The organism is Cryobacterium gelidum (assembly GCF_004403985.1).
GTDB classification, from domain to species: Bacteria; Actinomycetota; Actinomycetes; order Actinomycetales; family Microbacteriaceae; genus Cryobacterium; species Cryobacterium gelidum.
The window spans coordinates 1-56,647 of record NZ_SOHL01000025.1; the positions used below are offsets into that span (position 1 = coordinate 1).

Annotated in this window: 53 protein-coding genes, 1 tRNA gene and 3 pseudogenes (1 of these 57 cut by a window edge); 21 read left to right on the forward strand and 36 right to left on the reverse strand. The window is 63.2% G+C overall.

Annotated features, from left to right (window positions below):
* Positions 1-47: 47 nt before the first annotated feature.
* Together E3T50_RS12495 and E3T50_RS12500 are read left to right on the forward strand one after the other, a co-directional pair.
* A complete protein-coding gene (locus tag E3T50_RS12495; protein ID WP_478213424.1) occupies positions 48-581 on the forward strand; it encodes an IS110 family transposase in 534 nt (177 codons plus the stop codon).
* Between the two features lie 176 nt (positions 582-757).
* The gene (locus E3T50_RS12500) at positions 758-952 is read left to right on the forward strand and encodes an integrase core domain-containing protein (RefSeq protein ID WP_255454288.1); all 195 of its coding nucleotides are present in this window, start codon (positions 758-760) and stop codon (positions 950-952) included.
* A gap of 44 nt (positions 953-996) precedes the next feature.
* On the opposite strand, the pseudogene E3T50_RS12505 reads toward E3T50_RS12500, so the two are convergent.
* From E3T50_RS12505 to ctaE, 9 genes and pseudogenes are all read right to left on the reverse strand, one after another.
* A pseudogene (locus E3T50_RS12505) lies at positions 997-1,596 on the reverse strand (integrase core domain-containing protein); the annotation flags it as partial.
* Positions 1,597-1,712: 116 nt separating this feature from the next.
* Entirely contained in the window at positions 1,713-2,462 is a 750-nt protein-coding gene (locus E3T50_RS12510; RefSeq protein WP_134552310.1) for an ATP-binding protein, read from the reverse strand.
* A pseudogene (gene istA, locus E3T50_RS12515) lies at positions 2,459-4,014 on the reverse strand (IS21 family transposase). Before istA ends, E3T50_RS12510 begins: the two are co-directional and overlap by 4 nt.
* 158 nt (positions 4,015-4,172) lie before the next feature.
* A pseudogene (locus E3T50_RS12520) lies at positions 4,173-4,424 on the reverse strand (helix-turn-helix domain-containing protein); the annotation flags it as partial.
* 220 nt (positions 4,425-4,644) lie between these two features.
* Positions 4,645-5,466 carry a methyltransferase domain-containing protein gene (locus E3T50_RS12525; protein WP_134552314.1) on the reverse strand — a complete coding sequence of 274 codons (822 nt, stop codon included), beginning with the start codon at positions 5,464-5,466 and terminating at the stop codon, positions 4,645-4,647.
* Positions 5,467-5,490: 24 nt separating this feature from the next.
* Entirely contained in the window at positions 5,491-7,140 is a 1,650-nt protein-coding gene (gene qcrB / locus E3T50_RS12530) for a cytochrome bc1 complex cytochrome b subunit (RefSeq protein ID WP_134459402.1), read from the reverse strand.
* A complete protein-coding gene (gene qcrA / locus E3T50_RS12535) occupies positions 7,137-8,210 on the reverse strand; it encodes a cytochrome bc1 complex Rieske iron-sulfur subunit (RefSeq protein ID WP_134552315.1) in 1,074 nt (357 codons plus the stop codon). Before qcrA ends, qcrB begins: the two co-directional genes overlap by 4 nt.
* 94 nt (positions 8,211-8,304) lie before the next feature.
* Positions 8,305-9,117 (reverse strand): cytochrome bc1 complex diheme cytochrome c subunit, encoded by an 813-nt coding sequence (gene qcrC / locus E3T50_RS12540; protein WP_134552317.1) that lies wholly within the window; start codon positions 9,115-9,117, stop codon positions 8,305-8,307.
* Between the two features lie 24 nt (positions 9,118-9,141).
* A complete protein-coding gene (gene ctaE / locus E3T50_RS12545; protein ID WP_241978278.1) occupies positions 9,142-9,771 on the reverse strand; it encodes an aa3-type cytochrome oxidase subunit III in 630 nt (209 codons plus the stop codon).
* 143 nt (positions 9,772-9,914) lie between these two features.
* On the opposite strand from ctaE, the gene trpD reads away from it, so the two are divergent.
* Positions 9,915-10,967, forward strand: a complete 1,053-nt coding sequence (trpD, locus tag E3T50_RS12550) for an anthranilate phosphoribosyltransferase (protein ID WP_134552319.1) — start codon at positions 9,915-9,917, stop codon at positions 10,965-10,967.
* Positions 10,968-10,996: 29 nt separating this feature from the next.
* Here the strand turns inward: trpD and glpK are convergent, their stop codons facing one another.
* The gene (gene glpK / locus E3T50_RS12555) at positions 10,997-12,511 is read right to left on the reverse strand and encodes a glycerol kinase GlpK (RefSeq protein ID WP_134552321.1); all 1,515 of its coding nucleotides are present in this window, start codon (positions 12,509-12,511) and stop codon (positions 10,997-10,999) included.
* 94 nt (positions 12,512-12,605) lie between these two features.
* A complete protein-coding gene (locus E3T50_RS12560; protein ID WP_134552323.1) occupies positions 12,606-13,373 on the reverse strand; it encodes an MIP/aquaporin family protein in 768 nt (255 codons plus the stop codon).
* A gap of 238 nt (positions 13,374-13,611) precedes the next feature.
* Here E3T50_RS12560 and dhaK point away from each other — a divergent pair, with 238 nt between their 5' ends.
* The 4 genes from dhaK (at position 13,612) to E3T50_RS12580 (ending at position 16,344) form a co-directional block, all read left to right on the forward strand.
* Positions 13,612-14,613: a dihydroxyacetone kinase subunit DhaK gene (dhaK, locus tag E3T50_RS12565; protein ID WP_134552325.1), complete on the forward strand. Its 1,002-nt coding sequence runs from the start codon at positions 13,612-13,614 to the stop codon at positions 14,611-14,613.
* Between the two features lie 12 nt (positions 14,614-14,625).
* On the forward strand, positions 14,626-15,312 hold the full coding sequence (gene dhaL, locus E3T50_RS12570; RefSeq protein ID WP_134552326.1) for a dihydroxyacetone kinase subunit DhaL: 687 nt from the start codon (positions 14,626-14,628) through the stop codon (positions 15,310-15,312).
* Positions 15,312-16,043, forward strand: coding sequence for a dihydroxyacetone kinase phosphoryl donor subunit DhaM (gene dhaM, locus E3T50_RS12575; protein WP_134552328.1), 732 nt, complete (start codon positions 15,312-15,314; stop codon positions 16,041-16,043). Before dhaL ends, dhaM begins: the two co-directional genes overlap by 1 nt.
* A 79-nt stretch (positions 16,044-16,122) precedes the next feature.
* Positions 16,123-16,344, forward strand: a complete 222-nt coding sequence (locus tag E3T50_RS12580) for a hypothetical protein (protein ID WP_134552329.1) — start codon at positions 16,123-16,125, stop codon at positions 16,342-16,344.
* A 286-nt stretch (positions 16,345-16,630) separates the two neighbouring features.
* On the opposite strand, the gene E3T50_RS12585 is transcribed toward E3T50_RS12580, so the two are convergent.
* From E3T50_RS12585 to E3T50_RS12595, 3 genes are read right to left on the reverse strand one after another with little or no spacing between them, the layout of a single operon-like run.
* Positions 16,631-19,033, reverse strand: a complete 2,403-nt coding sequence (locus tag E3T50_RS12585; RefSeq protein WP_134552331.1) for an ATP-binding cassette domain-containing protein — start codon at positions 19,031-19,033, stop codon at positions 16,631-16,633.
* Positions 18,996-21,188 (reverse strand): S9 family peptidase, encoded by a 2,193-nt coding sequence (locus E3T50_RS12590; protein WP_134552333.1) that lies wholly within the window; start codon positions 21,186-21,188, stop codon positions 18,996-18,998. The genes E3T50_RS12585 and E3T50_RS12590 overlap by 38 nt, the downstream gene beginning before the upstream one ends.
* A gap of 14 nt (positions 21,189-21,202) precedes the next feature.
* Entirely contained in the window at positions 21,203-21,967 is a 765-nt protein-coding gene (locus E3T50_RS12595) for an SDR family oxidoreductase (protein ID WP_134552335.1), read from the reverse strand.
* Positions 21,968-22,133: 166 nt separating this feature from the next.
* Here E3T50_RS12595 and E3T50_RS12600 point away from each other — a divergent pair, with 166 nt between their 5' ends.
* The 4 genes from E3T50_RS12600 to E3T50_RS12615 all read left to right on the forward strand — a co-directional run bounded on the left by E3T50_RS12600 (position 22,134) and on the right by E3T50_RS12615 (position 24,840).
* Positions 22,134-22,628 (forward strand): NfeD family protein, encoded by a 495-nt coding sequence (locus E3T50_RS12600; RefSeq protein WP_134552337.1) that lies wholly within the window; start codon positions 22,134-22,136, stop codon positions 22,626-22,628.
* Positions 22,621-23,592 carry an SPFH domain-containing protein gene (locus E3T50_RS12605; RefSeq protein WP_134552339.1) on the forward strand — a complete coding sequence of 324 codons (972 nt, stop codon included), beginning with the start codon at positions 22,621-22,623 and terminating at the stop codon, positions 23,590-23,592. The genes E3T50_RS12600 and E3T50_RS12605 overlap by 8 nt, the downstream gene beginning before the upstream one ends.
* Positions 23,593-23,595: 3 nt before the next feature.
* Positions 23,596-24,360 (forward strand): glycerophosphodiester phosphodiesterase family protein, encoded by a 765-nt coding sequence (locus E3T50_RS12610; RefSeq protein ID WP_134552341.1) that lies wholly within the window; start codon positions 23,596-23,598, stop codon positions 24,358-24,360.
* A gap of 111 nt (positions 24,361-24,471) precedes the next feature.
* Positions 24,472-24,840 carry an RNA polymerase-binding protein RbpA gene (locus tag E3T50_RS12615; protein WP_134459372.1) on the forward strand — a complete coding sequence of 123 codons (369 nt, stop codon included), beginning with the start codon at positions 24,472-24,474 and terminating at the stop codon, positions 24,838-24,840.
* A gap of 53 nt (positions 24,841-24,893) precedes the next feature.
* Here the strand turns inward: E3T50_RS12615 and lnt are convergent, their stop codons facing one another.
* The 9 genes from lnt to E3T50_RS12665 all read right to left on the reverse strand — a co-directional run bounded on the left by lnt (position 24,894) and on the right by E3T50_RS12665 (position 35,423).
* A complete protein-coding gene (gene lnt, locus E3T50_RS12620; protein WP_134552343.1) occupies positions 24,894-26,426 on the reverse strand; it encodes an apolipoprotein N-acyltransferase in 1,533 nt (510 codons plus the stop codon).
* 6 nt (positions 26,427-26,432) lie between these two features.
* Positions 26,433-28,892 (reverse strand): DEAD/DEAH box helicase, encoded by a 2,460-nt coding sequence (locus E3T50_RS12625; RefSeq protein WP_134552345.1) that lies wholly within the window; start codon positions 28,890-28,892, stop codon positions 26,433-26,435.
* Positions 28,893-28,928: 36 nt separating this feature from the next.
* Entirely contained in the window at positions 28,929-29,681 is a 753-nt protein-coding gene (tatC, locus tag E3T50_RS12630) for a twin-arginine translocase subunit TatC (protein ID WP_134459366.1), read from the reverse strand.
* 46 nt (positions 29,682-29,727) lie between these two features.
* Positions 29,728-29,985 carry a twin-arginine translocase TatA/TatE family subunit gene (gene tatA / locus E3T50_RS12635; protein WP_134552347.1) on the reverse strand — a complete coding sequence of 86 codons (258 nt, stop codon included), beginning with the start codon at positions 29,983-29,985 and terminating at the stop codon, positions 29,728-29,730.
* A 34-nt stretch (positions 29,986-30,019) separates the two neighbouring features.
* Positions 30,020-30,334 (reverse strand): hypothetical protein, encoded by a 315-nt coding sequence (locus E3T50_RS12640; protein WP_134552349.1) that lies wholly within the window; start codon positions 30,332-30,334, stop codon positions 30,020-30,022.
* 3 nt (positions 30,335-30,337) lie between these two features.
* Entirely contained in the window at positions 30,338-32,503 is a 2,166-nt protein-coding gene (locus E3T50_RS16680) for a helix-turn-helix transcriptional regulator (RefSeq protein ID WP_241990907.1), read from the reverse strand.
* A gap of 91 nt (positions 32,504-32,594) precedes the next feature.
* Positions 32,595-33,533 (reverse strand): FKBP-type peptidyl-prolyl cis-trans isomerase, encoded by a 939-nt coding sequence (locus tag E3T50_RS12655; protein ID WP_134552351.1) that lies wholly within the window; start codon positions 33,531-33,533, stop codon positions 32,595-32,597.
* Positions 33,534-33,657: 124 nt separating this feature from the next.
* Positions 33,658-34,659: a tRNA (adenine-N1)-methyltransferase gene (locus E3T50_RS12660; RefSeq protein WP_134552353.1), complete on the reverse strand. Its 1,002-nt coding sequence runs from the start codon at positions 34,657-34,659 to the stop codon at positions 33,658-33,660.
* On the reverse strand, positions 34,656-35,423 hold the full coding sequence (locus E3T50_RS12665; protein ID WP_255454287.1) for an HAD family hydrolase: 768 nt from the start codon (positions 35,421-35,423) through the stop codon (positions 34,656-34,658). Before E3T50_RS12665 ends, E3T50_RS12660 begins: the two co-directional genes overlap by 4 nt.
* A gap of 79 nt (positions 35,424-35,502) precedes the next feature.
* Between E3T50_RS12665 and E3T50_RS12670 the strand changes: the two genes are divergently transcribed.
* A complete protein-coding gene (locus E3T50_RS12670; protein ID WP_134459356.1) occupies positions 35,503-36,459 on the forward strand; it encodes a PAC2 family protein in 957 nt (318 codons plus the stop codon).
* Positions 36,460-36,510: 51 nt separating this feature from the next.
* Here E3T50_RS12670 and mshC read toward each other — a convergent pair whose 3' ends face one another.
* The 3 genes from mshC to E3T50_RS12685 form a co-directional block, all read right to left on the reverse strand.
* Positions 36,511-37,791 carry a cysteine--1-D-myo-inosityl 2-amino-2-deoxy-alpha-D-glucopyranoside ligase gene (gene mshC / locus E3T50_RS12675; RefSeq protein ID WP_134552355.1) on the reverse strand — a complete coding sequence of 427 codons (1,281 nt, stop codon included), beginning with the start codon at positions 37,789-37,791 and terminating at the stop codon, positions 36,511-36,513.
* 73 nt (positions 37,792-37,864) lie between these two features.
* Complete coding sequence (locus E3T50_RS12680; protein WP_134552357.1) at positions 37,865-38,719, reverse strand: undecaprenyl-diphosphate phosphatase; 855 nt, start codon at positions 38,717-38,719, stop codon at positions 37,865-37,867.
* Between the two features lie 60 nt (positions 38,720-38,779).
* Entirely contained in the window at positions 38,780-40,147 is a 1,368-nt protein-coding gene (locus E3T50_RS12685; RefSeq protein WP_134552359.1) for a M20/M25/M40 family metallo-hydrolase, read from the reverse strand.
* 106 nt (positions 40,148-40,253) lie between these two features.
* On the opposite strand from E3T50_RS12685, the gene E3T50_RS12690 reads away from it, so the two are divergent.
* A tRNA-Leu gene (locus E3T50_RS12690) sits at positions 40,254-40,338 on the forward strand.
* 112 nt (positions 40,339-40,450) lie between these two features.
* Here the strand turns inward: E3T50_RS12690 and E3T50_RS12695 are convergent.
* The 4 genes from E3T50_RS12695 to E3T50_RS12710 all read right to left on the reverse strand — a co-directional run bounded on the left by E3T50_RS12695 (position 40,451) and on the right by E3T50_RS12710 (position 43,971).
* Positions 40,451-41,326, reverse strand: a complete 876-nt coding sequence (locus tag E3T50_RS12695) for an ABC transporter permease (protein ID WP_134552361.1) — start codon at positions 41,324-41,326, stop codon at positions 40,451-40,453.
* On the reverse strand, positions 41,313-42,281 hold the full coding sequence (locus E3T50_RS12700) for an ABC transporter ATP-binding protein (RefSeq protein ID WP_134552363.1): 969 nt from the start codon (positions 42,279-42,281) through the stop codon (positions 41,313-41,315). Before E3T50_RS12700 ends, E3T50_RS12695 begins: the two co-directional genes overlap by 14 nt.
* Before the next feature lie 43 nt (positions 42,282-42,324).
* Positions 42,325-43,491, reverse strand: coding sequence for a LolA family protein (locus E3T50_RS12705; RefSeq protein WP_134552365.1), 1,167 nt, complete (start codon positions 43,489-43,491; stop codon positions 42,325-42,327).
* Positions 43,492-43,590: 99 nt separating this feature from the next.
* A complete protein-coding gene (locus E3T50_RS12710) occupies positions 43,591-43,971 on the reverse strand; it encodes a hypothetical protein (protein ID WP_134552367.1) in 381 nt (126 codons plus the stop codon).
* A gap of 94 nt (positions 43,972-44,065) precedes the next feature.
* On the opposite strand from E3T50_RS12710, the gene E3T50_RS12715 reads away from it, so the two are divergent.
* Positions 44,066-44,944 carry a hypothetical protein gene (locus tag E3T50_RS12715; RefSeq protein WP_174844757.1) on the forward strand — a complete coding sequence of 293 codons (879 nt, stop codon included), beginning with the start codon at positions 44,066-44,068 and terminating at the stop codon, positions 44,942-44,944.
* Positions 44,945-44,955: 11 nt separating this feature from the next.
* On the opposite strand, the gene E3T50_RS12720 is transcribed toward E3T50_RS12715, so the two are convergent.
* The gene (locus E3T50_RS12720) at positions 44,956-45,891 is read right to left on the reverse strand and encodes a J domain-containing protein (RefSeq protein ID WP_134552369.1); all 936 of its coding nucleotides are present in this window, start codon (positions 45,889-45,891) and stop codon (positions 44,956-44,958) included.
* Between the two features lie 135 nt (positions 45,892-46,026).
* Here E3T50_RS12720 and E3T50_RS12725 point away from each other — a divergent pair, with 135 nt between their 5' ends.
* Positions 46,027-46,674, forward strand: coding sequence for a DUF1345 domain-containing protein (locus E3T50_RS12725; RefSeq protein ID WP_241990908.1), 648 nt, complete (start codon positions 46,027-46,029; stop codon positions 46,672-46,674).
* Positions 46,675-46,712: 38 nt separating this feature from the next.
* Here E3T50_RS12725 and E3T50_RS16275 read toward each other — a convergent pair whose 3' ends face one another.
* On the reverse strand, positions 46,713-46,877 hold the full coding sequence (locus E3T50_RS16275) for a hypothetical protein (RefSeq protein ID WP_166783839.1): 165 nt from the start codon (positions 46,875-46,877) through the stop codon (positions 46,713-46,715).
* Between the two features lie 104 nt (positions 46,878-46,981).
* Positions 46,982-47,692 carry an SOS response-associated peptidase gene (locus tag E3T50_RS12730; RefSeq protein ID WP_134552371.1) on the reverse strand — a complete coding sequence of 237 codons (711 nt, stop codon included), beginning with the start codon at positions 47,690-47,692 and terminating at the stop codon, positions 46,982-46,984.
* Positions 47,693-47,752: 60 nt separating this feature from the next.
* Between E3T50_RS12730 and E3T50_RS12735 the strand changes: the two genes are divergently transcribed.
* Positions 47,753-48,589: a DUF3097 domain-containing protein gene (locus E3T50_RS12735; protein ID WP_134552373.1), complete on the forward strand. Its 837-nt coding sequence runs from the start codon at positions 47,753-47,755 to the stop codon at positions 48,587-48,589.
* 309 nt (positions 48,590-48,898) lie between these two features.
* Positions 48,899-49,102: a transcription antiterminator/RNA stability regulator CspE gene (gene cspE / locus E3T50_RS12740; protein ID WP_035840308.1), complete on the forward strand. Its 204-nt coding sequence runs from the start codon at positions 48,899-48,901 to the stop codon at positions 49,100-49,102.
* A 92-nt stretch (positions 49,103-49,194) separates the two neighbouring features.
* Here the strand turns inward: cspE and E3T50_RS12745 are convergent, their stop codons facing one another.
* Positions 49,195-49,674 (reverse strand): Lrp/AsnC family transcriptional regulator, encoded by a 480-nt coding sequence (locus tag E3T50_RS12745; RefSeq protein WP_174722454.1) that lies wholly within the window; start codon positions 49,672-49,674, stop codon positions 49,195-49,197.
* 106 nt (positions 49,675-49,780) lie between these two features.
* Here E3T50_RS12745 and E3T50_RS12750 point away from each other — a divergent pair, with 106 nt between their 5' ends.
* The gene (locus E3T50_RS12750; protein ID WP_134552375.1) at positions 49,781-51,004 is read left to right on the forward strand and encodes a trans-sulfuration enzyme family protein; all 1,224 of its coding nucleotides are present in this window, start codon (positions 49,781-49,783) and stop codon (positions 51,002-51,004) included.
* Here the strand turns inward: E3T50_RS12750 and E3T50_RS12755 are convergent.
* Entirely contained in the window at positions 51,001-52,818 is a 1,818-nt protein-coding gene (locus tag E3T50_RS12755; protein ID WP_241990909.1) for a DEAD/DEAH box helicase, read from the reverse strand. The genes E3T50_RS12750 and E3T50_RS12755 overlap by 4 nt on opposite strands.
* Positions 52,819-52,905: 87 nt before the next feature.
* Here E3T50_RS12755 and E3T50_RS12760 point away from each other — a divergent pair, with 87 nt between their 5' ends.
* From E3T50_RS12760 to E3T50_RS12770, 3 genes are all read left to right on the forward strand, one after another.
* Positions 52,906-53,694: an SGNH/GDSL hydrolase family protein gene (locus E3T50_RS12760; protein ID WP_134552379.1), complete on the forward strand. Its 789-nt coding sequence runs from the start codon at positions 52,906-52,908 to the stop codon at positions 53,692-53,694.
* 165 nt (positions 53,695-53,859) lie between these two features.
* A complete protein-coding gene (locus E3T50_RS12765) occupies positions 53,860-54,225 on the forward strand; it encodes an ArsR/SmtB family transcription factor (RefSeq protein WP_134552380.1) in 366 nt (121 codons plus the stop codon).
* The gene (locus E3T50_RS12770; protein ID WP_134552382.1) at positions 54,222-55,382 is read left to right on the forward strand and encodes a cation diffusion facilitator family transporter; all 1,161 of its coding nucleotides are present in this window, start codon (positions 54,222-54,224) and stop codon (positions 55,380-55,382) included. Before E3T50_RS12765 ends, E3T50_RS12770 begins: the two co-directional genes overlap by 4 nt.
* A gap of 158 nt (positions 55,383-55,540) precedes the next feature.
* Here E3T50_RS12770 and E3T50_RS12775 read toward each other — a convergent pair whose 3' ends face one another.
* Positions 55,541-56,647: the 3' portion of a D-alanyl-D-alanine carboxypeptidase family protein gene (locus E3T50_RS12775; RefSeq protein WP_134552384.1), read on the reverse strand. It continues 135 nt past the right edge of the window; the window shows 1,107 of its 1,242 coding nt (coding positions 136-1,242); its start codon lies off the right edge, out of view; it ends in the stop codon at positions 55,541-55,543.

Genomic DNA, 56,647 nt, shown 5'->3' on the forward strand with positions numbered 1-56,647 from the left:
TGAACGCGGCCGGTATCGAATGCACCGGGTCGTACGGTTCCGCGCTGATGAAATACCTCCAAACCCAAAACGTGACAGTGTTCGAGGTGAATCAACCAGACCGAGCACTGCGGCGCAAAACCGGGAAAACAGATGCCGTTGACGCTGAAGCCGCGGCCCGGGCAGTCATCGCCGGTCGGTCCTTGGCGACGCCGAAAACAGGTATCGGTGCCGCCGAAGAACTACGCCAAATGCGGTTGGTGAAATCGTCAGCAGTGAAGGCACGAACGACCGCGATCAACCAGCTCAAAGGCCTCGTAGTCGGCGCAGAGCCAGCACTGCGCGATCAGCTCCGTGGACTCAGCACCAAAGCCCTCAGCCGAGCCTGCGCACTGCTGCTGCCCAGCACCGTCGAACGCATGCTGATGAGTGAACTCGCCACCCGCATCCACCACCTCACCGAGCAACTCAGCCGCCTGGAAACGGCCATGACACGCACGGTGACGGCCTGCGCGCCCGAGCTCCTGGACCGCCCCGGCGTCGGCTACGACAGCGCCGCGGCGCTACTCATCGCCGTCGGCGACAATNCTTCGGTGGGATGAAACCACCCAAAACTACCTACAGAACCGCACCGCGCAAGGGAAAAGCAAGCGAGACGTCATCCGCTGCCTCAAACGATACCTCGCACGCGAAATCTTCACCATCCTCAAAACCATCCCCGACCAACACAAAAACCCGGGACAGTTCACATTGACAACATAGGGGCACCAACAGCATGGTGTGCAGTTTCGTCTCGATGCTCAAGAACGAGCGCGTTTACCGAACCGCATACGAGACAAAATCACAAGCTCGAAGCGATGTAATCCGGTATATCGAAGGGTTTTACAACAGCCGACGCCGGCACTCCGCGCTCGGTTATCGCCGGCCCAATGACGTCCACTATGGTTATCAACAGCCAGCCTTGGCAGCGTAGAAGAATCCACTAATTCCGCTGTCCGAGATACCCGCAGCAGCTCATACCTGGCGGTAGGCCCACTCGGCTTGGAGGGTGCGGTTGAAGCGTTCGACCTTCCCGTTGGTCAAGGGGCAGTGCGGTTTGATGAAGCGTTGTTGCGCGCCGAGGGTTGTCACGGCATCTTTGAAGACGCGGGATTTGCGATAAGCGAAGGCGTTGTCGGAGAGGACACGCTCGATCTTGGGGATGCCGCAGCTGGCGAAGAACGCTGCGGCGCGGAGGAGGCCACCGGCGGCGGTGACGCCCTTTTCGTCGGGGTGGACTTCGACGTAGGCGAGGCGGGTGCGGTCGTCGATGACGGCGTGTACGTAGTCGTAGCCGATCCGGGCATGACCGGCGGTGTCGTTGGTGCGGGTTTGGCCGGGCTGGGCGCGCCAGCCGCCGCCGTCGGGGATGCGTCCGAGTTTCTTGACGTCGATGTGCACCATTTCGCCGGGGCGGGCGCGTTCATACCGGGTCGCCGTGGCCCGGGTGGCTCGAATCTTTTCACCGGTCAGCGGATCGCATTCCCAGAGCGCCGGAACGTGATGTCGCGCTAATACTCTCGACACGGTCCGAGCGGGAACGCCCGTGTCGGCTGCAATGCGGGCCGGACCGGTGCGTAAGTGAGTATTTGAGGCTTTGAGCACCACCCAATCGTGCGGTTCAGCACCGCGGATCGCCCGAGAGAGCGCCAGTGGTGGTGTGGTTAGGAGCCACTGACGCTCTCCGTCCTGAATTAGGCGCTGGCCAGCGCGGTGTGTTCCCTCATGTTGTAGGTGCCGGTCTCGACCCAGATGGTGTTGTGGATGATCCGGTCCATGATCGCGTCGGCGTGAACGCCGGAGCCGAGGCGTTGGTGCCAGTCCTTCTGCGAATACTGGGTGCAGAACACTGTCGACGTTTCGCCGTAGCGTCGCTCCATCAGTTCCAGCAACATGCCGCGCATTGATTCCGTCGGCCGGTCCAGCAACCACTCGTCAATAACGAGCAACGTGAACGCGGCGTATTTGCGGAGGAACTTGCCGGACCCACCGGGGGTGTCTTGGGCGGCGACCCAGGCTTCCTCGAGGTCGGGCATACGAACGTAGTGGGCGCGGATGCGATCTTCGCAGGCGCGTTTAGCGATCGCGCAGCCCAGATACGATTTCCCAGACCCGGTGAATCCTTGGAAGACGACGTTCTGCTGTCGGGCGACGAAGGAGCAGGTGCCGAGCTGGGTCAGCACCTGACGGTTGAGGCTGCGCTCGTCGAGGAGGTCGATGCGGCGCAGGTCAGCGTTCGGGTAACGCAGCCCCGCCCGACGGATGAGACCCTCGACTTTGGAGTGCGTGAACGTGGAATAGGCGTCGTCAACGACCAGCCGCACGAGCTCTTCGAACGGCATACCGATGCTGAGGGTTTCGTCCTGACTGTCGATCGCTTCCAGGAGCTCGCCGGCGTTCATTTCGCGGAGCTTGCGTTTGGTTTCCCCGTCCAGCCGGCTCATCGGGTGCCACCGGCGTAGTAGGCGCTGCCGCGGACGTATCCGCCGTCGTCAGCCTCGGACTCATCGGGGACGTTCCCCGTCTTGTCTTGTCCGGTGTCGAGGATCAGCCGCAGGTGCGCATACCGCGGGGAGCGGATCGGTCCGCGCAACGCCAGCTCGCAGGCCGCCTCGACCCGGGTCGGAGAGAACCGGCGCGACAGACGCAGCACGGCCAACGCCGGGTCGTAGCCGGCCTCTTCGATGGGTGCGGCTTCGAAGATCTTGCCGATCACCGTCACCGTGGCCGGGCCCATTCGGACTGCCCAGTCGTCAATCCGGGCCCGGTCCCAGGCCTGCCAGCTGCGCCCCTCGGGCAGGTCGGCATCGTTCGTCTGATACTGATTCGTCGTGCTTTTCGGCAGCAGCAGGTGACTGGTCAGGCGCTCATCAGCCCGATAGATCTCCACCATCGTGTCCGTCACGCGAAGGTCAACGAGGGCGCCGAGGTGACCGAAGGGGACGGAGTAGAAGTTCTTCGCCCAGACCACGTGCGCGTTCTTGCCCACCTTACGTTTGTAGGACCACGTGCTGATCTCAAACGGGGCCGCTGGAAGCGGTTGCATCAGCGGCTTCTCCTCGGTCGTGAAAACGCTCAGCCGTGACCCGTCCCGTTTCTGGAACGGCTGCCGGTTATAGGCATCGATCTGCTCAGCGATCCGAACCCGCAACTGCGCCAGGGACGTGAACTGCTGTTGTCTGAGTCCGGCGATGACCCAGGTCGCGACATGAGAGACCGTGTTCTCGACGCTCGCCTTGTCCTTAGGCGCCCGAACGCGGCCCGGCAATACCGCGGCCGAATAGTGCGCCGCCATCTCGCGGTAGGCGTCGTTGAGAACAACCTCGCCCTCGCGCGGGTGGGAGATCACCCCGGTCTTCAAGTTGTCAGGCACCGGGCGTGGCACGCTGCCGCCGAAGAAGGCGAACATCGCCGCATGGGCGCGCAGCCACGACTCCTGCCGCATATCCAACGTGGCTTCCACGAACGCATACCGGCTAAACGGCAGGCACGCGACGAACAAATACACCTTTGAGATCTCGCCCGTCGTCGGATCCAGCAGCTGCATCGTCGGCCCGGACCAGTCGACCTCGATGCTGCGGCCGGCCTTGTGACCGACGCGGGACGACGCACCAGTCACGGCGGCGTAGTCACCGTAGAGCCGGCAGAACCGGTCGTAACTCATCACGGCCTGCCCGGCGCGAGAAGACGCGTCGACATACTCTTTGTGCAAAAGCTTCAACGTCACTCCCACCCGGGCCAGCTCGGTGTGCACCCGGGCCAGTTCGGCTGCGCAAAGACACTCTCCCGGACCCCGCGGCCAGGAAACAACGCCGCATAGACCTCGGCCTCGGACATCTCCGCGACATCGTTCCAACCGAAACCCAGCCGGTCCGCCGCATCGAGGACCGCCTGAATGCTGTGCCGGGATATCCCGTGAGCGGACTCAATCGCTCGTCGCGACAAGCTTTGATTACGTAGCTGCAACACCAGCTTCGCTTTGATCTTCCGTACCATTACCGGTACTCCTTCCACCACGTGGCCATCACATGGTGGAAGGAGCCTTTCAGGTGGTGCTCAACCACGCCGGTAGTGGTGCTGAACAACGCACATCACGAATCTGAACAGTGGCGCTCACCCGCACTGCAGGTGGAGCCCACAGAAGCCAATATTCATAAGCGGGTGCGGGCCTCCAGAACGGCCGCTTCGCGCTCAGGGCTGGTCAGGGATGGCATCGAGTGCGGCCGCGATGACCGGTCTATGAGACCGGCTTCGCCCTCGTTACGATAGCGGCGCACCCACCGATAGGCGCACTGCCGGGAGATGCCGAGTTCTTTTGCCACGTGCGCCGCCGGACGACCGCCGAGAACCCTTTCGACCAGCAGGGCCCTTCCGCGAATGTTCAACCTGGCGTTCATGTGTGACATGAGGACCTCCGTTGCGAAGTGAGACGTTGAACATCTCCACTAAGCACCGGAGGCCCTCCCTTTTCAAGGCCTCAAGTCACTAACGTCATGGCCAGGTACATCTAGACGCCTCAAGCCAGCTCAGGAGGAGGCCCATTTAGGAACGGTAAACCCAGGTGGGCAGATCTGTTGGCCATGAGTGGGCAGTTTTCATGTCCCTGACAGTCGAGCGCCGCGGGTGTCAGCGGCGCCGGAAACCGAAGATGTCGAAGGCGACCGTGACGTCCGGATCACCGTGCGCCTGACTCGATCCAGCGGAACCGGAGTGGTGCGCAGACGGGCCCATGCCGATGAGCGACGCCACTTCTGCGGGCGTCAACTGCACAGTTCGCTCGACCTGGTCATGTACTTCGAGGCTGAACCAGGTAGCAAGAGTCCTGGTGAGATGGGTCGCCTTGTCTGCCTGCATTTCCACGGCCAGACCGGATTCGCGCAGCTGGCGGAGGTGCGTCGGCTGAGGAACAACGACCAATAGCAGGCCATCTGTTCGGAGCACTCGGTAGAATTCGGAGGCGTTGCGGGGTGCAAAGACGTTGAGGATGAAGTCGGCGGCGCCATCACGGACGGGAAGCGGCGACCAGACATCCGCTACCAGCCCGTCAACGCGATCGTGGGAGCGTATGGTGCGGCCAACGGCTGTCGGGGAGAGGTCCATTCCCAGCGCCCGCACGTCGTCTCCTGGGGGCAGCGCTGCCCGCAGGTAGTAGCCCGTGCCGCAGCCCACATCGAGTATGCGCCGAACGGCCTCGCCAGCGACGATCTCGCGGATGGAATCTTGGAGGGGTTGATACCATCCGGCACCGAGAAAACGATCCCGGGCATCGAGCATGGCCGCACTGTCGCCGATGAACTTGTGCGGTCCGGTGGTCAGGTTGACGAAGCCCCGCTTGTTCACGTCGAAGCAATGCCCGCGCTCACACTCCAGCAACAGGGCACCGCCGGCGTGGAGGGGCAGAAAACAGTTCGGGCACCGAAGCCACTCCGATAATGACTGGAGTGACATCGATGCCCGTTCTGTTGGGTTCTGCTACTTTTCGGTAATCTCCGCCGGGTGATCGCCGTGGGCCCGACTCAGTTCGGTCTGCGTGACCGGAGTGATCCGGTCCTCGAAGAACCAGCGGGACAGGCCTGCACGAACCTTCTCGGCCGGGCCGATCTTGCCCTGAGCATTCGGACGCAGCATGAGCGGCTTGAAGTCGCTGTAGCTCGCCAGCTTCCAACGCTCGTACTCGTCGACGGGCTGGTGCACCTCGACGAACTCGCCGCCGGGAAGCCGAACGATCCGACCTGATTCATAACCGTGCAGCACGATTTCCCGGTCCTTCTTCTGCAGGGCCAGGCAGACTCGCTTGGTGATGAAGAAGGCGAGGAACGGGCCGAGCAACGTGGTCACCTGAAGCGTGTGGATGACACCCTCCATAGTGAGGTGGAAGTGGGTCGCCATGATGTCCGACGACGCTGCTGACCAGAGCGACGCGTAAAACGTGACACCGGCCGCTCCAATAGCGGTACGCGTTGGCGCATTGCGCGGACGGTCGAGCACGTGGTGTTCGCGCTTGTCCCCGGTGATCCACGCTTCAATGAAGGGGTAGACCATAACGGTCACGATGAACAGGCCTACCACGATCAACACCACCATGATGTTGAGCGAGTAGGTGTGGTTCAGCCAGACGAATTCCCACCCGCTCGGAATCAAACGCATGGCGCCGTCGGCGAAGCCGATGTACCAGTCGGGCTGGGTGCCGGCAGACACCGGTGACGGGTCGTACGGTCCGTAATTCCAGATCGGGTTGATCGTGAACAGCGACGCGATGAGCATGACGACACCGAAGACGATGAAGAAGAACCCACCAGCCTTGGCCGCGTAGACCGGGAGAACCGGGTAACCGACCACGTTCTGATTGGTGCGTCCGGCAGCCGGGTACTGCGTGTGCTTGTGCACGACGACGAACAGAAGGTGCATGGCAATCAGCGCGACAATGATTGCCGGCAGCAGCAGGATGTGCAGCGAGTACAACCGTCCAACGATGTCAGTGCCGGGGAATTCTCCACCGAAGAGCAAGAATGAGACCCAGGTGCCCACAACCGGGATGCCCTTGATCAGGCCATCGATGATGCGCAGGCCGTTACCGGAGAGCAGGTCGTCGGGGAGGGAGTAGCCGGTGAAGCCTTCGGCCATGGCCAGGATGAAGAGGATGAAACCGATGACCCAGTTGAGCTCCCGCGGTTTGCGGAAAGCACCCGTGAAGTAGATGCGCAGCATATGCAACCCGATGGCTGCAACGAAGAGCAGCGCTGCCCAGTGATGGACCTGACGCATGAGCAGGCCACCACGAATGTCAAAGGAGATATCCATCGTGGACGACATTGCAGCGGACATCGGAATGCCCTTGAGTGGGGCGTACGAACCCTCGTAAACGACTTCGGCCATCGATGCCTGATAGAAAAACGTCAGGAATGATCCGGACAACAGAATGATGACGAAACTGTACAGCGCCACTTCGCCCAGGAGGAAAGACCAGTGATCGGGGAAGATCTTGCGGCCAAGCTCCTTGACCGCACCTGAAATGCTCGTGCGCTCGTCAATGTAATTGGCAGCGGAGGCGGTGAAACCGCCGGATTTCTTCGCCCCGACGGCTTGGCCGTCAGCAGAATCGCGGGTAATTAGTGTTGTCATGCTCGCTCCCAGAAACTTGGGCCGACTGGTTCAGTGAAATCGCTTTGCGCGATCAGGTAGCCCTCAGCGTCCACGGCGATCGGGAGCTGGGGTAGTGCCCGTTTGGCCGGTCCGAAGATGACCTTGCAGTGGTTCTCAACGTCGAACTGCGACTGGTGGCACGGGCAAAGCAGGTGGTGCGTTTGCTGTTCATAAAGTGCGACCGGGCAGCCAACGTGGGTGCAGATCTTAGAGTAGGCAACGATCCCATCATACGACCAAGACTTGCGGTCTTCCTGCTCGATCAGGTCGTTTGGGTCCATACGCATAAGGAGAACAGCGGCTTTCGCCTTCTCTTCCAAACGACCGTGGCCCATTTCAGACAAGCCCTCGGGAATGACGTGGAACGAGGATCCAAGCGTGACGTCTGCTGCTTTGATCGGGGTTCCGCTCGGGTCCATGGTGAGACGGACGCCCTTTTTCCACAGGGTCTCGTGGAGCAGGGCCACCGGGTCCTGGTCCATGGGTCCAAGTCCACGAAACAAGACGACAGCCGGCAACGGGAAGACGACGAGCGCGCCGATCAGGCTGTTCCGAATGAGCGTACGGCGACCGAAGCCCGACTCCTCATTGGCCTGCTGGAAGATCTCGACGGCGCGGGCACGAACCGGTTCGGTTCCCCGTACGGGGTGGCGTTCGTCAACACCCTCCTGATCAGCCATGAGGGCCTTGCCCCAGTGCACGGCTCCGATACCGATCGCCAGCAGGGCAAGGCTGAGGCCGAGTCCGATGAAAAGATTGTTCAGGCGAACGGAACCGGGATCTTCTGCAACGATCGGAAAGGCCATGTACGCGGCGATCGCGAAAACACTACCCACGATGGACACGTAGAACAGCGTATAAACGGTGCGCTCAGCCTTGCGTTCTTCCTTGGGATCAAGGTCGGTGATACGCGGGCGGTGCGGCGGGAGCCCTGGATTGACCAAGGCATCCCGTGTAACGACGGCTGTGCTTGCGACGGATGTCGCGAGCTGCGCGCCAGGCGAGTCGGCGGCGGTTACGTCTTCCGCGCCGTTATCGTCCTTGGCCATTGTTCTCCTTCGTGGGCTGTGTAAAAACTTTGCACTGTGGTGCTCCGTGACGTCCGATCGGTTCCGAACGTCACGTCAGGACCGGATACCCGGCCTAGTTTGATTTTGCGGTGATCCACACGGTCAGGGCCACGATTGCACCCAGACCAAAGATCCAGATGAAGAGGCCTTCCGCTACCGGCCCCAAGGACCCGAGAGCCAATCCGCCCGGAGACGGGTTGTCCTCGACGTACTTCAGGTAGGTGATGATGTCCCGCTTATCTTCGGGCGTCATGTTCATGTCGTTGAAGACCGGCATGTTCTGGGGGCCGGTAAGCATGGCCTCGTAGATGTGCTGGCCCGACACGTTCTCGATCGCGGGGGCGAACTTACCCTCGGTGAGCGCGCCACCGGCACCGGCGACGTTATGGCACATGGCGCAGTTGATGCGGAACAATTCAGCACCCGCCGAAGCATCGCCGGAGGCTTTGACCAAGTCGGCGGTGGGAATGGCCGGGCCGGGAGCAAGTGAAGCGACGTAAGCGGCCAGTGCGGCAGTCTGCTCGGCTGTGAACTGCACCGGCTTCTTCTGTGCTTGCGGACCTTGCATCTGCAGCGGCATACGACCGGTACCGACCTGAAAGTCGACCGAGGCAGAGCCGACGCCGATCAGGCTGGGGCCTTCTGACGATCCCTGAGCGCTGAGCCCATGGCAGGTCGCGCAGTTGGCCGCGAAGAGTTTTTCACCCTGGTCGATGGTCTGCTGCGAGGAAGCATCCGTCGTGGCAACGGCGGTGCTCGTGCTGAATGCTGCGTACGCGCCTCCGGTGAAGAGCAATCCGATGGCGATGAGGGCGACACTGGCAAGAGGATGGCGACGCCCGGTCTTGCGAGCCCGGCGTGTGCGTGGGGATTTGATCGTGGTCATGCTGAAGTTGTCCGCTCCTGTTTTCTATTTAAGAACGTAGATGACCAGGAAGAGCCCGATCCAGACGACGTCGACGAAGTGCCAATAGTAGGAGACCACAATGGCACTGGTGGCTTCCTTGTGGCCAAAGTTCTTGACCGCGAAACCGCGCCCAATCACAAGAAGGAAGGCGATCAGGCCTGCAGTCACGTGAATCCCGTGGAAGCCGGTCGTGATGTAGAACGCCGAACCGTAAGCGTTCGACGAGAGAGAAATTCCCTCTGAAACCAGAGTGGCGTATTCGAACACTTGGCCGGTGACGAAGATCGCGCCCAGCGCGTACGTGAGGAAGAACCATTCAACCATGCCCCACTCGCTCGGCTTCCAACCCGTCGAGCGCGCCTGCAGCCGTTCGGCGGCAAACACTCCGAATTGGCAGGTCACCGAGGACGACACCAGGATCAGCGTGTTGATTAGCGCGAAGGTGAAGTTGTGCTTGTCGGCTTCGAAGAGCCAGAGCTCGGGGGAGGTTGAACGGAGCGTGAAGTAGATTGCGAAGAGACCCGCGAAGAACATCACCTCGCTGCCCAACCACACAATGGTGCCTACAGCCACGCTGTTGGGCCGGTTCACGACGGGCGCACTCGCCGTCTGAGTAATTGAGGTGCTGGTCACCCTTCTATTATGGCCGATATTCCCACAGGTTTTTCTCAATCGGGCGTGCAAATGAGACTTTCTACCCGATTAAAGTCGGCTAATTCAGCACACGAACGGCGTGAATTCGGGGGAGTTGCGTCGGTTCTCCTAAGATCGGATTCATGCTTGAATCGCAGTCTTGGCCCGACATATTAAATTCCCTCCTGGATGGACGAAACCTGAGTGTGGCGGATGCCGCCTGGAGCATGGAACGGATCATGCTCGGCGAGGCGTCTCCGGCCCAACTGGGCGCTTTTCTGGTGGCCTTGCGTGCCAAGGGGGAGACTGTTGACGAGATTGTTGGATTCCGGGATGCGATCCTCGAGCAGGCCGTTGCGTTGCAGGTCAATCCCATGGCCCTCGACATCGTGGGGACCGGTGGAGACAAGTTCGGCACCGTCAATATCTCGACGATGGCATCGATCGTGTGCGCGGCAGCCGGAGTACCCGTCGTCAAGCATGGCAACCGGGCTGCCAGCTCCGCCTCCGGCTCGTCCGACGTTCTGGGCGAGTTGGGAATCGACTTGTCCCGAGACGCGACACGAGTGGCCCAGATCTTCAGGGAGACCGGGATCACCTTTGCCTTCGCGGCGGCTTTTCACCCCGGATTTCGGCATGCAGCGCTCACCCGGAAGGAGATAGGCATCCCTACCGTGTTCAATTACCTCGGCCCGCTGTGCAATCCGGCACGGCCGGAGGCATCCGCTGTCGGTGTGGCTGACCTAGACCGCGTTCCGCTGTTCGTTGGAGTATTTCAGACGCGTGGTGCGACGGCTCTGGTCTTTCGTGGCGACGATGGACTCGACGAACTGACCACGACCGGGCACAGTCACGTCTGGGAGGTGTCACGCGGCCTGGTTACCGAACACGACATCGACCCGCGAGAGCTCGGCATCAAGCGGGCGCAGATCAGTGACTTGATGGGCGGTTCGCCCCGGCACAACGCGGGTGTCGTGCACTCTGTACTCGCTGGCGACCCAGGACCGATTCGCGACATCGTGTTGCTCAACGCCGCAGCGGGTCTGGTCGCCTTCGACCTGGCCAATGACGCCTCTCAGGTGCAGGTGGCCATTCTCGATCGTTTTGAAAGCAAGTTGGCTGTCGCGGCCGAGGCCATTGATTCCAGCGCGGCCACGGCCAAGCTGTCGGCGTGGATTGCGGCGACCCAGGTCTGAGGCCGGAGTCGCCGCGCCTTGGTCGCTCGCTAGAGAACGTCCTCGTCGACCCACCCGAAGGTCTTGGTGACTGCCTTCTTCCAGTTACGCAGTTGTCGGCTACGTTCACCCTCGTCCATCTGCGGTGTCCATCGGCTGTCTTCCTGCCAGTTCGTGCGAAGTTCGTCCAGGCCGCTCCAGAAGCCAACCGCGAGGCCGGCCGCGTAGGCGGCGCCCAGAGCTGTGGTCTCCGCCACGACCGGCCGCACTACGGGCACGCCGAGGATATCGGCCTGAAATTGCATGAGTAAGTTGTTCGCAATCATGCCTCCATCAACCTTGATCTCGGTCAGGGGAACACCCGAATCGGCGTTGACCGCGTCGATCACCTCCTGAGTCTGAAAAGCCGTCGCTTCCAATGCCGCGCGGGCAATGTGACCCTTGTTCACGAACTGGGTGAGTCCGACCAGGGCGCCGCGGGCGTCGGAACGCCAGTACGGGGCGAACAGTCCCGAAAACGCCGGCACAAAGTAGGCTCCGCCATTGTCGTCCACCGTTTCGGCCAGGCCCTCAATCTCAGAGGCCGAGCTGATCATGCCGAGGTTGTCGCGCATCCACTGAACCAGTGCACCGGTCACCGCGATAGACCCTTCCAGGGCGTAGTGCGGAGCGCCGTCGCCAAGCTTGTACCCCAGAGTGGTCAGCAGACCGTTCTTGGAATGCACAATCTCGGTACCGGTGTTGAAAATCAGGAAGTTGCCGGTGCCATAGGTGTTCTTGGCTTCGCCCTGGTCGAATGCAGCCTGACCGAAGGTCGCTGCCTGCTGGTCACCAAGGATGCCGGCAACAGGAACCTCACGCAGCAGGCTCGAGGTGTGCGCGGTGCCGTAGACCTCAGAGGAGGAGCGGATGGAGGGCAGCATCGATTTGGGCACGTCGAAGATGGCGAGGATCTCGTCGTCCCACTGCAACGTTTCCAGGTCCATGAACAGGGTGCGGCTCGCGTTGGTGACGTCGGTGGCATGCACGCCGCCGTCAACGCCGCCGGTCAGGTTCCACAACACCCAGGAGTCCGTTGTGCCAAAAAGTAGGTCACCAGCATCGGCTTTAGCCCGGGCTCCCTCCACATTTTCGAGGATCCAGACAATTTTCGTGCCGGAGAAGTAGGTGGCCAGGGGCAACCCGACCGTCTTCTTGAACCGTTCGACACCGCCATCAGCGGCGAGGCGGTCAACGATCGGTTGGGTGCGGGTGTCCTGCCAAACAATGGCGTTGTAGACGGGAACACCGGTGGTTTTGTCCCACACCACGGCAGTTTCGCGCTGGTTGGTGATTCCAATGGCCCTGATATCGTGCCGGGTGAGGTTGGCCTTGGACAGTGCCTGCCCGATCACTAGTCGGGTGTTGTCCCAGATTTCTTTCGGGTCGTGCTCGACCCAGCCGGCCTGGGGAAAAATCTGCTCGTGTTCGAGTTGACCGGTTGACACGATTGATCCGGCCTTATCGAAAATAATGGCTCGAGAACTGGTCGTTCCCTGGTCGATGGCGAGAATGTAGTCAGTCATTGGTGCGTATCCTCCTTGTGAGTGTGCGGGAAGTACAGATGTGCTCGCACGACAACAGGCCGGTTCGCTCAGGGAACCGGCCTGTTTGTTCGAGTCAGGTGGCGAGCAGTGGCAGCAGAGACAGCGCGGTCCAACCGGCAAGCAGGCCGCCGATGATCGGCCCCACGACGGGTACCCAGGAGTAGGCCCAGTCGGAGCTGCCCTTGCCCTTGATCGGCAAGATGAAGTGGGCGATGCGCGGACCGAGGTCACGAGCCGGGTTGATGGCATACCCAGTCGGGCCGCCGAGGGACGTGCCAATGACGATAACGAGCACGGCGACGGGAAGTGCCCCGAGGGAGGCCAGGCCTCCGCTCGCGCCCTGCCGGTTACCACCGAAAGCAATGACGACGAAAACCAGCACGAAGGTACCAATGATTTCGGTGACGAGGTTCCAGCCGTACGAACGAATGGCCGGTCCGGTGGAGAAGACACCGAGTTTGTTGGCCGGGTCTGGTTCGGCGTCGAAGTGTGGCTTATACGCGAGCCAGCAGGCGATAGCGCCAAGAATTGCGCCGATCATCTGAGCGCCGATGTAGGCGAGAACGGATACCGCGTTGACGGGAACGCCCAACCCGAATTCCTTGGCACCATTAGCGACGAGGCCCAGGGTGACGGCCGGATTGAGGTGTGCCCCCGAACGGTACGCCACCACCACGCCGGCGAACACCGCGAATCCCCAGCCGATGGTCACCATGAGGAACCCACCACCGAGACCCTTGTTCTTGGCCAAAGCAACGTTGGCCACGACGCCGGTTCCAAGGAGAACAAGCATGGCAGTGCCGACAACCTCCGAGACGAATACAGCTCCGATATTTTCCACGAGAACCTTTCTGGTCAGGCCGGGGATGCCGCAGCTACCCCTCTGCGGTGAGCGGACGGCAATAACATAGCGCGCGGTGCAACGGAGGGGAATGGTCTAGTGCACTTCGTTCCTGCCCCTTATTCTGGGCGGTGGCACTGCGTATGTTGACCGTGGGAAACTGACTGGTGTTGGCGGTGCCCGGCCCCGCCGTCTTCCCCGTGTTTCGAGCCGAGTGTCACCGAGTGAATGGATGGTCATGAAAAAGCTCATCAACGATCCCAAGAACGTCGTCAACGAAGCCGTCGCCGGATTTGAGTCGGCGCACGCCGACATTGTGCGGGTATCGCACGATCCGATCTTCATCGCGCGAATCGACGCACCTATTCAGGGCAAAGTGGGAATCGTCAGCGGTGGTGGCAGCGGGCATGAACCGCTCCACGGAGGATTTGTCGGGTACGGCATGCTGGATGCCGCGGTTCCAGGCCCCGTTTTCACCTCACCGACACCCGACCCGATCATGGCAGCAACCCAGGCCGTGAATGGGGGTGCCGGTGTGCTGCATATCGTGAAGAACTACACCGGGGACGTGTTGAACTTTGAGACCGCGGCAGATCTCGCTTCCGCTGAAGGCATCGACGTGCGCACGGTCATCATCAACGACGACGTGGCCGTGAAAGATTCGCTCTATACCGCTGGACGCCGCGGGGTGGCCGGAACGGTGCTGGTCGAGAAGATCACCGGAGCCGCTGCCGAGCGCGGCGACGATCTGGATGGCGTCGTCGCCGTGGCGGAAAAAGTGAACTCCCGCGTGCGCACAATGGGCGTCGCGCTGAGCCCGTGTGTCGTGCCCCACGCGGGCGAACCGAGCTTCGTGCTCGCCGACGACGAGATCGAGATCGGCATCGGAATTCACGGCGAACCGGGTCGGGAGCGGATCAAACTTCAGCCCGCCGATGCCATTGTCGACCGGCTGCTCGGCCCCATTCTCGAAGACCTGCCGTTTGTCAGCGGGGATGAGGTGCTCTTGTTCGTCAACGGTATGGGCGGTACACCGCAGATCGAGCTGTATATCGTGTTCCGTCGGGCTGCTGAAGTATTGAAAGAACGGGGAATCACGGTCACCCGCAGCCTGGTCGGTAACTACACGACAAGCCTTGAGATGGCAGGTGCATCCATTTCCGTTTTGAAGCTCGATGATGAACTCACCAGCCTGTGGGACGCCCCGGTTCAAACCGTGGGGCTACGGTGGGGTCGGTAGAAAGAAGATTCGATGACCCCGAACGAGCAATTCGACGCAGCCCTCACCGACGAGGTGCCCACACTGGACACGGCCTGGACCGTGCGGTGGATTCGGCGCAGTGCTGAGGTGCTCGCCACCAATCGCGCCGCGCTCAATACTCTCGACCGGGATATTGGCGACGGTGATCACGGTGAAAACATGGATCGAGGCTTCCAGGCGGTGTTGCCCAAGCTCGAGGGCCTGGCCGACGAGACAACGCCCGGCGCCGTGCTCAAGCTGGTCGCTACGACACTGATCTCCACCGTGGGCGGCGCTGCGGGCCCGCTGTACGGCACGGCTTTTCTTAAAGCCGCCGGTGCCGTCGGGTCTGCAGAATCGCTGGATGCAGCCGCACTGGTCGCCTTGATGACGGCGGCCCGCGACGGTATCGTGCTGCGCGGCAAAGCCGAGGAGGGCGACAAAACCATGATTGACGCCTGGAGTCCGGCGGTGAACGCGGCGGCGTCAGCGCAGGCGGCAGGTTCGGGTGTGGCTGCTGTATTGCATGCCGCAGCGGATGCCGCAGAGCAGGGTGCGCAGGCCGCGGAACCGCTCGTCGCGCGCAAGGGACGGGCGAGCTATCTCGGTGAGCGAGCCATAGGGCACCGCGACCCGGGCTCGCAGTCGACCGCGCTGCTGCTGCGTGCTGGGGCCGATGTGGCGCTGGTGGCCGAGTGATGGCGGTCGGATCAGCACCCCGTGTCGGCATCGTCTTCGTCTCACACAGCGAGAAAATCGCGATTGGACTTGTTGAACTGGCTCGGCAAATGGCCCCGACCGCGCGCCTCATCGCGGCGGGGGGAACGGACTCCGCCGGGATCGGAACAAGCTTTGAGAAGATCAGCGACGCGATCACTGAAGCAGACACCGGCAACGGTGTGGTTGTGCTCTGTGACCTTGGTTCGGCAATTCTGACCGCGGAAACAGCCCGGGATTTCCTGGAGGCGTCCGAGCAGCACCGGGTACGGATCGTCGATGCTCCGCTCGTCGAGGGCGGGGTGGCCGCAGCGGTGGCCGCTGAAATCGGGGGAGACCTGGATGCAGTGGTAGCGGCGGCGCAGTCAGCGTTCCAGCCGACGAGTAAAACCATGCTCCCAACACGCCACGATGAAACCGGGGACGATGCTTTTGGCGTGGATGCCTCCCTTCCGGCGGCGATATCGCGCACGGTAATACTCATCAACAAAGATGGCCTTCACGCCCGCCCGGCCGCAGAATTCGTGAACCTGGCGAGCACATTTTCTGTTCCGATCACCGTGAACGGAACAGACGCGAGCAGCCTGCTGAGCATCATGTCCCTCGGGCTGGCCCGGGGGAGCAGCGTGCAGCTCGCCTCGACGGACCTGTCGGCTTGGCCGGCAATCAACGCCCTCGCGGACCTGCTGCAATCCGGCTTCGGCGAGGACTAGTCCGTTCGGTCCCGGGAGATGGTCGAAAGATGCGAAAAAGTCGTGTGCCTTTGTGTCGAATCCGGCGTATTGTGAGGGCATGATTCAGGACACGAACACCCCGAGCGGTCCGGAAGAGCGGGGCCCGACCGATTTGCAGGCGTGCCCGATCTGCGGCGAGGTCATGCGCGAACACACCATCGATCACTCCACTCGAAATACCGTGGTGAACTGTCCCGTTGCCCACCCCGGGGCCTGGGACCGCGACGCCTTCGAACCGGTCAATGAATTCGGCATGGTGATTCACCGGTCACACGCCTGAGTCGCAGGGTGGACCACGCCACTCATGACGGCCCGCTCGCCGCGGTGGCGTGCCAACCGCTCAGAAGAAAATGGCTCCGAGGTTAGCCCGGCGACGCGATCAATCCTTGGTCCGCGCGCTGTTGCGGTTTTCGGCGCCGATTTATCGCTGAATGCACGAGGGCGCTTTCTTCGACGATTTCTGCACTGAAAGCCGATTTGTTGACATAATGTACATTATCGGTCATGCACATACTGCTCTCGAGAGGGGTTGAGAATCTTGATTCTGGCGGCGCTACTGCGGTGATTCAAGCCCCCGCGTCGGCACCGACATACGTCGCGAGATGTTCGCCGGTGAGTGTCGACCGAGCCGCTACGAGGTCTGCGGGAACGCCTTCAAAGACGACCTGACCGCCGTCGTGGCCGGCCCCTGGGCCGAGATCGATGATCCAGTCGGCGTGTGCCATAACCGCCTGGTGGTGCTCGATCACGATGACCGATTTACCCGAGTCGACGAACCGGTCCAGCAGGCCGAGCAGATTCTCGACATCGGCCAGGTGGAGGCCGGCGGTCGGCTCGTCCAAAACGTAAACGTCGCCCTTCTCGGCCAGATAGGAGGCGAGCTTCAGCCGCTGCCGTTCGCCACCGGACAGGGTTGGCAACGGCTGGCCAAGGTGGAGATAACCGAGTCCGACGTCGTTGAGCCGACCGAGAATCGCGTGAGCAGTCGGAATGCGTGCCTCCCCCGCACCGAAGAATTCTTGGGCCTCGACCACTGACAATGCCAGCACCTCGCTGATATTGCGCCCACCGAGGTGATAGTCCAGAACGGATGCCTGGAATCGCTTTCCTTCACATACCTCGCAGGGTATCGCGGCGCCCGCCATCATTCCCAGGTCGGTGTAGACGACCCCGGCGCCGTTGCAGTTCGGGCAGGCCCCTTCAGAGTTGGAACTGAACAGTGCGGGTTTGACACTGTTGGCCTTGGCGAATGCCTTTCGGATCGGCTCGAGCATCCCTGTGTATGTGGCTGGGTTGCTGCGCCGGGAGCCCTTGATCGCGCCCTGGTCAACGGACACCACGCCGTCGCGGCCCGAAACCGATCCGGTGATCAGTGAGCTCTTCCCCGACCCTGCCACGCCGGTGAGCACCGTGAGCACGCCAAGCGGAATGTCGACGTCGACGTTCTGCAGGTTGTGGTCGCGAGCGCCGCGCACTGATAGGGCGCCGGACGGCGTGCGTACGGTCGGCTTCAGGGTGGCCCGGTCATCCAGGTGCCGACCCGTCAGCGTGCCGCTGGTTCGCAGCTCGCCGAGGGAGCCCTCAAACACCACTTCACCACCGTCTGTTCCAGCTCCGGGACCCAAATCGATGACGTGGTCGGCGATACTGATCATCTCTGGCTTGTGCTCCACCACGAGTACCGTGTTGCCCTTGTCCCGAAGTTGGAGCAGGAGGGTGTTCATGCGCTGGATGTCGTGCGGGTGCAGCCCGATCGTCGGCTCGTCGAAGACGTAGGTGACGTCGGTGAGTGAGGAGCCGAGGTGACGAATCATTTTGGTGCGCTGGGATTCCCCGCCGGAGAGTGTGCCCGAGGAACGGTCAAGGGACAGGTAGCCCAGCCCGATCTCGCCAAACGAGTTCAACAGATGCTGCAACGAGGCAAGAAGCGGCGCGACGGACGGGTCGGCCAGGGTCCGCACCCAGTCGGCGAGGTCGCTGATCTGCATCTTGCAGGCATCCGCGATGCTGATCCCGCTGATTTTCGATGATCGGGCCCCCTCGCCCAGCCGCGTGCCGTCACAGTCGGGGCAGACGGCGAAGGTCACCGCCCGTTCCACGAAGGCGCGGACGTGCGGCTGCAGGGAATCCACGTCTTTGGAAAGCATCGATTTCTGGATTTTCGGGATCAGTCCCTCGTAGGTGAGGTTGATGCCGTCGATCTTGATTTTCGTAGGCTCCTTACGGAGTAGGTCGTTCAGCTCTTTTTTGGTGAATTTGGCAATGGGTTTGTTGGGATCGAAGAATCCACAACCGTTGAAAATGCGCCCAAACCAGCCGTCCATGCTGTACCCGGGGATGGTCAGGGCGCCCTCGTTGAGCGACTTCGTGTCGTCGTACAGCGCGGTCAGATCGATGTCGGTGACGGAACCCCGTCCCTCGCAGCGTGCACACATTCCGCCGGTGATGCTGAAGCTGCGCCGCTCCTTCACGGTCTGTCCGCCGCGTTCGATGGAGACGGCGCCCGAGCCGCTGATCGAGGCGACGTTGAAGGAGTACGCCTGCGGCGAGCCGATATACGGCTGGCCGAGCCGGCTGAACAAGATGCGCAACAGTGCGTTGGCGTCGGTGGCGGTACCCACGGTGGAGCGCGCGTTCGCACCCATCCGTTCCTGATCGACAATGATGGCCGTCGTCAGTCCGTCGAGCATGTCGACGTCAGGCCGGCCCAGCATGGGCATGAATCCCTGCACGAACGTGCTGTAGGTTTCGTTGATCATGCGCTGGGACTCGGCGGCGATCGTGCCGAATACCAGGGAGGTCTTGCCGGAGCCGGACACACCCGTGAACATGGTCAGCCGCCGCTTCGGGATGTCAACGCTGACGTTCTTGAGATTGTTTTCGCGGGCGCCCTGCACCCGGATCAGGTCGTGGCTGTCGGCAATGTGCAGTTCAGGCGACGGGGTGGCCGCTTTCGTGGTCCTGCTCATCGTTTCTCCTGTGATTGAGGGCACTGGGCAGGTGACGGGCCCACCAGTTCAGAATAATCTCGAACCGTTGCAAACGGTGCCGTGGATGACCGGTGCGGCTCAGGTCGTGGTTCTCCCCCGGAAAAATGACCAGTTCGGTCGGCACTCCCCCGCGTTTGAGCGCCGCATAGTAGCGCTCGCCCTGTGACAGGGGGCAGCGCAGGTCCTGAGCCGAGTGCAGTACCAGGGTCGGGGTAGTCACCTGCCCGACGACAGCCTGTGGACTTTGCGACCGCACGAGGGCGACATCCGTTCCAACGTACTCGTCGCCGAAGAAGTCCCCGATGTCGCTGGTGCCGACGAATGCTTCGGGATCGAGAAAGCCGCGTTCCACGATGGCCGCGGCAAATCGGTGGTCGTGCGCGATCGTCCAGGCGGTCAGATAACCGCCGTAGGACCCGCCCATGATACCGACCCGGTCTGCGTCGAGAACGGGCTCGGCCCGCAACGCTCCGTCGAGGAAATCCAGCACATCGGCCAGGTCGAGGGTTCCCATGCGCTGGCGAATGGCGCGACCGTGTGCCTCGCCATATCCAGATGACCCGCGCGGGTTGCACAGCACCACCGCATAACCCGCGTCGACGTAGACCTGGGTCTCATCGAGGAGCGCGCCGGTGTACTGCGCGAACGGGCCGCCGTGAATGGTCAGGAGGACGGGGTGGGGGCCCGGCCCGGGTGGGGTATGCACCCAGCCGTGCACCGGGTAGCCGTCCCGCCCGGTGACCGTGAGCTCGATGCCCGTCACGAGACCGGTGGCGCGCAGGGCGGCGGAGAAATTAGTGAGGCGCCTGGGTTCGATGTCCTGCGGTTGTGTGCCGTGGAGGACAGCTCGGGCGAGAACGAGGTCACCGGACGTGGCGGCGGACTGCACCGCCGCCACGATTGTCGTGTCCCGCGCATCCACGGCGGTGACAACGGCCGCGCCGCAGTCGACTATCTCGACGTGTCCCTGGCTGTGCACCCGGAGCAGCTCGACCCGGCCCCGACTGACGTTGAGCACGAGTACGGAGCCGTCCGCCAGCGGCGTGATCTCTCCCGTGGCGTCCAGGTTGAGACGGTTCGGGTCGGTCTGGTCTGGGTCGGTCACGCGGATCGGGGCTGAACCCGCACGTGGGGCACCGCTGCGGTACAGAGCGGATACCCGGCCGACGAAATCTCGACCGGTAGCGCCCACATCCGTCGCGAGTAACCAGAGCGTACCGTCATCGGCGCAGGCGAGCGCCGAGATGCTCAAGTTTGCCTCCGCACGCACCGTCGTGCGAACCGGAGCAACCGTTCCGACGCCATCGGTATCGGTATCGGTATCGGTATCGGTATCGGTATCGGTATCGTCGAGGTTGAGTTCGACGACTTCGCTGCGCAAATCGTTGTCGCGACCAGCATGACGTGCCGAGATGGTGAAGAGTCGGGATCCATCGGGTGCGAAGGCCAGCCCGGAATGATCGAAGTCCCCGTCGGTCAGCTGCCGCGCGACCGGAAGACCGGAAGGCCGGGCGGCGGGAACAGCGAGATCTGTCCCGGGCGCGCTTCCCGACTCTGTGCGAGTGACATCGGCCACGGACGGCGCGGTATCCGGCGTCGGCTCGCCCCACACGTTGGGCACGACGGCCAGGAACACGTGCACGCGGCGATCGGTGGTGTAGCCGACCCCGTTCGATCGGTATCGCAGGGTGACGATACGCCGGTACGGCTCGGACTCCGCAGACAAGCCGGTTACAGTGCCATATCGGCCTTCCTGGGGCACCCGGGCCAGGAAGGCGATCGTTTGGCCGTTCGGATGCCACCGAAATTCGGTCACGCCCACAGGGGCGTCGGTCACCGCCACGGGCTCTCCCCCCGCCGCGTCGACAACGTGCACCTGCGCCGCACCGCCGGCACTGACCCGCAGGAACCCGATCAGACTGCCATCCGGGGAGTACCTGGGCGCCGAGTCACGAAAGCCGCGAGTGATGCGGTGTGGAGCCGGCTCCCCTTCCAGCGCGACGGTCCAGAGTTGGCCGACATAGTCATCCGCTGCAAAATCCGCTCGTATCCGGGAGACCACCGCTCGCGAACCGTCGGGATGGAGCGTCGGGCGTGACACCGATGTGAGCAACGGCAGATCGGCGGCCTTCATCGGTTACTCGCCAGCTACTCGCCGGTGAACCCGGTCGTGTCTCCGACGTACCGGGTGTTGCCGACCGGAACGGGTTCGACGGCGGCCGCGACAATTTCCGCTGCGAACTCGCTCACGTTGTAGAGGCGACCCGCCGCCTCTTTGCGGGCACTCAGGGCACCCGGGTTGGACCGTTCGAGCAGGGTCGCCGTGATGGTTCCCTCGATCATGTCGCCGGAGACGACGACGAATCCGATGCCGGACTCTTCGAGCTGTGGGATGACGGCGCGCAGGGCGTCTTCGCCGGCCCGTTTGCTGCGGGCGACCGGCTCATACTCCGGCATGGTCGGTGTGGTCTTGATGAAGTGCGCCTGGTGGCTGGTCACGAAGACAACCCGGGAGTCGTCGCCGAGAAGCGGGATGGCGTCGGTCAGCAGGTTCACCTGGGCGTCGCGGTTGAGCTTCATGGCGTAGTTTTCGGCCATGCCACTCTCCATACCTCCCGACGCATTCATCACGAGAATGTCGAGGCCACCGAATTCGGCCCGAATGGTCGCGAACATCGCGGCTACGGACGCCGGATCGGTCAGGTCGGCACCGACTGTGATGGCTTCCCCCCCGGCGGTACGAATGGCCTCGGCGAGTTTGTGGGCCCGTCCCTCTTTGTTGCGATAGTTGATGACGACGCGCGCGCCCGCTTCGGCGAAGTAGCCGACCGTGTCGGCGCCGATGCCGCGAGACGAGCCGGTGACGAGTACACGCTTGCCCTCGAGTGATCCTGCTGCAAGTGGATTGGTCACGCATGCTCCTCTAAATTCAGTCATCTTGATTTCATGGGCACCTGGTGGCCCGATCAGCCGCCAGCTCCACTTTCGACCTTATCAACAAGCCTCGGCCGCTCCCCCGGCGTGTTGTCCCCGGCACCTGCTAGTTTCAGAGTGAAACGGAACGTGGAGGGTGTCACACATGGTCGACCTGACCGACTATCTCTGGATTTTATGGCTCGTGTTCATTCTCGTGGCCATCACCGTCGAACTTTTGACCCTGGAATTCACGTTCCTGATGATTTCCCTCGGCAGTCTGGGGGGGCTGGGCGCGAATTTGCTCGGCTTGGACTGGTGGCTGCAGATCGTGGTTGCTGCGGGCCTGTCGGTATTGCTGCTCCTCACGATTCGCCCTTTTTTACTGCGTGCTTTACGCAAGGGAGGCGATCCGGCGCTCAGCAATATCGACGCCCTGATCGGAATGACGGGTCGGGTCGTATCGACGGTCACCGAAACCGGCGGACTGGTGAAGCTCGCCAACGGTGAGACCTGGACCGCTCGTCTTCTGCCGCCTGGCCCCGGTGATCAGACCAGTTTCCAAGCCAGCGCCGACCCCGGCCAGCCGGTCACCGTGCATCTCATCGAAGGCTCCACCGCCATCGTCATTACCGCCGAAAGGACCCCGCACAATGCTTGACCCCGCAGCTTTCATCGGTCAGATCTTCGTGATTGCCCTGCTCGCCGTTTTAGCGGTGTTCGTCATCGTCATCCTGTTGCGGGCCATTCGCATCATTCCTCAGGGTAATGCCGGGGTAGTCGAACGCCTCGGCAAGTACCACAAGACGCTTCTGCCTGGCCTGAACCTGCTCGTGCCGTTCGTCGACCGGGTGCGGCCGCTCCTGGACATTCGCGAGCAGGTCGTATCGTTTCCGCCGCAGCCGGTGATCACCGAGGACAACCTGGTCGTCTCCATCGACACCGTCGTCTACTTTCAGGTGACAGATGCCCGGGCCGCCACATATGAGATCAACAACTATCTCGGTGCGGTCGAACAACTCACCACAACCACGCTCCGCAACGTGGTCGGCGGGTTGAACCTCGAAGAGGCGCTCACCAGCCGGGATAACATCAATAGCCAGCTGCGCATCGTGCTGGACGAAGCGACCGGCAAATGGGGCATTCGCGTGGGCAGGGTCGAGCTCAAGGCGATCGAACCGCCCCACTCCATCCAGGACTCCATGGAAAAGCAGATGCGCGCCGAACGTGACCGTCGTGCGTTGATCCTGACGGCGGAGGGCACCAAGCAGTCTGCCATTCTCACCGCTGAGGGAGCACGTCAGGCAGCGATCCTCGAGGCCGAGGGCGACGCAAAAGCCGCTGTCCTCCGCGCGCAAGGCGAGGCCGAAGCCATCACCACCGTATTCAAGGCCATCCACGACGGCGACCCCGACCCGAAACTTCTCGCCTACCAGTATCTGTTGACCCTGCCCAAGCTCGCCGAGGGCAGCGCCAACAAGCTCTGGATCGTGCCGAGCGAACTGACCGAGGCGATGAAGGGAATCGGCAGCGCGTTTGGTGCGAACCCCCAGAACCCCGGCGCGGCTCCGCACTCCGCGGCCACGCCGACAGTATCCGCCACCCCCACGTCGCCGCAGGTTTAGTCGGTGGCTGGGAGCGCTCAGTCAGTATTTCTAGCCGCACCCTATCCTCGTGTATTCGCCCACCGCGGTCTCGCGCAGGACGCTCCGGCAAATACCCTGCTCGCGTTCGCGAAAGCATTAGCGGCCGGCGCAACCCACCTCGAGACCGACGTGCACGTGTCGCGGGACGGTGTGGCCGTCATCAGTCACGATCCCGACCTCGCGGCGCTCGGACAAGACGTGCGCATCGACCAGCTTGCGATCGCCGAGCTGGAACGGATCAATCTCGGTTTTGGCCAGTCGTTCACGTCTCTTGCCGATGCACTCGTGGCTTTTCCTGCCGCGCGATTCAACATTGATATCAAAACAGATGCCGCGGCGGAGCCGGCGGCCCGCGCGATACGTGACCTGCGAGCCACCCCTCGGGTGCTCGTGACCTCCTTCAATGAACGCCGCCGACAGCACGTGGTCGGCCTGCTTCCCGGCGTGGTCTCGTCGGCGTCAGCATCGCTCGTCGCCCGAGCCGTAGCTGCGGCGAATCTCGGTTTCTACGCCCAAGTCCGACGCACGCTGCGGGGGTGCGTTGCGGTGCAGGTGCCGGAACGGGCTGGTCCCGTTCGAATAGCCACTCCCCGCTTCGTTGCCATGATGCATCGAGCGGGCGTTGAGGTGCACGCGTGGACCATTAACGACCCCCTCGACATGATTCGTCTCCTCGACCTGGGTGTTGACGGTCTCGTCACGGATCGCACCGATCTCGCTGTAGCCGCCGCTACTCGTCGAAGCTGAGAATTACCTCCCAGAACGGGGGGTCTGGGAAGGTTAACGCCCAGCTTGATGGTTTAGAACTATGAATGCATCGTGGTCGAATTGTGATCGCGAGCGAGAGGAGACCACACTATGGCTGACCGCAGTTTGCGTGGCATGAGACTGGGCGCACAAAGCCTACAGAGTGAAGAAGGCGTCACCTTCTCCCCTCGGGTCACTCACACCTACCGGTGTGAGACGTGCGGGCGCGAAACGGTAATGATTTTCTCGGCCGATGCCGAGGCTCCGGACGAATGGGAATGCAAGTACTGCGCACGGACCGCGACTCGACTCGTTGACTCCCTGCCGGTGATTGTCGACCACTCTGATGAGAAGATTCCCCGGACCCACTGGGATATGCTGCTGGAACGTCGCACCAGGGACGAACTCGAAGAGTTGCTCGAAGAGCGCCTCTCCGTGTTGCGTCTGCGCCGTGGTGGCCAGCAAAAGATCGGCGCTTAACCGCTGATTGCTTCCCGAACGACCCCGCGCCCCGTGCCGGGGTCGTTGTTGGTTCACGACCCGCGCGACCAGCGGCGCCGAGCGGCACCGATGCATAGGGCCAGGCCAGCCAGTCCCAGACCGGACACGAACCATTCCACGCCCCGGCCAGCCGACATCGCCGGCGTGATGGTGTCGCTGAGCGGAACTGTCTGCACCATGGAACCCGCCGTGAAGGTCGGGAGGCTGTCCAGGCTTTGCCCATCGGGCGTGATGATGGCGCTCGACCCGACCGTGGAGATATTCACCACCGTACGCCCGGTCTCCAGCGCGCGGAGCCGGGCGATGGCTAGCTGCTGAACACTCTCGTCGGTCCGCCCGAAGTCGGCGTTGTTGGTTTGGGCGAGAATGATTTGCGCGTCATCGTCGATCATCTCGTGCACGAGCTGATCGTCGGCGATGTCAAAGCAAATTGCGATGCCCGCCAGAACGCCGTTGATGTCGAAAATATTATCGCGGGTGCCGATGCCGTAGTCCCGACCAATGAGGTCGATCAGTTCCGGCGCGAATGGCCGCCAGAAGGCCCGATCGGGCATATATTCCGCGAAAGGCACTGGGTGCACCTTGTCGTAGACGTCAACGGCTCCCCGACCGGCCTTCCAGAGCAGCGAGCTGTTGTAATAGGTGTCTCCCGGCTTGGTAATGGTGCCGGTGATGAGCGGAGCATCCATTTCGGTGCTGATGTAGTCGAGCACCTGCGCGGCCGGCTGCGACCGGGTGGGGTCGATGTCGCTCGCGTTTTCCGGCCAGACCACAAAATCGACCTTCTCGCCGATCAGCGGCAGGGTGGCCGAGGTGTGGTCCTGCAGAATCTGGCCCGGCGAATTCTCGGCGAACAGTCCGGCATCCGCGTTGCCCTGTACCGCAGCCAGTCGAACCTGGCCGCTGGGGATGGTCGGCCAGTTTGGGATGACGAGCGTGAGCGTGACGGCGCCGACGGCAAGGCCTGTACGCAGCATTCGGGCTAGATCGGGTTCCCTGAACAGCTGCACGGCGAGGGCGCTCAGCCAGACCATGATAAAGCTCAGCCCGGACAAGCCGACCCACGCCACGAGCGGTCCGAACGGGCTCTCCGACTGCGACAAAGCGACCCGGCCCCAGGCGAAGCCACCATACGGCCAGACCGCGCTGATCGCCTCCCGCGCCGTCCACAAACCGGCAACAATCACCGGCACGATGCCGAGCCGGCCCCAGACGCTCGGCCACACGCTGGGACCATGCCTCAACACGACGGCGGTGAGACCGAGCCCGACAGCGAAGAACAGGCTCTCCAATCCGCCGAGCGCGAACCACGGCACGAGGCCCAGGTAGAGGGTGATCCAGACGATATGAATCAGCCAGAACGACAATCCGGCGACCAGTCCGACGAGTAGTCCGGTGGCGAGGCTCCGACCGACAAGGGCCAAGAGCATGAGCGCGACACCGACGGGCGCGAGGAACCACCAGTTTCGATCGGGAAAACCGGCATCGAGGATCGCTCCGCCACCGGCCGCGACGAGAACGGATGCCCACAGCGGCAGGCTGAACGCGCGCTTCCTCCCCCACATGTGGATTCAGGCCACCGAGGAGTACGCGACAATGCCGCGACGAATCGCGTCCATGGCCGCGCGGGCGGTCGGTCCGACCTCTGCATCACCGGCTATTGAGAGCTGGTCGAGCAAGTCGATGGTCTGTTTGGTCCAGCGCACGAAATCGCCAGCGGCCATCTCCGCCTCGTAGAGCACGTCGCTCAGCGCCGCGCCGCGAGCCCACTTCCACATGGCCAGGCTGAGGCCGACCGCGAGCGGGTTGCTGCCCGGTAGTTTGTGGTCGCGTTCGAGGTCGTCGATGCGGCTCCATAGATCCTGGGTGTCGTCCAGTGCCGGACGGAACGGTCCCTTCGGCAGGTAGCGAGCATCGATCAGTCCTTCCTCGCGCCGAGGTTCGAAAACGAGCGCGCAGGCCATCGCTGCGAGGCTCGCAGCGTCGAGCTCTCTCCATAGGCCTCTGCGCAAGGACTCGGCCACGAGCAGGTCACGTTCGGCGTAGATGCGACGCAGGATGCGGCCGCTTTCACTGAGCGCAATCGTGCCACCGGCATCGGATTCGAGGTAGCCATAACCAAGCAGCACATCGGACACACGGTCGAAAACGCGGGCGATAGCTCCCGTGCGCTGCGAGATTTGCTGGTTGAGGCCATCCGTTTGCCGTTTGAGCTTGAACCAACGTTCCGCCCACCGGGAATGGGCCTCCCGGTCCGGGCAGTGGTGGCAGCCGTGGGCGCGCATCTGTTTGCGCAAATTGGCCACTTCACGCTGGCGTTTGTCGCGTTCACCGCGCAGGGAATTATCGGCTTTGGTACCCTCGCGTTCCAGCTCGGTCAGGCGCCGACGAATCGAGGAGTATTCCTCGAAGTTACCGAGATGGCACGTCATGCTGGTCTCAAACCCGGCCAGGGACTCCTCCTGCTGACGCACCGAGCGGGCCAGGTCGACGACGGCCCGATCCGCTTGGAATTGGGCGAACGACGACTCCAGCACATCGCGGGTGCGGGCGACACCGAACTGGTCGATGAGGTTGACCGCCATGTTGTAGGTCGGCTTGAAACTGGAATTCAACGGATAGGTGCGCCGGGAGGCGAGTGAGGCCACAGCCTGCGGATCCAGCCCCTGCGCCCACTGGATGACCGAGTGGCCGAGGGTATCGATTCCGCGTCGACCGGCACGACCGGTCAGCTGGGTGTACTCCCCCGGAGTGATCGGCACTCGCGCCTCGCCGTTGAATTTCTCGAGCTTGTCAAGAACGACCGTGCGGGCCGGCATGTTGATGCCGAGCGCGAGCGTCTCGGTCGCGAAGACGGCTTTGACGAGCTTCTTCTGGAACAGCTCCTCAACGACCTCCTTAAACGCCGGCAGCAGACCGGCGTGGTGGGCGGCGACTCCGCGTTCGAGCCCGTCGAGCCACTCGAAGTAGCCGAGCACGCCGAGGTCTTCGTCTAGCAGTGTGCGACAGCGGTCGTCGACGATCCGGCGAATTTCTTCGCGCTCGTGGTCTTGCGTCAAACGCACCCCGGAGCGGAGCACCTGCCGCACAGCTTGGTCGCAGCCGACCCGGCTGAAGATGAAGAAAATGGCCGGCAACAGGTGTTTGCCGTCGAGCATACGCACGATGTCGCCACGATCCATTCGGCCGGCGTCAAACTGTGGTCGCTGTTTGTCGTGACCTCGATAACCCCCAGCGGATCCGCCCTGGCGGCCAGATCCCCGACCGCGCCCACCCGCCGAGCGCCCGCCCGCATGCGCAAGACGCACGAGTTCTGGGTTTACCCGATGAGTGCCGATCAGGCCGGTGGAATCGAACAGGTCGAGCATATTGTTCTTAACGAGTACGTGCTGCTCGAGCGGCACCGGCCGCTCTTCAGACACGATTACGTCCGTATCACCGCGGACCGCCTGCAGCCAATCTCCAAATTCTTCCGCGTTCGACACGGTCGCGCTGAGCGACACCATGCGTACTGGCTGCGGTAAATGAATGATCACTTCTTCCCAGACGGCTCCGCGAAAACGATCGGCGAGGTAGTGCACCTCGTCCATCACCACGAAAGCGAGATCGGTCAGAAGATCGGAATCGGCGTAGAGCATGTTCCGAAGCACTTCGGTGGTCATGACCACGATGCGTGCCCCCGGGTTGATGTTGCTGTCTCCGGTGAGCAGCCCAACCTCATGTGCACCGTATTCGGCGACGAATTCCTGGAACTTTTGATTGCTCAGTGCCTTCATGGGCGCGGTATAGAACACTTTCGCGCGGGACTGTTGCATCGCCAGATAGATGGCGAACTCGGCCACGATGGTCTTGCCAGCTCCGGTCGGCGCGGCCACGAGCACACTGTTACCGGCCTCCAGGCAGGCGCATGCCTCACGCTGGAACGCATCCAGCTCGAACTTGAGGCCGTCTTCAAATGCGCGCAGTTGTGGTTGGGCGGCCCGGGTGCGCGCGGCCGAATACCGTTCGGCTGGCGATTGCGTGTGCGTCACGTGATCCTTAATAGTTTCTATGTCCGGGTCTGCGTATTACAGCGCGAGTTCTTTTTCGAAAGCCAGCACTTTCTTAGCCGCCCGGCGATCGTGCAGCCAGGCGATGCCGTAGGCGGCAAAGTACAACATGACCATGGGAATGGCCAGCAAGAACATGGAGACAACGTCAGCTGCCGGGGTGGCGATCGCCGTGAAGAGCACGATGACCAGAATGGCGATCCGCCAGGATTTGATGATCGACGCCGCACTGATCACGCCGGCGAAGTTGAGCAGCACGATGAAGACGGGCAGGACGAACGCAATGCCGATCGCCACGACGAGTTTGAGCACGAAGTCAAAGTAGCCCTGCGCATTGATGAATGCCGAATCCTCGGTGGGTGCGAAACTCGTCATGAGCTCGACTACGTGTGGGAGCACGATCCAACCCGCCGCACAGCCGGCCAGGAACAGGGGAATGGCCGTGAAGATAAACCCGAAGGTGTATTTCTTCTCGGTTCGGGTGAGCCCGGGCACCAGGAACGCGAAGACCTGGTACAGCCAGACCGGACTGGAAACAATCAGACCGACGTAGAGCGAAATCTTCAGTTTGAGGTCGAAGGCGCTCGTGATGTCGGGATAGTTGATCTGGGCGTTGCGATGCTGCGCATTGATGATGGCGTAAATCGGTTCGCGCAACTGATCCCAAACGAAATCGGAGAGGAACCAACCGGCGATAGCGCCGACGAGAAGGCCAGCGGCCGCGAGATACAGGCGCTTGCGCAGTTCGATCAGATGCTGCCCCAGCGACATTTTCCCCGCTTCGGTCGCATTTCTGCGGTCGCGGACCGCCACCGGGCTAGGGCTTGACGGCGGGGTCGGCTGGGCCGGCCGCCGTCGGGCCGGACGTTGTCGATGCGTTGTGACCCGTGTTGCCGGTCGGCTGGGCCGGGGCGTTGGGATCCGGTTCGACGGCGTCGCTCTTGATCTCGCTCTTGAATATCTTCATCGACTGGCCGAGGCTTCGAGCGAGTCCGGGGAGCTTGGGCGCACCGAAGAGTAGCAGTACGACGACGAGGATGATCAGGAAGTGCCATCCGGTCAGGTTTTGCAGCATGAGGTTGTGTCCTCTGTGTAAGCGGGCGTGTCGGTTAGCGGGTCTTGCGTACCAGTTTACCCCGGAGGATCCGCGCATCACGACGAAGCTGCCGCCGGTGGGCGCGGTCCCCTCGACGTTGCTCGACGTTTTGGAACAGTACGGCCGAATCGGCGAACACTGCTGGAGTGAACAGAACGGAATCGGGAACCCGATCGAGATCCACCGCCGAGACTTGATCACTGAGTGCTGCCAGTGCGCGCAGGGTGCCGAGCGATTTACGGTACAGCGTTATCGCGAACCAGCTGAGGACAGCGAGCAGAGTCAACGCCAGGCCAGTCCAGATGAGCAGCCACGACCACCACGGCATGGGCTAATCCTTACTGGTCGGGGACTGTTCATCCCCGCCATATTGCGCAAGTCCGGCTTCAGCCCAGTCCAATACAGCCCGGCGAGATTCGGCCGGTTCGAGCACGGTCACGATGCCAGCGAGGCTGGTGACGAGGCGTTTGAGCGCGTGGTCATGAGCAACACGCAGGGTGGTGCGGGTGCGTGCGCCCGAATCGACCAACTCCGAACGTTCGGGACGGTAGTCCGCGAGCAACGGCAGCGCAGCGGTTGCTAGCTCAAGCCGAACGTCGACATCGTCGGCGGAGGCCTGGAAGAGAGTATCGGGCAGCAGCACGTCAACCGGGTGGGCGCTGAGTCGCACGCCAGAGACGCGGGGGTCGCTCATACGGTCCAGACGGAAAGTTCGTACGGCTTCTCGCAAATGGCACCAGCCGCGCAGATACCAGTCGCTGTCGACGGATTCCAGGCGCAGCGGATCGACGACACGGTGTTCATGGGCGCCGCGAGCATTGAGGTAGTCAAATTCGACCTGCATCCCCGTGCTGAGGGCCGTCTGCACGATGTTGCGGGTGGTACCGCCGTCACGCTGCGCGACGGCGAGCTGGGTGGGCGGTGCGGATGCGCCACGGGTCAACTTGGCCATCAACGATGCGATGGCGTCGGTATCGGCATTGTGGGGAAGGGCCGACAGATACTGCAGGCCGGCGATGAGCGCCGCGGCCTCGCGGGCGGAGAATCGTGGGGAGTCGTCGATGGCGACCTGGTGCGTGAGTACGATCCGATCATTCGTTTCGAATTCGTCCCACAAGATGTCAAACAGGTCGCCGTGCAAATACTGGCGTGTTTCTCCGGGGATGCCGGACAGCGCGATGAGGCTGACCAGGGCACGCACCCGCTCCGCAGTCAGTCCGAAGTGCGCGGCCACCTCGGTGACGGTGACTTGTCCCTGATCAAGAAGGTACGGAACGAGGGCAAGTAAGAGCGTGAGCTGGTCGCTGGCGACTCGCGCATGCGTGCCGGCTGGAGTGGTCGTCGCGTGCAGCGACGCAGTCCGGCTGCGCGGTAGGCGCCCAGACGGAGCAACCAAGAAGGTGGCGGCATGAGCGTCACGGGCGGCGACCAGTCGATTTCGCACGGCGGCCCGGAGAGCAGGAGGACTCTCGATGAACACTTCCGGGCCGAAGCCGGCCAGTTCGTCGGCAAGAATGTTCAAGTCGGTGAAGTGCAGAGTGCGCTCGGACGCCGTCGACAGGTCTACCGTGAATGCCGGGTTCTGCGCAGTTTGCCGGGCACCGAGCCGCACCTCGGCATCAGACCCGGGCGCGACGACGATGCGCGCGGTATTGCTGGCCCACAAAGCATCGAGCTCGGCGAGAGCCCGCGCGCCGTCGGTTGTGCCGTTGGCCGCGTTGCCGGTGCTGGTCTCGGTCGCTCCGGCACTGGTTGGAGTAGGAATCGCATTGGGTACCACTGCAACCGTGCCGACGATGCGGCCCAGCAGGAACGTGCGCGGCGCCTGAACAACCTCGTCCGTGGCATACAGATGCCAGCGGCCTTCGTGTTGTACGAGCGCGCGCGGAGTGACCACCCGACGGGCCGAATGCATCTCCCCCGGTTTGAGGTAGAGGAAGGCGACGACCTGCGCACGGCCGAGGGCCTTACTGAGCGGTTCAAAGCTCAGGTCTTTGGTGCGCAGCAGCGGCGCGTAACCGAGGAGCGGCTCGCTCGATTCCACACCGAGGGAGTTCAACTTCATCAGGGCCCGGCGGGATTCGCCGGACAACGATCCTTCCCGCCAGACCGTGCCAGCGAGCTTGAGCAGGGATACCTCGTCGGGAGTGAAGGTCACATCGGCGGGTAGGTCGTAGAGCCCCTTCGGAATTCGATACCGGAGGAAGTGGTTGCTTCCCGGCTCGTCCGCGGGCTCGATCGTTTCGAGTGGAATTCCCAGCTCACGGATGTCGTCCTTGTCGCGTTCAAACTGCCGCTCGAGACTGTCGTTGGATCCGGCCGACGAGTACCGCTGGCGGTAGCCCTGCACGTTGGCGAGGATATCGGCCTTCGTCAGACCGGATTCCGTCGCGACCAAGGCCAGAACCAGGCTGAACAGTCGTTCAGGGGCCGTGACCGTCTGCGATTTGAGAACGGTCCGCGCGGTCGAATCTGGGTGCTGGGGCGTCGAAGTCACGGTGTGATCCTATCGTCCGAACCACACCGCACCCGCGGGACCACGGGCGCGACGGGTACGTCACGCCCGACGGCGTGCAGCGTGTCGAAAATCAGTTGATGCCAAGAATGTCCACGGCGTAAACCAGCGTTGATCCGCCGGGGACCTCGCCTTGCATGTCCGGACCGTAGCCCAACGCGGGGGGAACAACCACAACAAGCTGGGAGCCGACGGTCTGACCAGAAATCGCGGTCGCCAGGCCGGCGGGCAGGTCGGTGAGAGGTGTCAACCGGGGGCTCCTGGTCGGCCAGGTGGATTCGAAGACCGTGTCCCCCTCCCACAGCACACCGGTGTAGTGGATTATGACCGTGGAGTCATCTTGAACCTTGTCGCCCGCACCCTTTTTGAGCACGCCGACTTCCAAGTCTTTCGGCAGATCCCCGGAGGGAACGACGATGCCCGGAGTGCCGTTGGCATCCAGCACAACGGCGGGAAGTCCATTGGCGACGGCCTGGTCAACTCCGTCGGCTTGCGGCAGGAAGGCCTTGACGATGTCCACAACGAGAACAAGGGAATCCGTCGCGGCGATACCAAGCTGGTCGTTGGCACCGATGCCGTCCTCCGGCGCAATCACAACCGCGACACGCCCACCTTCACGGGCACACACCAGACCGTCGACAATTCCGGGAAGGGTCGTGTCACCCAGAGCCAGGGGCATGGCCGTGCTTCCGTCGAAAGCGCTCACTTGAAGCGCAGCACCGGTGGTGCCGTTATACAGGTTCAATTCAACGGAGACCATCTGGCCGGCAACGACCCTCTGCCCCGAACCCGCGATGACTTCGGTGCGCTGGGTGGTGGAGGACTTCAAAGGGGTCGGAAAGTGAACGTCCGGAGCCGAGCCGAAGTCCCCGGTAACCGAGACCAAGTCCGAGGCCGGACCCGACGTGGCGCCGGTATCGCAGGAGGCCTGGCCTGTGCCGGGGCTGGCGCACGCGGTCAGTGCCGTCATCAGGAGGCCGGCGGTGACGATCAGCGCGGATGCTTTGCGCACAAGTCCTTCTTTCGGTACGGGGTTGCTGCAGCATGGATCTGCTGCGCGGGTTGAGGGTGCGGGTGCTGGGGGCCAGATGGCTCCGGCTTCAGCGCGGTACAACCGAAACGGGCCGGGGCCTATTCTAACCGGCGTCGAGGTCGCGAGCCTTGGACAGCTCGGCGCTCATTCCGGCTGCCCGTACGCGTTTACGCATGACCTTGGCGCTCACGTTGCGTTCGCCCAGCGCTCCCGGGGTCCAGGCCTCGACATCCGCGTCGCTGAAGTCCGTCTTGGACGGACGTCGCTTCAGTTCGGGCAGGATCGTGTCGGGGGCGAGGCGGCGAGCGGTGATCAGGAAGCCGGTGTGGCCGATCATGCGGTGGTCGGGCCGAACGGCGAGTCCCTCGACATGCCAGCCACGAATCATCGTTTCATTGGAATCCGGATTGGTGTAAAAACCGGTGCCGCGGATGGCCTCAGCCACGCGGGAGAGCTGGGTCACCGTGGCCACGTAGCAGAGCAACACTCCCCCCGGCTTGAGGGCATCGGAGACGGCGCCGAGGCATTCCCAGGGCGCCAGCATGTCGAGAACGACCCGGTCGACGCTTTGCGCCGGCATGGTATCGGGCAACGTCTCGGCCAGGTCCCCGAGCGTGATCGTCCAGTTCTGCGGATCGTTCCCGAGAAAAGTGGCGATGTTGTCTCGGGCGACGTCGGCAAATTCCTCGCGTCGTTCAAAGGATGCGAGGTGGCCGGCCGGTCCGATGGCTCGCAGCAGCCAAAGCGACAGCGCACCCGATCCGACGCCGGCTTCCACGACCGTGGCACCGGGAAAGATATCGGCCTGCGCCAGAATCTGGGCCGCATCCTTGGGATAGATGATGGCGGCGCCGCGCGGCATGCTCATCACGAAATCCACCAGCAGCGGACGCAGCGCGAGGTGCTCAACGCCGACATTGTTCACTACGACCGAACCGTCGGGCTGCCCGATGATATCGTCATGCGCGAGGATGCCGCGGTGGGTGTGAAAGGTCAGCCCAGCCTGCAGGGTGATGGTATTCATCCGCCCCTTGGGTCCGGTGAGTTGCACACGGTCGCCCACGCGAAAGAGTCCACTGTTTTGAATGACCTGATTGTTGCTCATGCGAGTGGTGCGCTTTCGTTGCGGGCGGACCCGATAGGGGCGAGAGGATGACCGGGAATGGCCGAAACGGTTGACGTGGAGATGTGGTACAGCGCCGTGATGTCATCAAGCGTGCGCCCGTCGAGTGTGGGCCAGCGGGTGTAAGCACCGCTCTCCGGCAGGTCGATCTGGTGCGGAACAGCGATGGTGATAGTGCCGGCGGCGACAGCGGAAGCGACGCCTGGAACGGAATCCTCAATCGCGACGCACTCCCGTGGATCCACGCCGAGCCGCTCGGCGGCAAGCAGATACGGATCGGGATGCGGCTTGCTGTTAGCGACCATATCACCGGCGACGACAACCTCGAACGCGGCGAAATCGATGAGGTCGATGATCTGGCGGGCCATGCGCTCAACGGACATGGTCACCAGTGCGGTCGGAACGCCAGCGGTTTTCAACTCCTGCAGGAGCTCACGTGATCCGGGACGCCAGGGAATGCCGTGTTCGGCCAGCTGCTCTTGCACGCGGTCGGTGAGGCGCGCCACGATGGCATCCGGGGTGAGATCCACACCGCGGGATTGCAGAATCGCCGCGGAAGCCCACAGCCCGGACCCGACCAGCAACATGCCGTCGTCGTGGGTCCAAACACCGCCGAACTCGGCCACCAGCTCGGTTTCCGCGCGCATCCAATACGGTTCGGTGTCGACGATGGTGCCGTCCATGTCCCACAGAACGGCGGCGGGCAGGTAGGCGGGCGTGGGGACGGGCAGAGGAAAAACATTCACGGGATTCAAGTGTAGGGCCACCGCCTATCCTTGACTGAGGCCTCCACGCTGGAGGCCTCAGGAATTGAGGACGTACACGGTGGCTGACGGTAATGGGTTTCTGGGCGGACGACTTCTCGTCGTCGCTTTCGAAGGCTGGAACGATGCCGGCGAGGCCGCGACGGGCGCGGTTCGCGCGCTGAAGGATTTGCTCGACGTCGAGATGATCACCGAGGTTGATCCCGAGGTGTATTTCGATTATCAGTTCAACCGGCCAACCGTTTCAACCAACGAAGACGGCGTTCGAGTCATCGGTTGGCCCGGCGCGATCATGTATGGCCCGACCACACCCGGTGTCCTCAACGTTCCTCTGGCCGAGGACGCTCAGTTGCGCGTCAGCGGAACCAATGCCGGCAACATCTATCTGTGCATTGGCACGGAGCCGTCGCGGAGTTGGAAGAGCTTTGCCGCGGAGATTGTCGATGCGGCACTGGCCGCCGATGTGAGCGGCGTGGTATTTCTGGGAGCGATGCTCGCCGACGTTCCGCACACCCGTCCCATTTCTATCTTCGTATCGAGCGACAACGCCCAGGTGCGCGCCGAACTGCAAATCGAACGCAGCAACTATGAGGGGCCGGTCGGTATTCTCAGCGTGTTGTCGGATGCCGCCGAGACGGCGGGAATTCCTACCCTGTCGATTTGGGCATCCGTTCCCCACTACGTGCATAACGCACCGTCTCCCAAGGCGATGCTCGCCTTGATCGACAAGCTGGAAGAGGTCATCGACGTGGTGATCCCCCGGGGGGCGCTCGTGACGGAGGCTGCCGAGTGGGAGGCCGGTATCAATGTTCTGGCCGGTGAGGACGAAGAAATGGCCGCGTACATCGTTCAGCTTGAACAGGCCCGCGACACCGTAGATTCGCCCGAGGCGAGCGGTGAGGCGATTGCTCAGGAATTCGAGAAATACCTGCGCAAGCGCGGCAGCGATGGGCGCGACGGGCGTGCGGATGGCCGGCCCGATGGGCCCGGCAGCAGGCCTGACGGGCCACGGCACTAGTTACCCGAAGGGCAAGCCAAAGGGTTGCGACCCGCGAAGCAGCACCGGGCTCTACAGGGCGACGCCGAGCAGCGCACTGATCGCACGATTGACCAGCGCCGGATCGTCGAGCGGGGCGGCGGTGGAATCGTCGATGAGCTGCAGGGCCTCGGGGGTGTTCAGGTCATGTCGGAGCGCGACGCGAAGGGATTGCACGAGCGCGGCGGCGGCACCCGGTGTCTCAGCGTTGGTTTCGCTCACGCCCGTAGCTCCGAAGGCCGCAGTCCACGCTGCCAGGCGCAGGACGGCTTCGTCGAGATGAGCCGCGGTCCATTCCCAATCGGTGCGGTAGTGGCGGGCCAACAGGGCCAGTCGAATCGCACGCGGGTCAATACCCTCGGCGCGCAGTCGTGAGACCAGAACGAGGTTCCCGAGCGACTTGCTCATCTTCTCGCCCTGATAGGCGACCATGCCGGTGTGGCTGTACACTCCGGCGAGCGGATGCCCTGACAGCGCCTGGGCATGACCGGCACTCATATCGTGGTGCGGAAAGATGAGGTCAGACCCACCGCCCTGCACGGTGAAGTCGGTGCCGAGCTCTTTGAGGGCGATGACCGAACACTCGATATGCCAGCCGGGGCGCCCCGCACCGACTGGCGATTCCCATGCCGGTTCCCCCGCACGCGCGGCCTTCCACAGCAAGGGGTCGAGGCGATCACGCTTCCCCGCCCGTTCGGGGTCTCCCCCACGCTCGGCGAACAGGCCGAGCATGCTGACCAGGTCGAGGTTGCTCTCGTCGCCCAGCGTCCACTCCGTGCTGGCTTCGGCGGCACGAACGTCGAAGTACAGGTCAGCGGAGATCGTTCCGTCGGCACCGGCGATGGCATCGTCGGTTGGCACGGTGTAGGCGAGGCCGGCATCCTGCAGCAGCGCCACCGCGGCGGCGACCTCGTCGATGACCTCGGTCACCGCGACGTAATCATTCGGCGGAATGATCCCCAGGGACTCCATATCGGTGCGAAAAAGTTCAACCTGCGATTCGGCCAGATCCCGCCAGTCCACGCCCGTCGCGGTGGCCCGCTCCAGGAGCGGGTCATCGACGTCCGTCACATTCTGCGCGTAATGCACGCGAAAGCCAGCGTCAAGCCAAACGCGCTGCAGGGTGTCGAAAGCGAGGTAGGTGTTGGCGTGGCCAATGTGGGTCGCGTCGTAGGGAGTGATGCCGCAGACATAGAGTCGGGCCGCATCGAGCGGGCGGGCCAGCACCAGGCTGTCCGTTTTTGTGTCGTGGAGCCAGGGTGCACTCGACTCGCCGGGGACAGAGACAATTTCGGGTCGTTTCCATGCACGCATAGAACCAGCCTAGCTTCGATGCGGCGATCGCTTTGCGACCCGGTTTCGACGTGGTAACCGCTTCGCAGGTCGGCTACGCGGAGATGACGTTGGTGCCGAGGAGCACGAACAGCACGATGCCCAGGACGATGCGATAGATCACGAACGGTAGAAAACTGCGCTTGGAAATGTAACTCATGAAGAAGGCGATCACGGCGAGGCCCACGCCGAAGGCGACGACCGTCGCCACGAGCGTTTCGAGCGGGCCGAAGATTTCGGGGGTGCAGGTGGTCGCGCCGGCCAGGCAGGGCTCGGCGATGGATTTGTAGACCTGGTACAGGCCACTGCCGAATACGGCGGGAATCGCCAGCAGGAAGGCGTACCGGGCCGCTGCAGCGCGTTCGTAACCGAGGAACAGCCCGGCGGTGATGGTGCCGCCCGACCGCGATACGCCGGGGATCAGCGCGAGCGCTTGCGCGAAACCGTAGATCGCGCCGTGGCCCACGGTGATGTCCTGCAATTGGCGCCGTTTGGCGCCGACGTGGTCGGCAATACCGAGCAGGACGCCGAAGACGATGAGCATGGTGGCGGTGATCCAAAGCGAGCGCAGCACGGTTTCAATCTGGTTCTGGAACAGCAGACCGAGAACGATGATGGGCAGTGAGCCGAGGATGATCAGCCAGCCCAGCCGCGCGTCGGGATCCGTGCGGGGGACGCGGCCCGTGAGCGATTTCGCCCATTGGCCGATGATGCGCACGATGTCACGCCAGAAGAAGATGACGACGGCCGTCTCGGTACCGATCTGGGTGATGGCCGTGAAACGAGCACCGGGGTCCTCACCGGTGCCGAGAAACTGGCCGACAATGGTGATGTGCGCACTCGATGACACGGGAAGGAACTCGGTCAATCCCTGAACCAGGCCCAGGATGATCGCATTCAGAAAGTCCACAGGCTTCGCTCTCTCACAGGGCACCCGGCCCCAAATGGGCCGAGCGTGACGCTCGCGGCATCAATAATTTGACAGCAGATCGGTCAAAACCTGCTTGCCAAACACTAATGCGTCCAGCGGTACCCGCTCGTCCACTCCGTGAAACAGTGCCGGAAAGTCCAAGTCGGCCGGAAGCCGAAGCGGCGCAAAACCATAGCCCTTGATACCGAGGGTGCTGAGTGCCTTGTTGTCGGTTCCTGCGGACAGTAGGTAGGGCAACACCGGCGCTCCGGGGTCGTGGCGTTCCAGGGTGCTCACAACGGCGTCGATCAGCGGCCCCTTGAAATCAGTCTCGAGGCCGATGTCTCGGTGCATCGTGACGATTTCGATGTCCGAACCGACAATCTCTTGAATCTGAGCAAGCACGAGGTCTTCCTCCCCCGGCAGCGAACGAATATCGATGAGGGCTTCGGCCGTGTCGGGAATGACATTGTGCTTGTAGCCGGCGGTCAGGCCGGTGGGGTTGGTTGTCGTTCGCAGGCTGGCCTGAATGAAGCCTGAGGCCGTCCCGGTTGCCAGGGCGAGCTCGTCGGGGCCGACTCGCTGCGCGTCAACACCGAGAATACGGGCAATCTCACCGAGCAATTGCTCAGTCGTGTCCGTCAGTCGAATCGGCCATTCGTATCGACCCAGTTTCGCCACGGCCTCGGCGAGCCGGGTGACGGCGTTGTTCGGGTGGATGCGGGAGCCATGCCCGGCGTCGCCGCGCGCGACCAGTTTGACCCAGATCAGCGCCTTTTCACCGGTTTGCAGCAGGTAGGCACGTTTGCCGCCGAGGGTGATCGAGTACCCGCCGACCTCGCTGATGGCTTCGGTCGCGCCATCGAACAGGTGGGGATGCTCGTTGACGAGAAAGTGCGATCCGAGCACACCGCCCGCCTCCTCGTCGGCGAAAAACGCGACGACGAGGTCGCGCTCCGGCGCTCCGCCGGATCCGATGATGTCTTCGAGGGAGGCGAGGATCATCGCATCCATGTTCTTCATGTCAACAGCCCCGCGCCCCCACAGCAGGCCGTCCTTGATGACGCCAGCGAACGGATCAACGCTCCAGTTTGTCGGGTCGGCCGGAACGACGTCGAGGTGGCCGTGTACGACGAGCGCGTCGCGGGTCGACCCCCGCCCCGGCACCCGCGCGACGACGCTGGTACGACCGGGTTGCGAATCGAACAGTTCGGGCGCGAGGCCGAGGGCCCGCAGCTTCCCGGCAACGTACTCGGCGGCATCCGTTTCGCCGTTGGAACGGCCCTCCCCGTAGTTCGTAGTGTCGAAACGGATGAGATCACGCGCGATTTCGGCGGTCCGGTCGAGTTTCTGAGGGACGTCTACGGTTGGGGTACCCGCTGAATCAGCGGAACTCGCGGCCGGGGGCACGTTCAAAAAGGAAGCCATGATCAAACGCTACCCGTCGGTGCCGTGGGCGGTGACACAACGGGGGTTCTAATCCGTGCTAAGTTATTACCTCGGCAGCCGGTTCATCCGGAGGCCGTTTCACCCAGTCCGGGTGGCGGAATTGGTAGACGCGCTGGCTTGAGGTGCCAGTGCCCGTTAAGGGCGTGTGGGTTCAATTCCCATCTCGGACACGGAGATTTCTTTCGGGAAATCAACGAGGACTGGTTGAGACAGTTCACAAGGCCGGATCCTTTGGATCCGGCCTTGTCTCGTTAAGCCAGCGTTCTGTCCTCGGGTCGATGGTCAGGACAAAATGTCCTTGGTCACAAACCTGCTGTACGCCAACGCCCCGAAAACTGCCAGGTAACAGACCTGCACGATCGCGTTCTGGCCGAACGAGCTGAGGTCGAGCGGTTGCCGGAGCAGGTCGGCGAAACCGAGCCAGTAGTGGCTGAACAGCCACGGATGCAGCCAGGATAGTTGCGGAATGACATCGAGGATCTGCGCGACGACCGAGACCACGATCGTCGCCGCCATAGCCCCCACGGGAACGTCGGTGAGGGTAGAAATGAACAGCCCGATCATCGACAAGCCGAGCAAGGATACGGTGACATAGGCGGCCACCAGCAGCGAACGCAACAGCGACTCGGTCACGCTGATGGTGTCGCCCGACAAGAGCGTGACCGGTCCAACCGGAAACAGGGCTGCCCCGATGAGCGCACCCGAGACGGTGAGGGTCAGCGTCGCTACGAGGCAGAACAGAGCCGCGCCCGCGTACTTGACCAACAACAGCCGTACCCGGCCGGCTGGCGCCACGAGCAGGTAGCGCAGGGTACCCAGGCCGGCTTCCCCGGCGATCGTGTCTCCGGCCACCACACCGATGGTGAGCGGCAGGAACAGGGGGATGGCGACGACCATCGCGGTGAAGCCGACGAACAGGCCGTTCTGGGTCACCCGATCGAGAAACGGCGGCCCCTGCCCCGGCGCCAGCGTGGAGGACGACAGACGAACGGCGACGGCGAGCAGTACCGGGATCAGCGCTACTGCGACCAACATGGCCCAGGTCCGGCGGCGGCGAAACAGCACGGAGATTTCGGAACCGAGCAGGTCCCACCCGCCCCCGCGGCGCACCGGGATATCGCTGTGGCTGGCCGCTGGCAGAACATCACTGGACGACATCAAAACCCTCCCCGGTCAGGGCGACAAAGCGTTCTTCGAGGCTCGGTTCCTCGATCGCGAAGCCGCGGATACGCACCCCGCCGGCGACGAGCGCCGTCACGATGGCCTCGGGCTGCCAGTGGCTACCGACGAGCGGCGCGACCACGACCGGGTCAGCATCATCGAGCACGCTGCGCGCGGGCTCCAGCCCCAGGTGGCTGAGCACGCGGATCGCACCCGGCGCATCCGGCGTGCGTATACGCACCCGGGTCTCACCGACCTGCCGCAGCGCGGCCAGCGTGCCCTGGGCGACGAGGCGGCCGGCACTCATCACGGCGGCGTGCGTGCACATCTGCTCAACCTCGGCGAGCAGATGGCTCGACACGAACACGGTCGTTCCCTCTGCGGCCAGTGAGCGCACGAGGCTGCGCACCTCCCGGGTGCCCTGGGGGTCGAGGCCGTTCGTGGGTTCGTCGAGTACGAGCAGCTGCCGCGGGAGCAGCAGAGCGTTGGCGATGCCGAGCCGCTGCTTCATGCCGAGGGAGTAGGCATGAACCTTCTTGTCGGCCGCATGGGAGAGTCCGACCCGTTCGAGGGCCCGCTGCACTCGCGCACGCCGGGTGCCGATCGGCGCATGCCGATCGGCAGTGTCGAGGCGGCGTAGGTTTGCCGCACCAGAAAGAAAGGGATAGAACGCCGGCCCTTCGACGAGGGCGCCGACCTGGGGCAACACCTCGTGCAGGCGGGCGGGCATGCTTTGGCCGAGCACGGCGATCGTGCCGCTGGTCGGCTGAGTGAGTGCCAGCAACATGCGGATACTGGTGGTCTTGCCCGAACCGTTCGGACCCAGGAAGCCGAAGACCGAGCCGCGGGGAACCGCGAGGTCGATGCCATTCACGGCGGTTTGCGGGCCAAACCGCTTGGTGAGACCCCGGCTCTCGATCGCGAGGTCGAGAGCCGGGGTATCGCCGGTCACAGTGTGATGCGCCTCACTGCGGTGCGCGTCACTGCGGTGACGATCACTCTGCGGCGGCCTGGAGTTGGGCGAGCGGAACCGCGCCGGCGAACATCCGCCCGTCCGCGGGCAGGAACACCGTCATGAGGGACGTTGTCAGGGCGCGACCCCCTTCGACACCATTGGTCAGCTGGTCGATCAGGGGGTTGTTGCCGAGCTCGGCCGGTACGGCGGCCGCGGGCACCTCGACGATGCTGGACCAACCGCTTCCCGTGACCCGGGGCAGTTCTGCCGCTGTCGGACGTTGCGCGCCCGTGTGGTCACCGGTAGCGCGGTCGGGCAGGTCTGGAAGGGCCTGCTCCGTCACCGTGGCGTTGGCCGGCGGCACGAAATCGAACCGGTCGGCGTCGGGAGCGGCAAAATCAATAGCAGTGAAGCCGACCTGCAACGCCGGTGCGCTCTGGCCCTCGGCCATTACGACCACCTGAACCGGCAGGCCGGTCTGAGAGTCGACCGCGATGGAAACGGATGCGACGAGGCTGTCAGCTGCTTTCGGCGTGAGCACCAACTGGTACACACTGCGTCCAGCGACCCGGGCGTCCGTGCCGACCGACACCGTCGTACTCGGGTCCAGCTCGCTGAGAAAACGCTCGGCGAGCTGCGCCGGGGTCGAGAGGTCGGTGGGGAGCTGCGACTTTAGCGCGGCGAACTTCGACTCGGCGGTAGCAGCGAGATCGGCCGGCACGCTCAAGTGTGTCGCTGCGTTGCTGCTCGAGTCGTACAGCCACACATCGCTCCCGTTCTGCACCACGTCACGCTCAGCCATGCGGTCCTTGATCTGTACGCGAGACTGGCTTTCGCCACCGGCATACACCCGGAACTCGTGGGAGCCGCTGAGCAAGTCGAGTGCCGTGCTCAGTGCTCCGATGGTGGACGCTTCCGGGACGGAGGAGGCCGCGCCTTCCGGCCTGGACTCGGTCATTGATTTCTGCATGGATTTAGTCATCCCCGCGCTGAGATCCAGCGCGGGGAGACCGAGATCTGACGATTGGGAGACCGTTCCGGAGAAGGTCGACACCGTGCTGTCGTGCACCAGAAGGAGAACCTGTTCGGGCGTTTTATCGGGTAGATCGACGGCGGCACCGGCCTGGAGCGGCACGGCGATGACCGCGGCAACTACGACCGCCGGTACGACGACGGCGGGTAGCCATTTGAGAGAATTGCGAGACATGATCAACGCTTTGGTGCATTCGGATTCATACTGAGATCGTACGCCTCGGGCGTGCGCCTCGGTGGCGAGATCAGCGTACTTTCAGGTGCCGGAAGGGGATCAGACGGGTTCGCTCTGGCCAGGTGCCTCGTCGGTGATTCCAATGAACTGACTGCCGATCCCGTCGCACTCGGTGCGGCCCAATCCGGCGGCTGGCTCAGGCAGCTCATCGAAGCCATGGTTCGAACAACTGATATAGGTGAACGTCGGCCACCATTTCTTCGGGCGCACGGCTTCGGTATACCCACAGATCGTGCAGGTGAGTTGCACCCACACCGGTTTCTTGCCGGTGCGATTGGCGCGCGACTGCAGCAGCCACACCGGCGCTTCTGCCTCGAGTTTGGCGAGCTGGCCCTCGCTGAGGCGTGAGGGAATACCGTGGCGTGCCGCCATTTCCAGCGGAATATCCAGGCGCAGTGCTGCTTCTCGTCGCGTAATCATCTTCGGACAAGGATAGGCGCTCGGCTGAGTGGGCGCAGCATCCGCTACTCACCGTTGCCTGATTCCATGCCGACGGTTATGGGAGAATGAGGAAATGCCTACGCCTGTGTCCCCGCTGGGATTGCTCCTCGACGTCGATGGTCCGATCGCGAGTCCGATCACGCGCACTATCGCAACACCGAGTATTCTGACCGACCTGATCACCCTTGCGGCCGGGCAGGTGCCGATCGCGTTCATCACCGGGCGGTCAGCCGACTTTATCCGCGAGCAGGTTGTCGCCCCGCTCGTGCTCGCGGGGCTGCCCGAGAACTTTCGCATGTATGGGGTGTGCGAGAAGGGCGCGGTGTGGTTTCCGATCGGGCCGGACGGTATGGGCGACGTGGTGGTCGATCGGGTGCTCGCGCTGCCGCCGGTGGTCATCGACGACGTACGCCAGCTGGTCAAGGAGTCGTTTGCGAACGAGATGTTCTTCGACGAGACCAAGCAGGCCATGATCTCGGTCGAGCAGCGCACCGACGTCAGCGCGGCCGACTTTCGTGCCCGTCAACCCGCGTTCAACACGGCTGCTTTTGCCATCTTGGTGAAACACGGGCTCGGTGTGCGGTTCGACGATCACCAATCGCCCGACGCCTCTGGTCAAATTCCGTATCGGCTCGATGCCACGATCATCTCGACCGATATCGAATCGGTCACGCTGGACAAGGACCACGCTGCCAGGCGAGCCCTCGCCTACTTCGCGCAGAGCGGCCCGTTGCCCCGGCTGTGGCGATCCGTGGGCGATTCGCGCAGCGACTACCGAATGGCCGACCACCTGCACGAGGCTGGTTACGACGTGTCCCATGTGGATGTGCGGCCATCCGATGGGATTCTGGACCGACCGTACCCGGTCATCGTGATCGGTGACCAGATTCACGATGAAGCCGGGGCGACTTTTCTGCGCTATTGGGTCGACAAGCTAGCGCTGCGCTCGTAACCACGGATCGACTAGGTAGTGACGAATCGGATGCCGTTCTGCAGGGTGCTGCGCAGCTCGAAGACTTTCTCAAAACTGCCACGTTCCATGCCGGCCAGCCCGTCGCGGAGCACCCCGATGAGGCGCGAGCGCGGAATCACGATGATCATCGGTCGTCGGCCGCGTTTGGGCAGCGACATGGGCTCGTCGAGGGCCCCATCTGGCAGTACGACAATGAGCGCCGTGAAACGCACCTTGAGGCCACGGGCGATCATTCGGGCGGCGTCGTCGAACCGGTGGATGGGGCGATCCTCGTCGGGCAGGTCGTCACCGACCAGTTCGCCGCGGCGCAGCTGCACCGATCCGCCCCAGTCCTCGGATAGTACGCCGAACAATCCGGCCGGGCCGAGGATGATGTGGTCGAGCTTGTCGGTCTGGCCGCCGGTGTCGATGTCGTGCCAGGCGGTGAATCCGATGCCTAAGTTGGCCACGAGCTGGGCAGTGGCCTCCTCGGCGAGAGCTTTGGCGAGGCAGTGGCGCACGAGTTTCGGCGCGCTGCGAATGAGAGCAGGGGCGTACGGATCGTCGATCACCGTGCCGCGGCCCGCCCATTCGCGTACGAGATCGAGGTATCTCAGCCGCGCCTGGCCGCCGGGGTGGCCGTGCATGCGGGTTTTCAGGCTGGACTTGGTTGCGGGGCCGCGGGCGGAGGGAGCCGCGTAGGCATCCCTTGCGGTACTCGGTTCGGTGTTGTCAAAGCGTCGACGATCGTAGGCAGCCCGGTTCTCGGGGTTACCAATGCGTTCCCAGGCTAGCTGCAGAGCGTGGAATTTGGTCGCGTTGCCGCCGACGTCGGGGTGGGTCTGACGCAGCAGCAGTCGGTAGGCGCGTCGTAACTCATCGTCGGTCGCGCTCGGGCTCACGCCGAGGACCTCATAGGGGGTGGATGCGGCCGGGCTGTCTTGCATCCTGGGCGAAACCTTTCCGTGTTCGTAGGCAATCGCTGCGAAAACGACCGAGAGGTCATGTTACCGCGCGATTCTGACACCGCGCCGAGGGTGCCCGGTGTGATTGACCGGCCTATTCTGTGCCACGATCAGCCTGTGACCCTGAGACTCGCGCACCTGCACCGGTACAGCACCCGGCTGATCGTCATGCTCGTCGTCGGAATTGCCGTCGCTGTGGCGGCCAATGTTCGGGGTGATTGGAGCCTTGCGGTAATCCTCGGCTGGGCGGCCGCTTGTGTGACCTATATCGGCTGGGTCTGGATCGTCGTCGGTCGCCAGGATGCGGATACGACGGCCAGCCATGCTACCCGCGAGGATCCCTCACGAGGCGTCTCGGAATTCCTCCTCCTTCTCGCCGGGCTGGCAAGCCTCGGTGCCATCGTCGTACTGCTCCTGGGTACCAACGCAACCTCTGGGTCGCAGCGCGGCCTACTGGCCGGAGTGGCCATCGTCAGTGTTGCGCTGTCCTGGGTTCTGGTGCACACCCTGTTCACCCTGCGCTACGCGTCGCTGTACTACAGCGACTCACCCGGTGGCATCGATTTCAATCAGCCCGAACCGCCGCGGTACAGCGATTTCGCCTATCTGGCCTTCACGATCGGCATGACCTATCAGGTCTCGGACACGAGTATCCGAAATCACGCAATCCGGATGGCAGCCCTGCGGCACGCCTTGCTGTCATTTCCGTTCGGATCGGTGATTTTAGCCACGCTGATCAACCTCGTAGCCGGTTTGCTGCATTGAGTAGCGCGGCCGGCGCGCTCAGGCGAGCAGGTCGTGGTTCAGTTGCGGAGCAGGTGGAACGGAATCGCCATGGCCACGGACACGCAGAGGATTCCGCCGATGAAAATCGGTGCCATCAGGGCCGTGACCGAAAAAGCCAGGCCGAACAGCCAAAAACCGAAAACAAAGATCGCAAAGGCGACGACGAAGGCGACAATGTTCATGGGTGGTCCTTTCACGGCAGCGCCCGCGTAATTTCGACAGTCACTGATTTGAGCGTACTGATCATTCGTACTGATTCGAGCGTACCGGTTGGGGTCCGGTGCCATTACATCGAATCGTTGTTGATCGGTTCGATCAGTTCGGGGCCGTTCCCGGTCACCGGGGCGACTTCGTGGAAATTGAGGGATTCCACGACTATTCGAGAGGCTGCGACAGCGGCATCGACGAGGGCCTGGTCGCCTTCGGTGGCCGGGTCCAACCAGTGGTCCCACCACTCCTCCGGCAGGGCAACGGGCGTGCGATCGTGAATCTGCGCGAGCGGACCCTGGGCGTCCGTCGTCAGGATGGTGGCAGACAGTACCCAGCGCGCCGGATCATTTTCCACTGCCGCAGGATTCTTCCACCAGGAATACAGGCCGGCGAAGGCGAGCGGCAGGCCATCGTCCGAGTGGACAAAGAACGGCGTCTTCACGGTGCCCTCGGTGTGCCATTCAAAGTAACCCGTTGCCGGCACAAGGGCCCGGCGTGAACGCACGGAAGACTTGAAGGTCGGTTTCTCGGCGGCGCTTTCTGCCCGAGCATTGAAAGTCGGAAATTTCGAGGTCGGTTCTGTCGCGAACGAGGGAATCAACGACCAGCGGGCCGATTCCAACCGGCGCACGGCCGGGTCGGTCCTCGCGGATTCGAGCACGATCGGAATCTGCTCGGTCGGTCGTATGTTCCACGACGGCTCTGGCAGGTTTTCCCCCTCGTGCTCGACATCGAACATGGCAGCCAGGTCGGGCGCCGTATCGGTAATGATGAATCGACCACACATGCCCCCAGAATACCGTGGCCGGTGGACGGGATCCACGCGTTCTCGGCTAGCGTCGATGCAATGGACGATCGATATAGTGCAGACGTGCTCTCCCCCGGCTGGCGTGACGCCGGTCGCATCATCATTCCGACGCAGGAAGCGACGCGTGACCTTGTCGTCGAAGAAATCGCCACCGGATTTTGCGGTGCCGTTCTGCGGGTGGAGAAGAAAATTGTCACGCTGGAAGATCGGCACGGCAAGCTGCGACTGTTCCCGCTCGGTTCCGGTTTTCTGATCGACGGCCGCCCCGTCACTCTGATTGCCCCGACCATGGCCGCCGCCCTGGGCCGGGCACGTACGGCCTCCGGCTCGACGGCCATGCCCAACGCGCCTGCCAGGGTCGCGCGCGCCAGTCGCATCCTAGTCGAGGGACGTCACGATGCCGAACTGGTCGAAAAGGTCTGGGGTGCCGACTTGCGCATCGAAGGGGTTGTCGTGGAATACATCGAGGGCGTCGATAACCTGGACGCAATCCTGCGCAACTTTCGCCCGAGCGTCGGTCGCCGGGTGGGAGTACTGGTTGACCACCTTGTGCCCGGCTCCAAGGAGAGCCGTATTGCCGAGGCTGTGGCTCGCGGACCGTTCGCCGCGAGCGTGCTCGTGGTGGGGCATCCGTTCGTCGACGTGTGGCAATCGGTCAAGCCCGCTCGCGTCGGCCTGAGCGCCTGGCCGGAGGTCCCGCGGAGTATCGAGTGGAAACACGGCATCTGCGACGTGCTCGGCTGGCCGCACGAGGAGCAGGCCGACATCGCGCGGGCCTGGCAACGCATTCTGGGTCAGGTGCGCACGTTCGCCGATCTCGAACCGCAACTTCTGGGCCGGGTGGAACACCTGATCGACTTCGTCACAGCCGAATGAGCAGATTTTCCCTTTACCCGGGAATCTTCATGAACGCGCGCAGAGCACTGATAGACCCGGCGATCACCAGTTATTTGCGCACAACGTGACGTTTTCCGGTAAAAAACGTTGAGAATTCCGAAACCATCCAGACTTGTGGGCTAGTGTTAGACACGAAGTTGTAGTGCTTGCACGTCTTAAACGCACTGATTGTGATTCATCTGGATTGCAGCTAGTGCGCCACATTCCTTTCGGAAGCGGACGACGAATACCGCGACGAACGGTCCCGACAGTCGGGGCCGGTCTAACACTCCTGGAGGAGTTTTACAAATGGCAACAGGTACCGTGAAATGGTTCAACGCTGAAAAGGGCTTCGGCTTTATTGCACCCGACGACGGAAGCGCCGATGTTTTCGCGCACTACTCCGCGATCGCGTCGAACGGTTACAAGTCCCTCGATGAAAACCAGAAGGTCGAGTTCGAGGTAACCCAGGGCCCCAAGGGTCCTCAGGCCGAGAACATCCGCGCCCTCTAAATAGAGCTTGCGAAGAATGCCTTCCGCTTCGGCGGGAGGCATTCTTGTTTTAAGGGATGCCATCGACCGGCCGGAGCCGGTCGATGGCATCCCTATTTGACCAGGTCCTGCCAGCCGTCACCGTCGACATACTCAAAGATCAGGTTCGTCTCGGTGTGAGCGACGGCCGGATGCTCCGCCAGGTGTTCCAACACAAAGTCACGCAGGTGAGACGCATCCGCTGCGGCCACGTGCAGCAGGTAGTCGTCGGCGCCCGCGGTGTGGAACAGCCCGATCACGCCGGGCCAGTGCGGGGCGGCGTTCCGAAAGTCGTCGATCTGCACCCGGGCGTGCTTGACCAGCCGCACCGAGATGAGTGCCTGCAAACTTGCGCCGAGCGCGGCCAGATCGATATTGGCCCGGTAGCCACGAATGTGGCCGAGCTGCTGCAACCGGCGGAGGCGTAGGGAGACCGTGGACTCGGCGACGCCGATTTCGTTCGCCAGAGCTGCCCCCGACGCCCGGGCATTGACCGACAGGGCACGCAGCAGTGCACGGTCAACCCGGTCAAGTTCCGGCTTCTTCGATTCCATCAAGAGACTCCCTCGTTACCAAGGAGTTTATGCGATTCAAAATAAACCTTTGCAAGGGTCTGCAGCGTCACTTGCGCGGGCGCACAGAATCTGTTTTCGTGAGCACATGTTGCCACTGGTGTCACACATTGAAACCCTTGCCGTGCACGCTGGAATGGATGGCCTCACCGAGGCCGGTATCCACGTTCCAGGCATCGACCTATCGACTACCAATCCGCTGCGCGGCGTCGAGTCCGGCGGTGAGTCGTACGAGAATCTCGCCACCGGGGGCACTCCTGAACCCGGGGACTCTGCGGTGTACCAGCGCCTGTGGCAGCCCGGCGTCGCCCGGTTTGAAAATGCTCTCGCAACGTTGGAGCAGGCTGAGGGCACGGTGGCTTTCGCCACCGGGATGGCCGCCCTGACAGCGACTCTGATCGCGACGGTGACCGCTGGCAAACCGCATATCGTCGCCTTGCGGCCCCTGTATGGCGGAACCGACCACGTCCTGAGCAGCGGGCTCCTTGGCACGACGGTCACCTGGACCGATCTGGCCGGCGTGACGGCGGCCATCCGTCCGAATACGGGCCTGGTGATTCTGGAAACGCCGGCCAACCCCACCCTCGAACTGACCGACATTCGGGCGGTCGTGCACGCTGCCGGAGCCATCCCGGTTTTGGTCGACAACACTTTCGCCACCCCGGTGTTGCAACGCCCGCTTGAATCGGGCGCCACGCTGGTGCTGCACAGCGCGACCAAATTTCTCGGCGGACACGGCGACGCGATGGGCGGGACGGTCTCGGGACCGCGGGAGTGGATGGTGCGTCTGCGCCAGGTGCGCGCGCTGACCGGTGGTTTGCTCTCGCCGTTCAATGCCTATTTGCTGCACCGCGGATTGCGGACCCTGCCGGTGCGGGTCGCGGCCCAGCAGGCAACGGCGGCCGAGGTGGCGACTCGACTGGCGGGCCACCCGGCGCTGGTGCGCGTGCTCTACCCTGGTCTGCCCGGGCAGGATCCCCAGAGCTTGATCGGGCGGCAGTGTTCCGGCGCGGGTTCGCTTCTGGCACTGGATCTCGGCGGCTACGCGGCGGCCCTGCGCTTCACCGAGGCGCTTCGGCTGATTACCCACGCCGTGTCTCTGGGCGGTGTGGACTCCCTCGTGCAGCATCCGGCGTCCCTCACCCACCGGCCGGTCGCGGCCGAGGCACGGCCAGCCGCCGGCATCGTGCGTATCTCCATCGGGCTGGAACAAGTGGATGACCTCATGGATGACCTCCTGACCGCTCTCCTGGTCGCCCGGGTGCCGGTGAGTGCCGGGACCGCCCGGCAAACCGTGTCGCCGTCGGCCTAGCTACGGCCGAGCCTGCGGCGGAGCAGGTCGATGCGCATCTGCAGCTGGGTGACGCTAGCCTGGGCGACGGCCGGGCCGCCGCACAGCCGGCGAAGCTCGGAGTGGATCATGCCGTGCGGTTCATTGGCGAGTTTCGACCACATGCCCACAAGGCTCGACAGCAGAGTGCGCTGTTCCTTGAGCGTGCGGTACAGGGGTGGTGGCTCAAGTGGGGCGATTTCACCGCTCACGGGGTCTTTACGCCTGTCGGTTGACCGCTTGGACTGCCTCGATTGACGCTGACGCAACAGTTCGGAGACCTGTTCCGGCTCGAGCAGGCCCGGGATGCCGATGAAATCGAATTCTTCATCTGTGCCAGGTTCGGCGAGTTCCCCGAACTCGTCACCGTCAAACATGACCATGTCGAAGGTCGCCTGGGAGTCGAGCGCCTGCCAGGTGACATCGTCTTGGCCGAGGTCGTCGGAGGCCTTGTCTTCCTTGTTCGCCGCCGCGACCATGGCGTCTTCGGGGTTGTACATGCCGTCGTCGCCGTCTTCACGGTTGCTGCGGTCGAGGGCGTGATCGCGTTCGAGTTCGAGTGCGTTGGCGAGGCTGAGCAGGCCGGGAACGTTCGGCAGAAAAATGGATGCCGTCTCACCACGCCGGCGAGCTCGCACGAACCGGCCGATGGCCTGGGCGAAATAGAGCGGGGTGGCCGCGCTCGTCGCGTACACGCCGACAGCGAGGCGTGGCACGTCCACGCCCTCCGATACCATGCGTACAGCGACCATCCAGCGACGGGTATTTTTGGAGAACTCATCGATCCGGTCGCTCGCCTCCTTCTCGTCGGAGAGCACGATCGTGACGGGTTCACCGCAGATGTCTTCGAGAATGACCGCGTAGGCGCGTGCGGTGGTCTGGTCGGTGGCAATGACGAGACCACCGGCATCCGGAATACCGTGCCGTACTTCGGTCAGTCGGGAGTTAGCGGCACGCAGCACAGAGGGAATCCATTGCCCGCTGGGCTCGAGCGCGGTGCGCCAGGCCTGGCTCGTGATGTCCTTGGTGTTGCCCTCGCCGAGTTTGGCTTCCATCTCGTCACCGGCCCGGGTGCGCCACTTCATGTGCCCGGCGTAGACCATGAACATCACCGGGCGCACCACGCCATCGGCAAGGGCACGGCCGTAGCCGTAGGCGTAATCGCTCTGCGACATGCGGATGCCCTGTTTGTCGGGGAGATAGCTGACGAAGGGGATCGGCGAGGTGTCTGAGCGGAACGGGGTACCGGTCAGCGACAACCGGCGGGTAGCCGGCCCGAAGGCCTCGCGGATCGCATCGCCCCAGCTCAGGGCGTCTCCCCCGTGGTGGATCTCGTCGAGAATGACGAGGGTGCGGCTCGACTCGGTGAGCTGCTTGTGTAGAGCGGCGCGCGCGGCGACCTGGGCGTAGGTGACGACAACCCCGTGGTAGTGGCTGCCGTAACTGCGGTCGGCGTTCTTGAACATGGGATCCAGACGGATGCCCGCGCGTGCCGCGGCATCTGCCCACTGGTTCTTGAGATGCTCGGTGGGGGCAACGACGGTGATGCGGTCGATGGTTCGCCTGGCGCGCAGCTCGGCTGCCAGTCGCAGGGCGAAAGTTGTCTTGCCCGCGCCCGGCGTGGCCGCGGCCAGAAAATCGCGAGGTTCGTGCACAAAGTACGCTTCGAGCGCCTCGGCCTGCCAGGCGCGCAACTTGCCGGCAGTACCCCACGCGGCGCGTTCGGGGAAGGACGGAGACAGGTGTTCGGCTGCACTCGTTCCCTGTGCGGGACCAAAAACCGATGGAGTATTCACTTCTGACAAATCTACCAAAGCCCACCGACGTTCGCGTTCGCACGGGTGAGTTCGGCTGAAGACTGGGTGTTCCGTCAGAATGGATCGATGACGAAGCAACAGCATCCATGGTCGCGTTACGTCGCCATCGGCGACTCGTTCACCGAGGGCATCGGCGATCCCGAACAGAAGAGTCCCGGCGGGCACCGGGGCTGGGCCGATCGGATGGCCGAGATCTTGAGCGACGGTACCGAGGATTTCGCCTACGCCAACCTGGCCGTGCGCGGCAAACTCATTGGCCAGATTGCCGAGGAACAGATCAAGCCGGCCCTGGCCCTGCGCCCGGACCTGATCACCTTCTCGGCCGGCGGCAACGACGTGATCCGGCCCGGTGCCGACCCGGATTTCATAGCCGCACGCTGCGATGCAGCCATTTCGCAGCTGCGTCAGGACGGCGCGACGATCGTGCTGTTCACGGGAGCCGACCTGGGATTCTCCCCCGTTTTTCGCAGCATCCGCGGGAAGGTCGCGATCTACAACGAGAATCTGCGGGCCATTGCCACGAAGCACGACTGCATCGTGGCCGATATGTGGCAGCTGACCGAAATTCGAGACCCGCGGATGTGGGCGCCCGACCGGCTGCACCTGAATGCGCTCGGGCACCACACCGTGGCACGCATGGTTCTGGACACCCTCAACGTGCACAATTCACTCGCGCCGAGCGAACCTGAGCCGATGCCCGGCACAAACTGGCGCCAGGCCCGCACAGAAGACCTGGCCTGGGCGCGGGAATACCTCGTGCCTTGGGTACTGCGCCGGGTACGTCATCAGTCCTCCGGTGACCACGTGCTACCCAAACGACCCGACGCTGGCCCGTTCACGCTGCCGCCGGTCTAACCGCATGATGACGTGTAGACCGGACGAGGGCCGGTCCTCGAGTGGCGATCCCTGGATTGCGATCGCGCTCGAGTCGAATTCTGAGCACGCACGTCACCCACCATTCGCTCGATAGTGATCTGCGTCCAAGTTGCACTTCCGACCCCGACATGAAAGTATCTGCATATGAATGCAGATAACCACACTTGTGGTCGGGGGCCGGACAGTCAGTTCGTCGAACTCGCAGTCGAGGTTTTCACGATGCTCGCCGACGCGACCCGCGTGCGCCTCATCCTGGCGTTACGCGACGGAGAGTTGTCGGTGAACCATCTGGCAGACATCGTCGACAAGTCCCCGGCAGCGGTCTCCCAACATCTGGCCAAGCTGCGTATGGGCCGGATAGTCACGACGAGGCAGGAGGGACAGCGGGTTTTTTACCAGCTCGAGAACGAGCACGCATCTCAATTGGTCGCTGACGCGATCTTCCAGGCCGAGCACTCCCTCGGCGGCACCCCCCGCCACCACCACCACCAGACAAACGAGGGATCATGAACAGTCCCCACACCAACGACCACCCGCACGCCGCGGCACCCACCGGCGCCCACGGCCACAGCGCCGCGCAGGAGGCGGAACGTGCCCAGACTCACGAGCATGAGCACCCGCACGGTGACCACGATCACGATCACGATCACGATCACGACCACGACCACGACCACGACCACGGGTCGAACCATCACAGCCACCCGACCGGGATCAAGGGATTCTTCTATGGGTTGTTCGTGCCGCACTCCCATGACGCGGCGGACTCGATCGACGACGCGCTGGAGGCAAGCAAGGAGGGTATTCGGGCGCTGAAGATCAGCATGGTCATCCTGCTCGCCACCACCGCCCTCCAGCTGGCCGTTGTTCTGATCAGTGGCTCCGTCGCGCTGCTGGCAGACACCATCCACAATTTCTCCGACGCTCTCACCGCCGTCCCGCTGTGGATCGCGTTCCTCCTCGGCCGCCGCGCCGCGACGCGCCGCTACACCTATGGTTTCGGCCGTGCCGAGGACCTTGCCGGCCTGTTCATCATCGCCGTCGTCGCGCTGTCTGCGATTCTCGCTGCCTGGCAATCGATCGACCGCATCTTCAATCCCCAGCCGTTACATAACCTGGGCTGGGTGCTTGCCGCCGGAGTGATCGGCTTCATCGGCAACGAAGTTGTCGCCGTCTATCGCATCCGGGTCGGGCAGAAAATCGGCTCCGCTGCCCTGGTCGCCGACGGCGTCCACGCCCGCACCGACGGCTTCACGTCCCTCGCGGTCGTGGTCGGGGCCGTCGGGGTGATGCTCGGCTTCCCCCTGGCCGACCCCATCGTCGGTCTCATCATCTCGGCCGCTATTATCGTGCTGCTCTGGGGAACCGTCCGCTCCATCGGGCGTCGACTGATGGACGGCATCGAACCAGCGCTCGTCGAACGCGCCGGACACGCTCTCGAGCACACCCCCGGCGTACTTGCCGTCTCCCGGCTGCAACTGCGCTGGGTCGGCCACCGGCTCCAGGGCGCTGCCGTCGTTCAGGTCGCGGCAAGCAACACCCTGGCCGAGGCGGAAGCGATCGTCCACTACGCCGAACACGAGCTCAGCCACGCCTTGCCCAACCTCGACGACATGCTCATCCGCACCAGGATCGCGGCGCCAGACCCGGTTAGGCCGCCCACACAGTAGAACGCCGTCCACCGTGAAGCAGCGTACGGGGACCATCCCGGCCTGGATCATCGGGAAGAAATCAGAGCGACCCACCATTTTCATGCGGGTCTGGACGTACTAGTCCGCAGAAGGTTCCCGGGCCGGGAAAACGTGGCTTAAGCGGCAGGGCGGCCGTGTCAGCCGGCGGCGAGCTCGCCGGGATGTCCCAGACGCCAGGCCGGGCCGGGATCGGTCAGGGTGCGCTGCAGTTCGAGCGGCACGGTCACCGTGGTCGGCGTTGCCGTGCCGATCGTGAAGGATACCTCGCCCACCTCGTCGCCGGCTCGGCCGATCTGTACATCGGCGGCCCGTGCGGCGCCCGTGATCGGTGAGTCCGACCAGACCACAGCCGATGCCTTCCGCTCGGCGACGATGTCGCTGACGTCACCCCACCCGGTCGTGTAACTTCCGAAGACGGCACCCCGCTCGGCCAGGACCACTTCACGGAACCCCGGCTCCAGGCTTTGAATCAGGTCCTCAATCGCAGAATTGAGCTCGGAGTGGGTGTCGCCGCCGAGCACCACTCCGACGAGGGTGACGGTGCTGGTGCCGACGGTGAAATCGGTTGAGAACAACAGGCAGGCGCCAGCGACATCCGTTGTACCCGTCTTGATACCGTCGACGCCGCCGCGGCCGAGAAGCTTGTTGGTGTTGGTGACGGTACCGATGACGGGCAGGACCGCCGACGGGAGGGAGACGATTTCGGCGAGGGCTGGGTGACCGACCACGAGTTTGCCGATCTCCACGAGGTCGGCGAGGCTGCTCACGCTCGATGCGGAGAGGCCGCTGGTGTCGGCGATACTGGTCTGGTTCAGGCCGTTCTCGGCCAGCCAGGTTTTCGCAGCCGCCAGGTAGTTGTCCACGGACCCGTACGCCCACACTGCGAGGGACGCCGCATAGTTATTAGCCGACGGCAGCAGCATCGCCTCGAAAGCTTCACGCTGGGTGAGGACCATTCCAGGCACGACAGGAGCCACCGAACCGTTTTCGGCGACCGCGGCGTAATAGAGGTCCACATCGGCGTCGGTGAAGGAAATGCTGGGTCCGGCTGAGCCGGCAGCCAGCGGCTTGGCATCGAGGATGACGAGGGCGGTGACCATTTTGGCAATGCTCGCGATCGGCACCGTGTCCTGCTGGCCGGTCGAGGCCAGAACACCGGGGAAACCGACCGCGCCGATGGCGCTCTCACCGAAGGCTGGCCAGGCCGGTGCGGCGACCGGCTGGGTGAGCGCGGCCGGCTGCAC

Excerpts from the sequence above, each read along its gene's own strand:
- E3T50_RS12510 (WP_134552310.1), bottom strand. The coding sequence starts at position 2,462 with ATGAGCCGGCTGGACGGGGAAACCAAACGCAAGCTCCGCGAAATGAAC.
- E3T50_RS12525 (WP_134552314.1), bottom strand. The coding sequence starts at position 5,466 with ATGTCACTCCAGTCATTATCGGAGTGGCTTCGGTGCCCGAACTGTTTT.
- qcrB (WP_134459402.1), bottom strand. The coding sequence starts at position 7,140 with ATGACAACACTAATTACCCGCGATTCTGCTGACGGCCAAGCCGTCGGG.
- qcrA (WP_134552315.1), bottom strand. The coding sequence starts at position 8,210 with ATGGCCAAGGACGATAACGGCGCGGAAGACGTAACCGCCGCCGACTCG.
- qcrC (WP_134552317.1), bottom strand. The coding sequence starts at position 9,117 with ATGACCACGATCAAATCCCCACGCACACGCCGGGCTCGCAAGACCGGG.
- trpD (WP_134552319.1), top strand. The coding sequence starts at position 9,915 with ATGCTTGAATCGCAGTCTTGGCCCGACATATTAAATTCCCTCCTGGAT.
- glpK (WP_134552321.1), bottom strand. The coding sequence starts at position 12,511 with ATGACTGACTACATTCTCGCCATCGACCAGGGAACGACCAGTTCTCGA.
- dhaK (WP_134552325.1), top strand. The coding sequence starts at position 13,612 with ATGAAAAAGCTCATCAACGATCCCAAGAACGTCGTCAACGAAGCCGTC.
- dhaL (WP_134552326.1), top strand. The coding sequence starts at position 14,626 with ATGACCCCGAACGAGCAATTCGACGCAGCCCTCACCGACGAGGTGCCC.
- dhaM (WP_134552328.1), top strand. The coding sequence starts at position 15,312 with ATGGCGGTCGGATCAGCACCCCGTGTCGGCATCGTCTTCGTCTCACAC.
- E3T50_RS12580 (WP_134552329.1), top strand. The coding sequence starts at position 16,123 with ATGATTCAGGACACGAACACCCCGAGCGGTCCGGAAGAGCGGGGCCCG.
- E3T50_RS12585 (WP_134552331.1), bottom strand. The coding sequence starts at position 19,033 with ATGAGCAGGACCACGAAAGCGGCCACCCCGTCGCCTGAACTGCACATT.
- E3T50_RS12590 (WP_134552333.1), bottom strand. The coding sequence starts at position 21,188 with ATGAAGGCCGCCGATCTGCCGTTGCTCACATCGGTGTCACGCCCGACG.
- E3T50_RS12600 (WP_134552337.1), top strand. The coding sequence starts at position 22,134 with ATGGTCGACCTGACCGACTATCTCTGGATTTTATGGCTCGTGTTCATT.
- E3T50_RS12605 (WP_134552339.1), top strand. The coding sequence starts at position 22,621 with ATGCTTGACCCCGCAGCTTTCATCGGTCAGATCTTCGTGATTGCCCTG.
- E3T50_RS12615 (WP_134459372.1), top strand. The coding sequence starts at position 24,472 with ATGGCTGACCGCAGTTTGCGTGGCATGAGACTGGGCGCACAAAGCCTA.
- lnt (WP_134552343.1), bottom strand. The coding sequence starts at position 26,426 with ATGTGGGGGAGGAAGCGCGCGTTCAGCCTGCCGCTGTGGGCATCCGTT.
- tatC (WP_134459366.1), bottom strand. The coding sequence starts at position 29,681 with ATGTCGCTGGGGCAGCATCTGATCGAACTGCGCAAGCGCCTGTATCTC.
- tatA (WP_134552347.1), bottom strand. The coding sequence starts at position 29,985 with ATGCTGCAAAACCTGACCGGATGGCACTTCCTGATCATCCTCGTCGTC.
- E3T50_RS12640 (WP_134552349.1), bottom strand. The coding sequence starts at position 30,334 with ATGCCGTGGTGGTCGTGGCTGCTCATCTGGACTGGCCTGGCGTTGACT.
- E3T50_RS12660 (WP_134552353.1), bottom strand. The coding sequence starts at position 34,659 with ATGAGCAACAATCAGGTCATTCAAAACAGTGGACTCTTTCGCGTGGGC.
- mshC (WP_134552355.1), bottom strand. The coding sequence starts at position 37,791 with ATGCGTGCATGGAAACGACCCGAAATTGTCTCTGTCCCCGGCGAGTCG.
- E3T50_RS12685 (WP_134552359.1), bottom strand. The coding sequence starts at position 40,147 with ATGGCTTCCTTTTTGAACGTGCCCCCGGCCGCGAGTTCCGCTGATTCA.
- E3T50_RS12695 (WP_134552361.1), bottom strand. The coding sequence starts at position 41,326 with ATGTCGTCCAGTGATGTTCTGCCAGCGGCCAGCCACAGCGATATCCCG.
- E3T50_RS12705 (WP_134552365.1), bottom strand. The coding sequence starts at position 43,491 with ATGTCTCGCAATTCTCTCAAATGGCTACCCGCCGTCGTCGTACCGGCG.
- E3T50_RS12710 (WP_134552367.1), bottom strand. The coding sequence starts at position 43,971 with ATGATTACGCGACGAGAAGCAGCACTGCGCCTGGATATTCCGCTGGAA.
- E3T50_RS12715 (WP_174844757.1), top strand. The coding sequence starts at position 44,066 with ATGCCTACGCCTGTGTCCCCGCTGGGATTGCTCCTCGACGTCGATGGT.
- E3T50_RS12720 (WP_134552369.1), bottom strand. The coding sequence starts at position 45,891 with ATGCAAGACAGCCCGGCCGCATCCACCCCCTATGAGGTCCTCGGCGTG.
- E3T50_RS16275 (WP_166783839.1), bottom strand. The coding sequence starts at position 46,877 with ATGAACATTGTCGCCTTCGTCGTCGCCTTTGCGATCTTTGTTTTCGGT.
- E3T50_RS12730 (WP_134552371.1), bottom strand. The coding sequence starts at position 47,692 with ATGTGTGGTCGATTCATCATTACCGATACGGCGCCCGACCTGGCTGCC.
- E3T50_RS12735 (WP_134552373.1), top strand. The coding sequence starts at position 47,753 with ATGGACGATCGATATAGTGCAGACGTGCTCTCCCCCGGCTGGCGTGAC.
- cspE (WP_035840308.1), top strand. The coding sequence starts at position 48,899 with ATGGCAACAGGTACCGTGAAATGGTTCAACGCTGAAAAGGGCTTCGGC.
- E3T50_RS12745 (WP_174722454.1), bottom strand. The coding sequence starts at position 49,674 with ATGGAATCGAAGAAGCCGGAACTTGACCGGGTTGACCGTGCACTGCTG.
- E3T50_RS12750 (WP_134552375.1), top strand. The coding sequence starts at position 49,781 with ATGTTGCCACTGGTGTCACACATTGAAACCCTTGCCGTGCACGCTGGA.
- E3T50_RS12760 (WP_134552379.1), top strand. The coding sequence starts at position 52,906 with ATGACGAAGCAACAGCATCCATGGTCGCGTTACGTCGCCATCGGCGAC.
- E3T50_RS12765 (WP_134552380.1), top strand. The coding sequence starts at position 53,860 with ATGAATGCAGATAACCACACTTGTGGTCGGGGGCCGGACAGTCAGTTC.
- E3T50_RS12770 (WP_134552382.1), top strand. The coding sequence starts at position 54,222 with ATGAACAGTCCCCACACCAACGACCACCCGCACGCCGCGGCACCCACC.